This window comes from Streptomyces sp. NPDC038280 (assembly GCF_055600045.1).
Map to the genome: position 1 here is coordinate 334,347 of NZ_JBVJYZ010000004.1, position 56,804 is coordinate 391,150.

50 protein-coding genes and 1 pseudogene (2 of these 51 cut by a window edge) are annotated in these 56,804 nt (G+C 70.6%); 16 read left to right on the plus strand and 35 right to left on the minus strand.

The genetic code is table 11. The annotated features are described in order from the left end of the window. The 10 genes in view from ACZ7J0_RS12455 to ACZ7J0_RS12500 are tightly spaced (at most 32 nt apart) and all read right to left on the minus strand, a layout consistent with a single transcriptional unit that may run on beyond the window. Positions 1–768, minus strand: partial view of an NADH-quinone oxidoreductase subunit N gene (locus tag ACZ7J0_RS12455; protein WP_470886545.1) — the 5' portion only. 744 nt of this gene lie to the left of the window's left edge; the window shows 768 of its 1,512 coding nt (coding positions 1–768); the start codon lies at positions 766–768; its stop codon lies off the left edge, out of view. Next, positions 765–2,315, minus strand: coding sequence for a complex I subunit 4 family protein (locus ACZ7J0_RS12460; RefSeq protein WP_470886769.1), 1,551 nt, complete (start codon positions 2,313–2,315; stop codon positions 765–767). Before ACZ7J0_RS12460 ends, ACZ7J0_RS12455 begins: the two co-directional genes overlap by 4 nt. Positions 2,316–2,342: 27 nt before the next feature. Continuing rightward, positions 2,343–4,322 (minus strand): NADH-quinone oxidoreductase subunit 5 family protein, encoded by a 1,980-nt coding sequence (locus tag ACZ7J0_RS12465; protein ID WP_470886547.1) that lies wholly within the window; start codon positions 4,320–4,322, stop codon positions 2,343–2,345. Further along, entirely contained in the window at positions 4,319–4,735 is a 417-nt protein-coding gene (nuoK, locus tag ACZ7J0_RS12470; RefSeq protein ID WP_470886549.1) for an NADH-quinone oxidoreductase subunit NuoK, read from the minus strand. The genes ACZ7J0_RS12465 and nuoK (ACZ7J0_RS12470) overlap by 4 nt, the downstream gene beginning before the upstream one ends. After that, a complete protein-coding gene (locus ACZ7J0_RS12475) occupies positions 4,735–5,313 on the minus strand; it encodes an NADH-quinone oxidoreductase subunit J family protein (RefSeq protein WP_470886771.1) in 579 nt (192 codons plus the stop codon). The genes nuoK (ACZ7J0_RS12470) and ACZ7J0_RS12475 overlap by 1 nt, the downstream gene beginning before the upstream one ends. 32 nt (positions 5,314–5,345) lie before the next feature. Further along, positions 5,346–5,996, minus strand: a complete 651-nt coding sequence (locus ACZ7J0_RS12480) for a NuoI/complex I 23 kDa subunit family protein (RefSeq protein ID WP_470886551.1) — start codon at positions 5,994–5,996, stop codon at positions 5,346–5,348. Further along, positions 5,996–6,964 carry a complex I subunit 1/NuoH family protein gene (locus ACZ7J0_RS12485; protein WP_469122247.1) on the minus strand — a complete coding sequence of 323 codons (969 nt, stop codon included), beginning with the start codon at positions 6,962–6,964 and terminating at the stop codon, positions 5,996–5,998. Before ACZ7J0_RS12485 ends, ACZ7J0_RS12480 begins: the two co-directional genes overlap by 1 nt. Beyond that, complete coding sequence (locus ACZ7J0_RS12490) at positions 6,961–8,202, minus strand: NADH-quinone oxidoreductase subunit C (RefSeq protein WP_470886553.1); 1,242 nt, start codon at positions 8,200–8,202, stop codon at positions 6,961–6,963. Before ACZ7J0_RS12490 ends, ACZ7J0_RS12485 begins: the two co-directional genes overlap by 4 nt. Next, the gene (locus ACZ7J0_RS12495) at positions 8,202–8,801 is read right to left on the minus strand and encodes an NADH-quinone oxidoreductase subunit B (protein WP_469122245.1); all 600 of its coding nucleotides are present in this window, start codon (positions 8,799–8,801) and stop codon (positions 8,202–8,204) included. Before ACZ7J0_RS12495 ends, ACZ7J0_RS12490 begins: the two co-directional genes overlap by 1 nt. Continuing rightward, on the minus strand, positions 8,792–9,217 hold the full coding sequence (locus tag ACZ7J0_RS12500; protein ID WP_468708436.1) for an NADH-quinone oxidoreductase subunit A: 426 nt from the start codon (positions 9,215–9,217) through the stop codon (positions 8,792–8,794). The genes ACZ7J0_RS12495 and ACZ7J0_RS12500 overlap by 10 nt, the downstream gene beginning before the upstream one ends. A 143-nt stretch (positions 9,218–9,360) precedes the next feature. Between ACZ7J0_RS12500 and ACZ7J0_RS12505 the strand changes: the two genes are divergently transcribed. From ACZ7J0_RS12505 to ACZ7J0_RS12535, 7 genes are all read left to right on the plus strand, one after another. Beyond that, the gene (locus tag ACZ7J0_RS12505) at positions 9,361–10,560 is read left to right on the plus strand and encodes a sensor histidine kinase (RefSeq protein ID WP_470886555.1); all 1,200 of its coding nucleotides are present in this window, start codon (positions 9,361–9,363) and stop codon (positions 10,558–10,560) included. A gap of 186 nt (positions 10,561–10,746) precedes the next feature. After that, on the plus strand, positions 10,747–12,084 hold the full coding sequence (locus tag ACZ7J0_RS12510; protein WP_470886556.1) for a sensor histidine kinase: 1,338 nt from the start codon (positions 10,747–10,749) through the stop codon (positions 12,082–12,084). Between the two features lie 188 nt (positions 12,085–12,272). After that, a complete protein-coding gene (locus ACZ7J0_RS12515) occupies positions 12,273–12,932 on the plus strand; it encodes a response regulator (RefSeq protein ID WP_468708681.1) in 660 nt (219 codons plus the stop codon). A 292-nt stretch (positions 12,933–13,224) separates the two neighbouring features. Continuing rightward, entirely contained in the window at positions 13,225–15,183 is a 1,959-nt protein-coding gene (locus tag ACZ7J0_RS12520) for a 2-oxoacid:acceptor oxidoreductase subunit alpha (protein WP_470886558.1), read from the plus strand. Then, the gene (locus ACZ7J0_RS12525; RefSeq protein ID WP_470886559.1) at positions 15,176–16,228 is read left to right on the plus strand and encodes a 2-oxoacid:ferredoxin oxidoreductase subunit beta; all 1,053 of its coding nucleotides are present in this window, start codon (positions 15,176–15,178) and stop codon (positions 16,226–16,228) included. Before ACZ7J0_RS12520 ends, ACZ7J0_RS12525 begins: the two co-directional genes overlap by 8 nt. Before the next feature lie 170 nt (positions 16,229–16,398). Beyond that, positions 16,399–17,406: an EamA family transporter RarD gene (rarD, locus tag ACZ7J0_RS12530; RefSeq protein ID WP_470886561.1), complete on the plus strand. Its 1,008-nt coding sequence runs from the start codon at positions 16,399–16,401 to the stop codon at positions 17,404–17,406. A 395-nt stretch (positions 17,407–17,801) separates the two neighbouring features. Then, entirely contained in the window at positions 17,802–19,109 is a 1,308-nt protein-coding gene (locus ACZ7J0_RS12535) for a M28 family peptidase (protein ID WP_470886563.1), read from the plus strand. Positions 19,110–19,172: 63 nt separating this feature from the next. Here the strand turns inward: ACZ7J0_RS12535 and ACZ7J0_RS12540 are convergent, their stop codons facing one another. Next, the gene (locus ACZ7J0_RS12540) at positions 19,173–20,378 is read right to left on the minus strand and encodes a LolA family protein (protein WP_470886565.1); all 1,206 of its coding nucleotides are present in this window, start codon (positions 20,376–20,378) and stop codon (positions 19,173–19,175) included. A gap of 153 nt (positions 20,379–20,531) precedes the next feature. Next, on the minus strand, positions 20,532–21,542 hold the full coding sequence (locus tag ACZ7J0_RS12545) for a polyprenyl synthetase family protein (protein ID WP_470886567.1): 1,011 nt from the start codon (positions 21,540–21,542) through the stop codon (positions 20,532–20,534). Between the two features lie 416 nt (positions 21,543–21,958). Here ACZ7J0_RS12545 and ACZ7J0_RS12550 point away from each other — a divergent pair, with 416 nt between their 5' ends. Then, complete coding sequence (locus tag ACZ7J0_RS12550) at positions 21,959–23,962, plus strand: CocE/NonD family hydrolase (protein WP_470886569.1); 2,004 nt, start codon at positions 21,959–21,961, stop codon at positions 23,960–23,962. A 72-nt stretch (positions 23,963–24,034) separates the two neighbouring features. After that, on the plus strand, positions 24,035–25,258 hold the full coding sequence (fahA, locus tag ACZ7J0_RS12555) for a fumarylacetoacetase (RefSeq protein WP_468708450.1): 1,224 nt from the start codon (positions 24,035–24,037) through the stop codon (positions 25,256–25,258). 81 nt (positions 25,259–25,339) lie between these two features. Here the strand turns inward: fahA and nuoN are convergent, their stop codons facing one another. From nuoN to ACZ7J0_RS12625, 14 genes are all read right to left on the minus strand, one after another. Next, positions 25,340–26,989 carry an NADH-quinone oxidoreductase subunit NuoN gene (gene nuoN / locus ACZ7J0_RS12560; protein WP_470886571.1) on the minus strand — a complete coding sequence of 550 codons (1,650 nt, stop codon included), beginning with the start codon at positions 26,987–26,989 and terminating at the stop codon, positions 25,340–25,342. Next, positions 26,986–28,554 carry an NADH-quinone oxidoreductase subunit M gene (locus ACZ7J0_RS12565; protein ID WP_470886773.1) on the minus strand — a complete coding sequence of 523 codons (1,569 nt, stop codon included), beginning with the start codon at positions 28,552–28,554 and terminating at the stop codon, positions 26,986–26,988. Before ACZ7J0_RS12565 ends, nuoN begins: the two co-directional genes overlap by 4 nt. A 5-nt stretch (positions 28,555–28,559) precedes the next feature. Beyond that, a complete protein-coding gene (gene nuoL, locus ACZ7J0_RS12570) occupies positions 28,560–30,500 on the minus strand; it encodes an NADH-quinone oxidoreductase subunit L (RefSeq protein WP_470886572.1) in 1,941 nt (646 codons plus the stop codon). 11 nt (positions 30,501–30,511) lie between these two features. Continuing rightward, positions 30,512–30,811: an NADH-quinone oxidoreductase subunit NuoK gene (gene nuoK, locus ACZ7J0_RS12575; protein ID WP_468708465.1), complete on the minus strand. Its 300-nt coding sequence runs from the start codon at positions 30,809–30,811 to the stop codon at positions 30,512–30,514. Continuing rightward, positions 30,808–31,686, minus strand: coding sequence for an NADH-quinone oxidoreductase subunit J (locus ACZ7J0_RS12580; RefSeq protein ID WP_470886574.1), 879 nt, complete (start codon positions 31,684–31,686; stop codon positions 30,808–30,810). Before ACZ7J0_RS12580 ends, nuoK (ACZ7J0_RS12575) begins: the two co-directional genes overlap by 4 nt. Next, positions 31,683–32,300: an NADH-quinone oxidoreductase subunit NuoI gene (gene nuoI / locus ACZ7J0_RS12585; RefSeq protein WP_470886575.1), complete on the minus strand. Its 618-nt coding sequence runs from the start codon at positions 32,298–32,300 to the stop codon at positions 31,683–31,685. The genes ACZ7J0_RS12580 and nuoI overlap by 4 nt, the downstream gene beginning before the upstream one ends. Then, entirely contained in the window at positions 32,293–33,681 is a 1,389-nt protein-coding gene (nuoH, locus tag ACZ7J0_RS12590; protein WP_470886577.1) for an NADH-quinone oxidoreductase subunit NuoH, read from the minus strand. The genes nuoI and nuoH overlap by 8 nt, the downstream gene beginning before the upstream one ends. Positions 33,682–33,757: 76 nt before the next feature. Next, entirely contained in the window at positions 33,758–36,256 is a 2,499-nt protein-coding gene (locus ACZ7J0_RS12595) for an NADH-quinone oxidoreductase subunit G (protein ID WP_470886579.1), read from the minus strand. Then, positions 36,253–37,608 (minus strand): NADH-quinone oxidoreductase subunit NuoF, encoded by a 1,356-nt coding sequence (nuoF, locus tag ACZ7J0_RS12600; protein ID WP_470886581.1) that lies wholly within the window; start codon positions 37,606–37,608, stop codon positions 36,253–36,255. The genes ACZ7J0_RS12595 and nuoF overlap by 4 nt, the downstream gene beginning before the upstream one ends. Next, positions 37,605–38,342 (minus strand): NADH-quinone oxidoreductase subunit NuoE, encoded by a 738-nt coding sequence (gene nuoE / locus ACZ7J0_RS12605; RefSeq protein ID WP_470886583.1) that lies wholly within the window; start codon positions 38,340–38,342, stop codon positions 37,605–37,607. Before nuoE ends, nuoF begins: the two co-directional genes overlap by 4 nt. 26 nt (positions 38,343–38,368) lie before the next feature. Next, on the minus strand, positions 38,369–39,691 hold the full coding sequence (locus ACZ7J0_RS12610; RefSeq protein ID WP_470886585.1) for an NADH-quinone oxidoreductase subunit D: 1,323 nt from the start codon (positions 39,689–39,691) through the stop codon (positions 38,369–38,371). Next, a complete protein-coding gene (locus ACZ7J0_RS12615; RefSeq protein WP_470886587.1) occupies positions 39,688–40,428 on the minus strand; it encodes an NADH-quinone oxidoreductase subunit C in 741 nt (246 codons plus the stop codon). Before ACZ7J0_RS12615 ends, ACZ7J0_RS12610 begins: the two co-directional genes overlap by 4 nt. Next, a complete protein-coding gene (locus ACZ7J0_RS12620) occupies positions 40,425–40,979 on the minus strand; it encodes a NuoB/complex I 20 kDa subunit family protein (protein ID WP_468708483.1) in 555 nt (184 codons plus the stop codon). The genes ACZ7J0_RS12615 and ACZ7J0_RS12620 overlap by 4 nt, the downstream gene beginning before the upstream one ends. Positions 40,980–40,996: 17 nt before the next feature. After that, positions 40,997–41,356, minus strand: a complete 360-nt coding sequence (locus ACZ7J0_RS12625; RefSeq protein WP_030494815.1) for an NADH-quinone oxidoreductase subunit A — start codon at positions 41,354–41,356, stop codon at positions 40,997–40,999. A 703-nt stretch (positions 41,357–42,059) separates the two neighbouring features. Here ACZ7J0_RS12625 and ACZ7J0_RS12630 point away from each other — a divergent pair. Next, entirely contained in the window at positions 42,060–42,875 is an 816-nt protein-coding gene (locus tag ACZ7J0_RS12630) for a C40 family peptidase (RefSeq protein ID WP_470886589.1), read from the plus strand. A 125-nt stretch (positions 42,876–43,000) separates the two neighbouring features. On the opposite strand, the pseudogene ACZ7J0_RS12635 reads toward ACZ7J0_RS12630, so the two are convergent. From ACZ7J0_RS12635 to ACZ7J0_RS12645, 3 genes and pseudogenes are all read right to left on the minus strand, one after another. Continuing rightward, positions 43,001–43,144: pseudogene (locus tag ACZ7J0_RS12635) on the minus strand (ABC transporter permease); the annotation flags it as partial. A 60-nt stretch (positions 43,145–43,204) separates the two neighbouring features. Beyond that, positions 43,205–44,488 carry a geranylgeranyl reductase family protein gene (locus ACZ7J0_RS12640; protein ID WP_470886591.1) on the minus strand — a complete coding sequence of 428 codons (1,284 nt, stop codon included), beginning with the start codon at positions 44,486–44,488 and terminating at the stop codon, positions 43,205–43,207. 139 nt (positions 44,489–44,627) lie between these two features. Then, on the minus strand, positions 44,628–45,323 hold the full coding sequence (locus ACZ7J0_RS12645; RefSeq protein WP_468708501.1) for a demethylmenaquinone methyltransferase: 696 nt from the start codon (positions 45,321–45,323) through the stop codon (positions 44,628–44,630). Positions 45,324–45,430: 107 nt separating this feature from the next. Here ACZ7J0_RS12645 and ACZ7J0_RS12650 point away from each other — a divergent pair, with 107 nt between their 5' ends. Then, a complete protein-coding gene (locus ACZ7J0_RS12650) occupies positions 45,431–45,703 on the plus strand; it encodes a hypothetical protein (RefSeq protein ID WP_470886593.1) in 273 nt (90 codons plus the stop codon). Positions 45,704–45,811: 108 nt separating this feature from the next. Here the strand turns inward: ACZ7J0_RS12650 and ACZ7J0_RS12655 are convergent, their stop codons facing one another. The 3 genes from ACZ7J0_RS12655 to ACZ7J0_RS12665 all read right to left on the minus strand — a co-directional run bounded on the left by ACZ7J0_RS12655 (position 45,812) and on the right by ACZ7J0_RS12665 (position 49,419). Beyond that, positions 45,812–46,462, minus strand: coding sequence for an imidazolonepropionase-like domain-containing protein (locus tag ACZ7J0_RS12655; protein ID WP_470886595.1), 651 nt, complete (start codon positions 46,460–46,462; stop codon positions 45,812–45,814). A 7-nt stretch (positions 46,463–46,469) separates the two neighbouring features. Continuing rightward, the gene (mqnC, locus tag ACZ7J0_RS12660) at positions 46,470–47,669 is read right to left on the minus strand and encodes a cyclic dehypoxanthinyl futalosine synthase (RefSeq protein WP_470886597.1); all 1,200 of its coding nucleotides are present in this window, start codon (positions 47,667–47,669) and stop codon (positions 46,470–46,472) included. A gap of 76 nt (positions 47,670–47,745) precedes the next feature. Beyond that, positions 47,746–49,419: a serine/threonine-protein kinase gene (locus ACZ7J0_RS12665; RefSeq protein WP_470886599.1), complete on the minus strand. Its 1,674-nt coding sequence runs from the start codon at positions 49,417–49,419 to the stop codon at positions 47,746–47,748. A gap of 171 nt (positions 49,420–49,590) precedes the next feature. Here ACZ7J0_RS12665 and ACZ7J0_RS12670 point away from each other — a divergent pair, with 171 nt between their 5' ends. Next, complete coding sequence (locus ACZ7J0_RS12670) at positions 49,591–50,646, plus strand: alpha/beta hydrolase (RefSeq protein ID WP_470886601.1); 1,056 nt, start codon at positions 49,591–49,593, stop codon at positions 50,644–50,646. 38 nt (positions 50,647–50,684) lie between these two features. Here the strand turns inward: ACZ7J0_RS12670 and ACZ7J0_RS12675 are convergent, their stop codons facing one another. Further along, positions 50,685–51,554 (minus strand): menaquinone biosynthetic enzyme MqnA/MqnD family protein, encoded by an 870-nt coding sequence (locus ACZ7J0_RS12675; protein WP_470886603.1) that lies wholly within the window; start codon positions 51,552–51,554, stop codon positions 50,685–50,687. A gap of 271 nt (positions 51,555–51,825) precedes the next feature. On the opposite strand from ACZ7J0_RS12675, the gene ACZ7J0_RS12680 reads away from it, so the two are divergent. Then, positions 51,826–52,029, plus strand: coding sequence for a cold-shock protein (locus ACZ7J0_RS12680; protein ID WP_003967102.1), 204 nt, complete (start codon positions 51,826–51,828; stop codon positions 52,027–52,029). A 109-nt stretch (positions 52,030–52,138) separates the two neighbouring features. Here ACZ7J0_RS12680 and ACZ7J0_RS12685 read toward each other — a convergent pair whose 3' ends face one another. Then, entirely contained in the window at positions 52,139–53,836 is a 1,698-nt protein-coding gene (locus ACZ7J0_RS12685) for an AMP-dependent synthetase/ligase (RefSeq protein ID WP_470886605.1), read from the minus strand. 95 nt (positions 53,837–53,931) lie between these two features. Here ACZ7J0_RS12685 and ACZ7J0_RS12690 point away from each other — a divergent pair, with 95 nt between their 5' ends. Further along, positions 53,932–54,933 (plus strand): AraC family transcriptional regulator, encoded by a 1,002-nt coding sequence (locus tag ACZ7J0_RS12690; protein WP_470886607.1) that lies wholly within the window; start codon positions 53,932–53,934, stop codon positions 54,931–54,933. 117 nt (positions 54,934–55,050) lie between these two features. Continuing rightward, positions 55,051–56,202, plus strand: coding sequence for a lipase family protein (locus ACZ7J0_RS12695; RefSeq protein ID WP_470886609.1), 1,152 nt, complete (start codon positions 55,051–55,053; stop codon positions 56,200–56,202). 56 nt (positions 56,203–56,258) lie between these two features. Here ACZ7J0_RS12695 and ACZ7J0_RS12700 read toward each other — a convergent pair whose 3' ends face one another. Continuing rightward, positions 56,259–56,624 (minus strand): cupin domain-containing protein, encoded by a 366-nt coding sequence (locus ACZ7J0_RS12700; protein ID WP_470886611.1) that lies wholly within the window; start codon positions 56,622–56,624, stop codon positions 56,259–56,261. Between the two features lie 85 nt (positions 56,625–56,709). On the opposite strand from ACZ7J0_RS12700, the gene ACZ7J0_RS12705 reads away from it, so the two are divergent. Continuing rightward, positions 56,710–56,804: the 5' end (the start) of a DnaJ family domain-containing protein gene (locus ACZ7J0_RS12705; protein ID WP_470886613.1), read on the plus strand. The gene runs 307 nt beyond the window's last position; the window shows 95 of its 402 coding nt (coding positions 1–95); its start codon is at positions 56,710–56,712; its stop codon lies beyond the right edge, outside the window.

Here is a 56,804-nt window from a genome sequence, read left to right on the forward strand (position 1 = left end):
CACCGGGAGGGGCGCGCCGACGTAGGTGTCGGGGACCCAGAAGTGGAAGGGCGCGGCCGCCGTCTTGAAGGCGAAACCGACCAGCGTGAGGGCCACGCCCGCCTCGGCGAGGGTCTCCAGCTGCGCCGGGACATCGTCCAGCCGCTGCGCGATCTCGGTGAGGTGCAGGGTGCCCGTCGTCGCGTAGACGAAGCTGACGCCGAGCAGCATCACGGCGGTCGCGGTGACCGAGGAGAGGAAGAACTTCAGCGCCGACTCGCTCGACATGCGGTCGCCGCGCCGCAGACCGACCAGGGCGAAGGCGGGCAGCGAGGCGACCTCCAGGGCGACGACCAGGGTCGCGAGGTCCCGGGAGGCGGGCAGCAGAGCGGCGCCGGCCGCCGAGGAGAGCAGCAGGAACCAGTACTCCCCGGCGGGGAGCTTCTCCTTGGTGTCGGCGAGCGACAGGAGGGCCGTCAGCAGCGCCCCGCCGAGGACCAGGAACTGGATCACCACGGTGAAGTGGTCGACGGTGTAGGAGCAGACGGCCGGATCGCTGGTGAGGCAGAAGGTCGAGCGGTCTCCGCGGCGCAGGGGCAGGAGGAGGACGGTCGCGGCGGCCAGTCCGACGATCGCGAACCAGCCGAGGAGCTGCTTGCGCCCGCTGGGGACGAAGAGGTCGGCGACGAGCACGATCAGCGCGACCACCGCGGCCACGGTGGGTGGCGCGATCGCGAGCCAGTCGACGGACTGGACGAGGGTGGCGGCGCTCGCGGCGGCGACGGTCACGACTTTCCTCCAGCGAGGAGCTTCTGCACGGCCGGGTCGGTGAGACCGAGGAGGACCGCGGGCCACAGGCCGGCGAGGACGGTGAGGGCGACGAGCGGGGTCCAGGCGGCGAACTCGTACCCCTGGATGTCGGTGAGCCGCGGCCGGTCGGCGGGCACGGCGCCCATGCAGACCCGGCGCACGACGACCAGCAGATACGCGGCGGTGAGCAGGGTGCCGAGGCAGGCGATCGCGGTGAAGGTGAGGAACGCGGGACGGCTGAGGCCCTGCGCGGGGTCGAACGCGCCGAACATCGCGAGCATCTCGCCCCAGAATCCGGCGAGGCCGGGCAGCCCGAGCGAGGCGACGGCGGCGAACGCGAGCAGCCCGCCGAACCGGGGGGCCCGGCCGTAGAGCCCGGCGCCGCCGGCTCCGGCGAGGGTGTCGAGGTCGGCGGTGCCGTACCGGTCCTTGAGCGCGCCGACCAGGAAGAACAGCAGGCCGGTGATGAGTCCGTGGGCGATGTTGGCGAACAGCGCGCCGTTGACGCCGGTGGGGGTCATCGAGGCGATGCCGAGGAGGACGAAGCCCATGTGACCGACGGAGGAGTACGCGATGAGGCGCTTGAGATCGCCCTTGTTCCCGCGGCGGGCGAGCGCGAGGCAGGCGAGGGATCCGTAGATGATGCCGGCGACGGCGAAGGCCGCGAGGTAGGGCGCGAAGACGTGCATGCCGTCGGGGGTGATCGGGAGGACGATTCGGACGAATCCGTACGTACCCATCTTCAGCAGGACGCCGGCGAGGAGCACGGAGCCGACGGTCGGGGCCTGGGTGTGGGCGTCCGGCAGCCAGCTGTGCAGCGGCCACATCGGGGTCTTCACCGCGAGGCCGATCCCGATCGCCAGAACGGCGATGACCTGCACCGATGTGCTCATGTCGCGGCCGTTGTCAGTGGCGAGTGCCACCATGTCGAATGTGCCCGCCTTCAGCCCGACGAGAAGGAGGCCGAGCAGCATGACCACGGAACCGAGCAGCGTGTAGAGGATGAACTTCCAGGCAGCGGACTGCCGCTGGTCACCGCCCCAGCGGGCGATGAGGAAGTACATCGGGATGAGCACCATCTCGAAGGCCAGGAAGAAGAGCACCAGGTCGAGGACGGCGAAGGTCGCCAGTGTGCCGGACTCGAGGACCAGCAGCAGGGCGACGAATGCCTTGGGCGAGGGGCCCGCGGGCATCTTGAAGTAGCTGTACAGCGCGCAGAGGAAGGTCAGCAGCGCGGTCAGGACCACCAGGGGGAGGGAAATGCCGTCGATGCCGAGGTGGATGCGCACGTCGAGTGCAGGGATCCACTTGATGTCCGTGGTGGCCTGCATCGTCGAGGGCTGGTCGTGGTCGAAGCCCAGCATGAGGACGAGGGCGACGACGAGCACGACACCGGTGACGATCACGCCGTGGCGGAGCACGGCCTGGTCGGGCGACTTCCCCTTCAGCCCGGGCGGGGCCGGCAGGAGGGCCGCCGCGGCGCCGATGAGCGGGCCGACGACGAGCAACGCGAGAAGGAACTTCATCACGGATTCGCTGATATCGATCACGGCTCACGCTCCGGCGGCGACGAGTACGGCGGCGATCGCCAGGACGACGGAGCCGGCGAGCAGGGCGCTGAGGTAGGTCTGCACATTGCCGGTCTGGGCGCGGCGGACGGCCCCGCCCAGCCAGCGGGTGCCGGTGCCCGCGCCCCGGACGTAGGTGTCGACGACCTCGCGGTCGAGGAAGCGCACCAGTGAGGCCGCCGCGACGACGGGGCGCACGAAGAGCGCGGAGTAGACGGCGTCGAGGTGGAAGCCCACGGCGGCGTGGCGGTGGAGCGGGCCGAGCAGCAGGCGTCCCGGGTCCGCGGGGTCGCCTGCGGGGTGCGGCAGCTGGAGTGCCTCGGCCTCGACCAGGGCGGGTTCGGCGTCGGGGTGGGCGACGGTCTCCGGGGCGGCCGGGCGGCTCGCGCCGGCGGCCTTGACCGAGAGCGCGCGCCAGGTGGCGTAGGTCATCAGCCCGCCGACGAGGGCGACGCCCGTGCCGAGGACCGCGGTGGTGACGGTGGGGGTGAGGGCGTTGCCGTCGAACCAGTCGTCGAGGCGGCCGGCCGTCAGGCCGAAGGCCAGTGACGGGACGGCGAGCAGCCACAGGACGGCCGTCATGGCGATCGGCTGCCTGCCGTGGTCGGGGGCCTCGGCTCCCCGGCCGCGGAAGGCGAGCAGCCACAGGCGGGTCGCGTAGGCGGCGGTGAGGAGGGCGGTGAGCAGACCGGCGATCAGTACGGTCCAGCCGGCTCCGGCCGGGGCGACGGTCCGGTCGCCGAGGGCGGTGTGCTCGGCGGCCACGAGGACGGCTTCCTTGGAGAAGAAGCCGGCGAAGGGCGGGATGGCGGCGAGTGCGAGCAGGGCGACGGTCATCGTCCAGTACGCGTCCGGGATGCGCTTGGCCAGACCGCTCATGCGGGACATGGCGGTCAGCGAGTTCGTGCCGGCCGCGTGGATGACCGCGCCGGCGGCGAGGAAGAGGAGGGCCTTGAAGGCGCCGTGGGAGAGGAGGTGGAAGACGGCGGCGCCACGGTCGCCCACGGCCAGGGCGCCCGACATGTAGCCGAGCTGGCCGATGGTCGAGTAGGCGAGGACGCGCTTGATGTCGTCCTGGGCGAGGGCGGCGAGCGCCGAGCCGACCATCGTGACGGCGGCCATCACGGCGAGGACGGTCATCGCCGCCGCGGAGGCGGCGAACACGGGGAGGAGGCGGGCCACGAAGTAGATACCGGCGGCGACCATCGTCGCGGCGTGGATCAGCGCGGAGACCGGGGTGGGGCCGGCCATCGCGTCGGGGAGCCAGGTGTGCAGCGGGAACTGCGCGGACTTGCCCGCGACGCCCGCGAGGAGCAGCAGCGCGATCACCGTGGGGTGGTCGATGCCGCCGCCGGCGACGGCGCCGAGGATCCCGGTGATCCGGAAGGTGCCCGCCTCGGTGGCGAGCGCGAACAGACCGATCAGGAAGGGGACGTCGCCGAGCTTGGTGACCAGGAAGGCCTTCAGGGAGGCGGCGCGCGCCTCGGGCGTCTCCCAGTAGTGGCCGACGAGGAAGTACGAGCAGATGCCCATGATCTCCCAGCCGACCAGCAGCACCATCAGGTCGCCGGAGTAGACGACGAGCAGCATCGCGGAGGTGAAGAGGGAGACGAGAGCGGCGTACGAGGGGTAGCGCGGGTCGTCGCGGAGGTAGCCGGTCGAGTAGATCTGCACGCACGAGGCGACGACACCGACGAGCACGGCGACGAGGGCCGCGAAGCCGTCGATGTGCAGGGCGAGGTCGATGGGGACCGAGCCGGTCGGGGTGAGCCGGGTGGCGGCGTCGATCGTCTTGCCGCCGTCCTGGTGGACGGCGACGACGACGGCGAGCGCGGCGGCGGCCAGCGTGGGCAGGACGGCCAGGGGGCGGACGAACCCGGGGGCGGTGCGGCCGAGGAGCAGACCGGCGGCCGCGCCGAGGAACGGAAGGAGGGGAACGAGGAAGGCGAGGGTCGTCGTGGTCACGCGGTGGCCTCGGCCTTCTCGCCGGCCCGGTCGCCGGACTCCTGGTCGCTGTCGGTGTCGGTGTCGCCGTCGGTGGTGCCGGACGCGTCGTCGCCGTCGCCGTCCGTCGGCTCGGCGGTGACGCGGAGCTTGTCGATGTCCGGTGTGCCGCCGTTGCGGTAGACCATCAGCACGATGGCCAGACCGATGCCGATCTCGGCGGCGGCGATGGCGATGGTGAAGAGGGTCAGGGCCTGGCCGGTGTGCAGGGTGTCGCGGAGCCAGACGTCGAAGGCGACCAGGTTGAGGTTGACCGCGTTGAGCATCAGCTCGACGGACATCAGGACCAGGATCGCGTTGCGGCGGGCCAGTACTCCGTAGAGCCCGGTGCAGAAGAGCAGGGCGGAGAGGACCGCGGGATAGGCGAGATGCATCAGCTCTGCCTCTCTGTGTCCTCGGTGTCCTTGCGGGACAGGACGATCGCGCCGACGAGTGCGGCCAGGAGAAGGACCGAGAGCGCCTCGAAGGGGAGCACCCAGTGCCGGAAGAGGATCTCTCCGGACACCTTGGTGGAGCCCTGAGCCGGCCCGTCCAGGTCGATCCAGGTGGTGCGGAAGGCGTCCACGACCACCCAGATCAGGGCGGCCGCGGCGGCCAGGGCGACCGCGAGGGCGGCCGGGCGGTTGGCCGAGTCGGCGTCCGGGGAGCGGCCGATGGGCGCCTTGGTGAGCATGAGACCGAAGAGGAGGAGGACCACGACGGAACCGACGTAGATCAGTACCTGGACCCAGGCGATGAACTCCGCGGTGAGGAGGAGGTACTCGACGGCGAGACCGCCGAGCGCCACGACCAGCCACAGGGCGGCGTGCACCAACTGCTTGGTGGTGACCGCGACGGCGGCCGCGCCGAGGGTGGCGATGCCGACGAGGACGAAGGCGATCTCCACGCCCGAGGGCGAGAGGAAGCCCGGGCCGTTGACGGCCGTGGCCGCGCTGGGGCCCGTGGCTCCCATGGCGATCCGGGCTGCGGTGTGGGCGGCGAGGATCACGCGGGGCCTCCCTCGGCCGGGGGCAGCTTCTGGTCGCCGACGGCGGGGGGCTGTGCCGGACCGGCGGCGTCCGGGGCGGTGCCGCCCTGGGCCGCGGCGGCTTCGTCGGCAGCGGCGGTGGCCTGGGCGGCGGCGAGCTTGTCGGCCGCCTTGCGGGCAGCGGCGATCTCCTTCGGCTCCTCCGCGCCCGGGTCGAGCGCGGGCGGGGCCGGGACCGTCCACATCCATTCGCGGAGCTTGTCCCGCTCATGGGTGAGTTCGTGGATGTCCGTCTCCGCGTACTCGAACTCCGGCGACCAGAACAGCGCGTCGAAAGGACAGACCTCGATGCAGATACCGCAGTACATGCAGAGCGAGAAGTCGATGGCGAAGCGGTCGAGGACGTTGCGGCTGCGCTCGCGGCCCCCGGGAGTGGCGGCCGGGAGCGTCTCCTTGTGGGAGTCGATGTAGATGCACCAGTCGGGGCACTCACGGGCGCAGAGCATGCAGACCGTGCAGTTCTCCTCGAACAGGCCGATCACGCCACGGGTGCGGGGCGGGAGGTCGGGCTGAACGTCCGGATACTGCGCGGTGTGACTCTTGCGGGTCATCGTGCGGAGGGTGACGGCGAGGCCCTTGGCCAGGCCGCTGCCCGGGATCGGAGCCATTACTGGATCACCACCTTGACGATGCCGGTGAGGGCGATCTGGGCGAGGGCGAGGGGGACGAGGGTCGTCCAGGCGAGTTTCTGCAACTGGTCCTCACGCAGCCTCGGGTAGCTCACCCGCAGCCAGATCACGACGAAGGCGAGCACGGCGGTCTTCAGCAGGGTCCACACCCAGCCGAGCCCGTCCGCCCCGAAGGGGCCGTGCCAGCCGCCGAGGAAGAGGACGGTGGTGAGACCGCAGAGGACGACGATGCCGGCGTACTCGGCGAGCAGGAACAGGGCGAAGCGCAGACCGGTGTACTCGGTGTACGCGCCGAAGATGATCTCGGAGTCGGCGACCGGCATGTCGAACGGCGGGCGCTGGAGCTCGGCGAGGCCGGCGGTGAAGAACACCAGCGCGCCGACGATCTGCCACGGCAGCCACCACCACTCGAAGGCGTTCAGGATGCCGGGGAGGGAGACGGTTCCGGCCGCCATGGCGACGGAGGCGGCGGCGAGCAGCATCGGCAGCTCGTACGCGAGGAGCTGAGCGGCGGTGCGCAGACCGCCGAGGAGGGAGAACTTGTTGGCCGACGCCCAGCCCGCCATCAGCGAGCCGAGCACGCCGACGCCCATGACGGCCAGCGCGAAGAAGATGCCCGCGTCGATGATCTGGCCCACCGCGCTCTCGCTCGGGCCGATCGGGATGACGATCAGAACGAGGAGGTACGGGAGCAGGGCGACGGCAGGGGCGAGCTGGAAGACGCGGCGGTCGGCGTTGGCCGGGACCACGTCCTCCTTCTGCGCGAACTTCACGCCGTCGGCCACGAGCTGGGCCCAGCCGTGGAAACCACCCGCGTACATCGGGCCGAGGCGGCCCTGCATATGGGCCATCACCTTGTGCTCGGTCTGGCCGACCACCAGCGGGAGGACCAGGAACACGGCGAAGACGGCGATCAGCCGAAGGGCGACGTCGAGTGCGTCGTTCACGCGGGGTCGCCTCCGGAGGTCTCGGGGTCGGGCTCGGTGGTGGGCTCGGGCTCGGGGCTCGCGGCCTTGGGCCTGGAGGCGGGCTCGGGGTTCTCCGGGCCGGCCTCGGGCTCGGCAGGCGGGGTGCCGGGGGTGGCCTCCTGACCTGCGCCCGGCGCGGGCTCCGCAGGCGGAGCGGGCTCCGCCTCCGCGCCCTGCCCCGGCTCCTCGAACGCCGGGCGCGCGTGGTGCCACGGCGCGTCGGCGCTGCGGGTCCGCGGGGCGGGCTTCGCCTCCGGTGCCGGCCCCTCCGGCGCCGCCGCCTCACGCGTCGGTGCCTCGGACGTCGGTGCCGTCTCGGGACCGGCCACCTTCTCAGGTGCCGTCTCGGGACCGGTTGCCGACTCAGCCGCCGTCTCAGGAACGGCCGTCGTCTCAGTACCGGCCGGTGTCGCCTCCGGGGCCTGGCTCGCCGAGCCGTCCGCCGTCGTGCGCGTGCGGCGCGGGGGCCTCGCGGGGGCGGGCTCGCCAGTGGCGGCCGGCGCTCCCGGCGGGACCGCCGTCGGCTCGGCCGACTGGGTCGCCGAGCCCTCGCCCGCCGTGCGGGCACGCCGCACCGGGCGGTCGCCGGCCGCGCGCGGGGTGCGGGCGGGGCGGGCCGGAGCGGGCGGGAGCTGCCCCTTGAGGGGGCCCCACTCGTTCGGGTCGGGGACGCCGGGCGGGAGCATCTGGCGGCGCTTGGGGCCGCCGTGTTCCGACTCGCCCGGCTCCTTGGCACCCGGCCACGCCTTGGCGACCCGGGCCGCCAAGACGAAGTCCTTGCGCAGCGGATGGCCCTCGAAGCCCTCGGGGAGCAGCAGCGGCACCAGGTGCGGGTGGTCGGTGAAGGTCACGCCGAACATCTCGTACGTCTCGCGCTCGTGCCAGCCCGCGCCCGCGTAGATCTCGACGGCGCTGGGCAGGGAGGGCGCGGCGTGCGGGACGGTCGTACGGAGCATCAGACGGCGGACGCGGTGGCCCTCCAGGGCGACGACATGGGCGCAGACCCGGAAGCCCGTCTCCGGTTCGTCGACCGCGCTCAGCCAGTCGAAGTAGGTGCAGCCGAGCTTGTCGCGGGCGGTCTCGAGCGAGGCGATCCACGAGCCGACGGGCACGTCGACCGTCAGGAGGTCGTACGCCCGCTCGGCCGTGGCCTCGTCGCCGAAGATCTCGGTGACGGAGTCCGGGAGGCCGTCGTACGCGTTTCCGGTCGCGGGCATCAGCGGTCACCGCCCGGGGCCGGCGGAGGCGTGACGAGGCCGCTGCGGAGCTGGCCGACGGAGGGCCCGTTCGCGTAGCGCTCGCTCAGCGACTCACGGGCGATCTTCTCCTGGAGCTTGAGGATGCCCTGGAGCAGAGCCTCGGGGCGCGGCGGGCAGCCGGGCACGTACACGTCGACGGGGATGATCTGGTCGACGCCCTTGGTCACGGAGTACGAGTCCCAGTAGGGGCCGCCGCAGTTGGAGCAGGCGCCGAAGGAGATGACGTACTTGGGCTCGGGCATCTGCTCGTACAGGCGCTTGACGGCGGGGGCCATCTTGTCCGTCACCGTGCCGGAGACGATCATCAGGTCCGCCTGGCGCGGCCCGGGCGCGAAGGGAATCACACCGAGCCGGATGAAGTCGTGGCGGGCCATCGAGGCGGCGATGAACTCGATCGCGCAGCAGGCCAGACCGAAGTTGAAGACCCAGAGGCTGTAGCGACGGCCCCAGTTCAGGACCACCTTCATCGGCTCGGGTGCCAGTCGGGACAGCACGCCAAGTCGCTTCGGCTCGGGCAGCAGCACGGGGCCGGAATCAGGAGCGGGGGTCACGTCCATGTCAGGACGCCCTTCTTGTACGCGTAGAGCAGTCCCACGGCCAGGAAGCCGAGGAAGATGAACATCTCGACCAGCGTCGCGGCGCCGTATCCGGCCGCCGCGAACACGGTCGCCCAGGGGAAGAGGAAGATCGAGTCGACGGCGAAGATCACGTACAGGAACGCATAGACGTAGTAGCGGACCTGGGTGTGGGCCCAGCCTTCCCCCACCGGGTCGACACCGCATTCGTAGGTGAGCAGTTTCTCCGGCGTCGGCACGACGGGTCGCAGCAGCCGGCCGGCTCCGAAAGCCACGGCCACGAACAGCACACCGAGCACGGCGAGCAGTCCGACGACCGAATAACTCTCGAAGTAGTCGGCTGCGACGGTCGATACGGTCGGTTCCGGCACGTCCGCCCCTCGCTCCCTCAGGCCCATTCGACGATCTGTACGCACGGGAGTCTAGGCCCTGCTAAAGGGACCGTAAGCAGGCCGTCCACAGTGCGAGTGGGGTTATCCCTACTTCGCGCCACCGCCTTGCCCCATGGCGTGTGGATCAGCGGCCCGGCAGGCTGGGCGCCATGACCGCGAGCATCGACACCGCCGGCCGTACGGACCAGGACCGGCCGCCCTCCATACGCACCGCCTTCGGCCGGAACACCTGGAAGGAAGTCGCCCACCTTCTTTCCAACCTTCCGATGACCCTGATCGGCTTCGTTTACGTCATGGTCACGGTGCTGCTCGGCGTGGCGCTGTCCGTGACGGTGATCGGTCTGCCGCTGCTGGCGGTCGGACTCGGCGGCGCCCGATGGCTCGGCCGGGCCGAACGGGCCCGCGCCCGCGCCCTGCTGCATGTGCGGATCGAGGAACCGAGCCCCCTGCCCCGCGCCGACCGGGCGTCCCACGCCGGCCTCTTCCCATGGCTGTGGAACCGGCTCAAGGACCCCGTGGGGTGGCGGGCGGTGCTCTACGGGTTCGTCAGACTGCCCTGGGGCGTACTGACCTTCACCCTCACCCTCGTCTGCCTCGTCCTGTGGCCCCTGCTCCCCTATGTCGTCCGCGGGCTCGCCCACCTGGACCGGGCGATGGTCCATGCGCTGCTGTCGCCCTCCGACGAGCTGGAGCTGCGGATCGCCGAGCTGGAGTCCGACCGAGGGGTGGTGGTGGATACCGCCGCCGCCGACCTGCGCCGCATCGAGCGCGACCTGCACGACGGCGCCCAGGCGCGGCTCGTCGCCCTCGCCATGGGCCTCGGCCTCGCCAAGGAGAAGCTGCTGGAGGACCCGGAAGCGGCGGCGGCGATGGTGGACGAGGCGCACGGCGAGGTGAAGCTGGCCCTGCAGGAGCTGCGTGATCTGGCCCGGGGCATCCATCCGGCCGTGCTGACCGACCGGGGCCTGGACGCCGCGCTCTCCTCCGTCGCCACCCGCTGCACGGTTCCCGTGCGGGTGACGGTCGATCTCGACGAACGCCCGGCGGAAGCCATCGAGGGCATCGCCTACTTCACCGTCTCCGAACTGCTCCAGAACGTCTCCAAGCACTCCGGGGCGCGCGGCGCGTCGGTCGAGGTGTGGCGTACGAAGGACCGGCTGCTGATCCAGGTCAGCGACGACGGCCGCGGTGGGGCCCGGCTGGACGGCGGTACGGGAATGGCGGGGCTGGCCGAGCGGCTCGGCGCGGTCGACGGGCTGTTCCTCCTGGACTCGCCGTCCGGCGGGCCGACCACCGTCACGGCGGAGCTGCCGTGGCGCGCGCGGGGGCCGGTCCCTTCCCGGTCGTAGGCCGTCCGCGCCCGCCGGTAGGGAAAACCCCCGGTCCAAGAGGGATACCGGCTCCATGGTGGGGACGTACCCCGCCCGGCCACCCTGGATTCACACGAGCCCGACAGATCGCAGAGGGCTGACGACGGCGGGCCGACAGCGGCGGGACCAGACCGCGGCGGGCAGACGACAGAACGGAACACACCGATGGCCACGGCATACGGACGGGACCTCCGGCACGACCGCCCCCACCGCGTTCCGGCAGCGCTGCGCGCACCGGTCGAGGCCCGCACCTGGCGGGAGTTCGGGTACCTGCTGCTGGGCCTGCCCCTCAGCGTCCTCTACTTCTCGCTCGCCCTCACCATGACGGCCCTGGGCGCCGGGCTGGTCGTCACCTTCCTCGGCATCCCGGTGCTGGCGGGAGCGCTGGCCATGTGCCGCGGATTCGGCGCGGTGGAGCGGGCCCGGGCGCGGGGCCTGCTCGGTCTCGAGGTCGCCGACCCCGCCCCCGTGCTGGACAGGAGCGCGAACGGCAAGGGGAACCGCGGGCTCATGTCCTGGGTCGGCGGCGTACTCAAGAGCGGCGCGTCGTGGCGGCACCTGCTCTACGCGGTGCTGCACATGCCGTGGGCGGTCTTCGCCTTCTCGGTCGCGGTGAGCTTCTGGGCGTACGGCTGGGCGCTGCTCACGTACCCGCTGTGGCAATGGGTCTTCCCGGTGTACGCGGGTGTCGACGGGCTCCAGCTCTACGGCGACCGGACGCACAGCTTCTTTCTGGACTCCTCCTTCGAGATCGCCGTGACCAGCGCGGTCGGGCTGTTCTTCGTCCTGGTCACCCCGTGGCTGATCCGGGGCATGACGTTCGTGGACCGGCTGATGGTCACCGGGCTGCTCGGCCCGTCCCGGCTGGCCGGCCGCGTCTTCGAGCTGGAGACCGACCGGGGGGTGGTGGTGGACACCGCCGCCGCCGACCTGCGCCGCATCGAGCGCGACCTGCACGACGGCGCCCAGGCCCGCCTCGTCGCCCTCGCCATGGATCTGGGCCAGGCGAAGGAAAAGCTGGCCGAGGATCCCCGCGCGGCGGCGCGGATGGTGGACGAGGCGCACGGCGAGGTCAAGACGGCCCTGCAGGAGCTGCGTGATCTGGCCCGGGGCATCCATCCGGCCGTGCTGACCGACCGGGGCCTGGACGCCGCACTCTCCTCCGTCGCCACCCGCTGCGCGGTCCCGGTCTCCGTGGAGGTGGACCTGCCGTCCCGGCCGGCTCCGGCCATCGAGGGCATCGCGTACTTCACGGTCTCCGAGCTCCTCCAGAACGTCTCCAAGCACGCCCGGGCCCGGAAGGCCTGGGTGGAGGTCTGGCAGGTGGAGGACCGGCTGATGGTGCAGGTCAGGGACGACGGGAGGGGCGGGGCGGACATCGCGGGCGGCAGCGGGCTCGCGGGGCTCGCGGAGCGGCTCGGCGCGGTGGACGGGATCCTCGCGGTCGACTCCCCGGCCGGAGGGCCGACGACGGTCACGGCCGAGCTCCCCTGGCGCGGCTGACAACGGCCGCTCCCCCGCCCCTCCCCCGGGCCGCGCCGTACCGCGCTGATCCGCTACCCGACGATCCCCGCACGACGATCCGAATACTGGAATGCTGGGCGCGCAGAGCGTGCGGGCACACAGCCGGTACACCGGAGCAGTCGGAGCATGGGGGACACACGGTCGTGAACGACGTCGTGGAAGACAGGGTGCGGGTGGTCATCGCCGAGGACTCGGTGCTGCTGCGGGAGGGGCTGACCAGGCTGCTGACCGACCGCGGCCATGAGGTGGTCGCCGGCGTCGGGGACGGGGACGCCCTGGTCAAGACGGTGGGCGAGCTCGCGGACCAGGGGGCGCTGCCGGATGTGGTGGTCGCCGATGTGCGGATGCCGCCCACCCATACGGACGAGGGCGTACGGGCGGCGGTACGGCTGCGCAAGGACCACCCCGGGATAGGGGTACTGGTCCTGTCGCAGTACGTGGAGGAGCGTTACGCCACGGAGTTGCTGGCCGGTTCCAGCCGAGGCGTCGGCTATCTCCTGAAGGACCGGGTGGCCGATGTCCGTGAGTTCGTGGACGCCGTGGTCCGGGTGGCCCGGGGCGGTACCGCGCTCGACCCCGAGGTGGTGGCCCAGCTGCTGGGCCGGAGCCGTAAGCAGGACGTCCTGGCAGGGCTGACCCCCCGCGAGCGGGAGGTCCTCGGTCTGATGGCCGAGGGGCGGACGAATTCGGCGGTCGCCCGGCAGCTGGTGGTGAGCGATGGCGCCGTCGAGAAGCACGTCAGCAATATCTTCCTGAAGCTGGGCCTGTCACCGAGTGACGGGGATCACCGGCGGGTACTCGCGGTGTTGACCTACCTGAACTCCTGAATAACTGACACCCTGTCAGATGGAACCCTCCCACGCCCGGAGGCCCCGAACCGGTCCTAGAACCAAAGGATGAGCGGCGAGCGTCTTCGAAATGAGCAGCCGGGGGGCTCCGGGACGTGATAATTCAGGGCATAAGGGCGTCTCAAGAAGGCGTCCATCATATGAGCGGTCCAGGGAAGGCGACCCTTACCGACGTAGGGTGGGCCTTGGGACGACCGGCCGTCCGGTTGTCCCGGGAGCCTGTCCCTGCCTCTGGCGGGGAGACCCCTTGCCTTGAGGGAGGTCCAGTTCAGTGACCAGCCAGGTCAGTAGCCCAGCCGAGCAGGCCGACGAGGCCGACGAGGCGAATGAGGCGGTCGTCGGGGAACAACGCGGTGTCCCGGCGCGCCACGGCTCGGAGAAGGAAGTCCGCCGTCTGGATCGGGTGATCATCCGCTTCGCGGGTGACTCCGGTGACGGTATGCAGCTGACGGGTGACCGGTTCACCTCGGAGACGGCGTCGTTCGGTAACGACCTGTCGACGCTGCCGAACTTCCCCGCCGAGATCCGGGCCCCTGCCGGGACCCTGCCGGGCGTCTCGTCGTTCCAGCTGCACTTCGCCGACCACGACATCCTCACGCCGGGCGACGCGCCCAACGTGCTGGTCGCCATGAACCCCGCCGCGCTCAAGGCCAACATCGGCGACGTGCCGCGCGGTAGCGAGGTGATCGTCAACACCGACGAATTCGCCAAGCGCGCCATGGCCAAGGTCGGCTACGAGACGTCCCCGCTGGAGGACGGTTCACTGGACGGTTACCGCGTCCACCCGGTGCCGCTGACGACGCTGACGATCGAGGCCCTGAAGGACTTCGGGCTCTCCCGCAAGGAGGCCGAGCGCAGCAAGAACATGTTCGCGCTGGGTCTGCTGTCGTGGATGTACCACCGGCCCACCGAGTCCACCGAGAGGTTCCTGCGGCAGAAGTTCGCGGGGAAGCCGCAGATCGCCGAGGCGAACGTGGCGGCGTTCCGGGCCGGCTGGAACTTCGGTGAGACGACCGAGGACTTCGCGGTCTCCTACGAGGTCGCGCCGGCGACGGCCGCGTTCCCCACGGGTACGTACCGGAACATCTCCGGGAACCTGGCCCTGTCCTACGGCCTGATCGCCGCGTCCCAGCAGGCGGACCTGCCGCTCTACCTGGGCTCGTACCCGATCACGCCGGCGTCCGACATCCTGCACGAGCTGTCCAAGCACAAGAACTTCGGTGTGCGGACCTTCCAGGCCGAGGACGAGATCGCCGGCATCGGGGCCGCCCTCGGCGCAGCGTTCGGCGGATCGCTCGCCGTGACCACCACGTCCGGCCCGGGCGTGGCGCTGAAGTCCGAGACGATCGGCCTCGCGGTCTCCCTGGAGCTGCCGCTGCTGATCGTGGACATCCAGCGGGGCGGGCCCTCCACCGGCCTGCCGACCAAGACCGAGCAGGCGGACCTGCTGCAGGCCATGTACGGCCGCAACGGCGAGGCCCCGGTGCCGATCGTCGCGCCGAAGACGCCCGCGGACTGCTTCGAGGCCGCGTTGGACGCCGCGAGGATCGCGCTCACCTACCGCACGCCGGTGTTCCTGCTCTCCGACGGCTATCTCGCCAACGGCTCCGAGCCCTGGCGGATCCCGGACGTGGACACCCTTCCCGACCTGCGGGTCCAGTTCGCCGCAGGAACCAACCACACGCTCGCCGACGGCACGGACGTCTTCTGGCCCTACAAGCGCGACCCGCGCACCCTGGCCCGTCCGTGGGCCGTCCCCGGCACCCCCGGCCTCGAACACCGCATCGGCGGCATCGAGAAGCAGGACGGGACCGGCAACATCTCCTACGACCCCGCCAACCACGACTTCATGGTCCGCACCCGGCAGGCGAAGGTCGACGGGATCGAGGTCCCGGAGCTGGAGGTCGACGACGCGGACGGCGCCCGCACGCTCGTCCTCGGATGGGGCTCCACGTACGGGCCCATCACCGCGGCCGTACGAAGACTCCGGAACGCGGGCCTCCCCATCGCCCAGGCGCATCTGCGCCACCTCAACCCCTTCCCGGCGAACCTCGGGGAGGTGCTGGCGCGGTACGACAGGGTCGTGGTCCCGGAGATGAACCTCGGCCAGCTCGCGACCCTCATCAGGGCGAAGTACCTCGTCGACGCGCAGAGCTACACGCAGGTCAACGGCATGCCGTTCAAGGCGGAGCAGCTCGCCACGGCTCTCAAGGAGGCCATCAATGACTGAGTCACTCCTGTCCCTGGTGCCCAAGGCCGAGGCGAAGCAGTCCATGAAGGACTTCAAGTCCGACCAGGAGGTCCGCTGGTGCCCCGGCTGCGGTGACTACGCCGTGCTGGCGGCGGTGCAGGGCTTCATGCCCGAGCTCGGTCTGGCGAAGGAGAACATCGTCTTCGTCTCGGGGATCGGCTGCTCATCCCGCTTCCCGTACTACATGAACACCTACGGGATGCACTCGATCCACGGGCGCGCCCCCGCCATCGCCACCGGGCTCGCCTCCTCGCGCCGCGATCTGAGCGTGTGGGTGGTGACCGGGGACGGCGACGCGCTGTCCATCGGCGGCAACCACCTCATCCACGCCCTGCGCCGCAATGTGAACCTCAAGATCCTGCTGTTCAACAACCGGATCTACGGCCTCACCAAGGGCCAGTACTCGCCCACGAGCGAGGTCGGCAAGATCACCAAGTCGACGCCGATGGGTTCGCTGGACGCGCCGTTCAACCCGGTCTCCCTGGCCATCGGCGCCGAGGCCGGTTTCGTCGCCCGGACGGTGGACTCGGACCGCAAGCACCTCACCGAGGTACTGCGGCAGGCAGCCGACCACCCCGGCACGGCCCTGGTGGAGATCTACCAGAACTGCAACATCTTCAACGACGGCGCCTTCGAGGTCCTCAAGGACAAGGAGCAGGCCGAGGAAGCCGTGATCAGACTCGAGCACGGCCGTCCCATCCGCTTCGGCGCCGACGGCTCCAAGGGGGTCGTGCGGGACCCGGCCACCGGGGACCTCGTCGTCGTCCCGGTGACGGCGGAGAACGAGGCCCGCGTGCTGGTCCACGACGCGCACAACCCGTCCCCGACCACCGCGTTCGCACTCTCCCGGCTCGCCGACCCGGACACCCTGCACCACACGCCCATCGGCGTCTTCCGCAGCGTCGAGCGGCCGGTGTACGACACGCAGATGGCGGACCAGCTCGACACCGCCATCGAGCAGAACGGCAAGGGAGACCTCGCCGCGCTGCTCGCCGGAAACGACACCTGGACGGTCGTCGGCTGATCCCGGCAGGCCGTTCCGCCACGAGGCGCCCTTCGTCATGGAGGGCGCCTCTTTCCTTGGGTCGAGAACCGAAGGTCATGACCGTATTGCAATACGGGCATGACAGGGCGCCCGGTCCGGCGCTACCTTCGACAGGACAGTGCGGCGCGTGGCGCAGGACGGGAGATGTGGTGAAGGCGAGCAGCGAAGAGCCGGCGGACGCGGCACGTGCGGGACTTCTGTACGGGATCGGTGCCTACGGAATATGGGGACTGGTCCCCCTCTTCTGGCCACTTCTGAAGCCGGCCGGGGCCGTCGAGATCCTGGCCCACCGGATGGTCTGGTCGCTGGCCGTCGTCGGCGTCGCACTGCTCGTGCTGCGCCGCTGGGACTGGGTGCGGACGCTGGTCCGCGACCCGCGCAAGCTCGCGCTCATCACCGTCGCCGCCGCGGTGATCACGGTCAACTGGGGCGTCTACATCTGGGCCGTCAATTCCGGCCATGTGGTCGAGTCGTCCCTCGGCTACTTCATCAATCCGCTGGTCACCATAGCCATGGGCGTCGTGCTCCTGAAGGAGCGGCTGCGGCCCTTCCAGTGGGCGGCGGTCGCCGTCGGCTTCGCGGCCGTGCTCGTGCTCGCGATCGGATACGGGCAGCCGCCGTGGATCTCGCTCACCCTGGCCTTCTCGTTCGCCACCTACGGCCTGGTGAAGAAGAAGGTCAACATCGGCGGTCTGGAGTCCCTCGCGGCCGAGACGGCGATCCAGTTCCTGCCCGCCCTCGGCTATCTGGTCTGGCTCGGCTCGTCGGCGTCCTCCGCGTCGGCCACCTTCGGCTCCGAGGGCGCGGGGCACGCGGCGCTGCTCGCGGCGACGGGCCTGGTGACCGCCGCGCCCCTGGTCTGCTTCGGCGCGGCGGCGATCCGGGTGCCGCTCTCCACGCTGGGCCTGTTGCAGTATCTGGCGCCGGTCTTCCAGTTCCTGCTCGGAGTCGTGTACTTCCACGAGGCGATGCCGGCGGAGCGGTGGGCGGGCTTCTCCCTGGTCTGGCTTGCCCTGACGCTTCTGACCTGGGACGCGCTGCGCACGGCGCGCCGCACGAAGGCGGAGGCGCTGCGCCTCGCGGCGATCGTCCGGACGCCGTCGGTCGCCCCCGCGCCGCCGGGCGCACCGGCCCGGCGGGAGACGGCAGCGGGTTAGGCGACCGGCCCCACCCGCCCGCGGCGGATCCCCCTCGCGGCCGCCCGAGCGCACCCTTCGCGGCACACTGCCCGCCCGCCCCGGCTCCCAGGGGCGGGCGGGCTCGCTCGTGCGCGCGGCTACCCGGCCGCGTCCGTCCCCACCAACGAGATCGCCGCGGCCCGCGCCGCCCACGGCGTGCGGGAGGCGGAGTCCGTGAACTCGACGCCCCGGTCCGGGAGTTGTCCGGCATTCGGACTCCGATGACCGGTTTCCGCCCTTGACGGTCAGTCAGTATCTCCCCGACCATTCAGCACGCACAGCACACGCACAGCTCCAGCGCCCTGCGACACCGCCGTCGTGGGGCGTCTCGCACGTTTCCGTTCCATCCCCGTACGGAATCCCGGAGCCCCCACATGACACTCTCCGTTCCCAGACGTACCGCCGCGGTCGCCGCGCTCGCCCTCGCCGGGCTGTTCGCCGCCACCGCGCCCGCCGCCACCGCGGCGCCAGCGTCGGCCCTCGCCGCGCCGGACATACCCGTCGCCAACGTGAAGGCGCACCTGAACAGCCTGCAGTCCATAGCCACCTCCAACGGCGGCAACCGCGCCCACGGCAGGGCCGGTTACAAGGCGTCCATCGACTTCGTGAAGGCGAAGCTGGACGCGGCGGGCTACACCACGACCATCCAGCAGTTCACCTCCAGCGGCGCCACCGGCTACAACCTGGTCGCCGACTGGCCCGGTGGTGACGCGAACCAGGTCCTGATGGCCGGCTCGCACCTCGACTCGGTGAGCGCGGGCCCCGGAATCAACGACAACGGGTCCGGTTCCGCGGCCGTCCTGGAGACCGCCCTCGCCGTCTCCCGCGCCCAGTTCAAGCCGACCAAGCATCTGCGGTTCGCCTGGTGGGGCGCGGAGGAGCTGGGCCTCGTCGGATCGAAGTACTACGTCAACAACCTGCCCACGACCGAGCGTTCCAAGGTCTCCGGGTACCTCAACTTCGACATGATCGGGTCGCCGAACCCCGGCTACTTCGTCTACGACGACGACCCGACGATCGAGAAGACGTTCAAGGACTACTTCGCCGGACTCGGCGTCTCCACGGAGATCGAGACCGAGGGCGACGGCCGCTCCGACCACGCGCCGTTCAAGAACGCCGGCATCCCGGTCGGTGGCCTGTTCACCGGCGCCGACTACACCAAGACCTCCGCGCAGGCGCAGAAGTGGGGCGGCACGGCGGGCCAGGCCTTCGACCGCTGCTACCACTCCTCGTGCGACACGACGGCGAACATCAACGACACCGCCCTGGACCGCAACAGCGACGCGATCGCCCACGCGATCTGGACGCTGTCGGAGGGGACGACGCAGCCCCCCGGCAAGGTCTTCGAGAACACCGCCGACGTCTCCATCCCGGACAACGGCGCGGCGGTCACCTCGGCGGTCAACGTCACCGGCGTCACCGGCAACGCGCCCTCGACCCTCAAGGTCGGCGTCGACATCATCCACACCTGGCGCGGTGACCTGGTCGTCGACCTGGTGGCCCCGGACGGGTCGGTCTACGGCCTGAAGCCCTTCAGCTCCTCCGACTCGGCGGACAACGTCCAGGCGACCTACACCGTCAACGCGTCGAGCGAGGTGGCGAACGGCTCCTGGAAGCTGCGCGTCCAGGACAAGGCCGCGCAGGACACCGGCTACATCAACGCCTTCCGCCTGACGTTCTGAGGCACTGCTCCGAAAACACGGTCGCCCGGCCGCGCCTGGAGGTGGCGCGGCCGGGCGACGCGGCTACTTCGCTTCGCCGGCCGTCTTGACCAGCTGGTCCTTCGTGACCGCACCGACGTAGACCTTGCCGTCGTCCGTCATCAGCGCGTTCACCAGGCGGGTCTCGAAGACCGTGCCCGAGCCGAACTTCCCGCTGACCCGGTCGCCCAGGGCGTCCAGGAACTTCCGGGCCTCCGGCGGGGCGTCCTTCGTGTCCGGCGCGGGGGCGCCGGTGTCGAACGTCGCGATGGTCGTCCAGCCCTTGCCGAGGACGTTCAGGCCCTTGAAGTCCTCCTGGGGGCCTCCGGCGCCCTTCCTCGCCTTCTCCTCGGTGCCGTGCGCCCCCTCGGTCTCCTCGGTCACCTTCGTGCCCTTGGGGGGCGTGAAGTCGAAGGTGGACGCGGCGGGCTTCCCGAAGTCGATCTTGGTGAAGCCGGCATCGATCGCGGCCTTGCCCCCGCCACTCGGGGTGAGCGTGAACTTCAGCGGCACGCCCTTCTCCGCGTCCACGGTGACCTTGATCGACCCGATGGTCGAGCCGCCCTGCTTCGGCTTGATGAGCAGCTGGTAGGCGTCGCGCCCGGCGATCCTCGCCGTACCGTCGACGGTCACCGATGTGGTGTCGTCCACGGCCTTCAGCGCCTCGGTGGCGAAGTCCTTCGGCGTGCTCGGCAGATCCTTCGGGGCCTCGCCCTTCCCGTTCCGGAGCTTGCCGCCCTCGTGGCCCTTGCGGCCCTCCGCGTTCTCCGGGTTCCGCGCGTGGAACGCCTCCTTGGAAGCGCTGTCGTACGCCCAGACCTCGTCACCGTTGTGAACGAGGCTGTACTCGTCGTCGGAGTCCCCCAGGATCGCCACCCGCTGCCGGTCCGGCCCGTCGGCCGCCACGCGCAGCGTGTGCGTCCCGGTGGCCAGCTCGGTCAGCTTGGCCTGCGGGTCGGCGGTCGAGCCACCGCCGCCTCCCCCGAGGCCGCCGAGGCCCGCCAGCGACGGCAGGCCCAGGTCGGTGCTGATCTTCACCGTGCCGGAGAGCTGCTGGACGTCCGAGGCGGCGATCTTCTCGATGAGTTCCTGGGCCGTGATCTTCGGCAGTTCCGGGTCGCCGGACGCGGCCAGTGCCGGTACCAGCCCGATGGTCGCCGCAGCCACTGAGGCCACGGCCACGGGGACGACGTAACGAGCTGCCTTGCGGCGCCCCGCGTCCGTGGTCGGTGTGCTGTCGTTCGGTGCCATGGTGTGCCTTACCTCCGTGGTCGATGACACCCATCTGACCAAAACGGCGGTACGAAGACGTCAGCCCCCGGGAGCAACTTCACGTACTGCTCCGGTATGACCCGACCCTGAGAGAGCTCCCCCAACAGGCAGGCGCCGCCTGCCCCGTGGGCCTCAGCCCGCCCGGTGCACCACCGCGTCGCACAGCTCCTCCAGAGCCGCCTTCGCGTAGCTCTCGGGCAGCGGCGCCAGCATGGCGCGTGCCTCCTGCGCGTACCGGACGGTGTCCCGCCGGGCCTGCTCCAGCGCCGGGTGCACCCGGAGCCTGCGCAGCGCCTCCGCGTGCCGGGCGTCGTCCGTCAGATCGCTGTCGATGAGCGCGACGAGCTCCACGTCCTCCGGCCGGCCGTGCGCCGCCGCCTGCGCCCGCAGACGCAGCACCGGCAGGGTCGGGATGCCCTCGCGCAGGTCGGTTCCGGGCGTCTTGCCGGACTCGTGGCTGTCGGAGGCGATGTCGAGCACGTCGTCGGCGAGCTGGAAGGCGACGCCGAGCCGCTCTCCGTACTGGCTGAGGATGTCGACGATGCCCTCGTCCGCGCCCGCCATCATCGCGCCGAAGCGGCAGGAGACGGCGATCAGCGAGCCCGTCTTGCCGCCGAGGACGTCGAGGTAGTGGTCGATGGGGTCACGGCCGTCGCCCGGTCCGGCGGTCTCCAGGATCTGGCCGGTGACCAGGCGCTCGAACGCCTCGGCCTGGATGCGTACGGCCCCGGGACCCAGGTCCGCCAGGATGTGCGAGGCGCGCGCGAAGAGGAAGTCGCCGGTCAGGACCGCGAGCGAGTTGCCCCAGCGGGCGTTGGCGCTCTCCACGCCGCGCCGCACATCGGCCTCGTCCATGACGTCGTCGTGGTACAGCGTCGCGAGGTGCGTCAGCTCGACCACCACGGCCGAGGGGACGACACCCGGCGCGTAGGGGTCACCGAACTGGGCGGCGAGCATCACAAGGAGCGGGCGGAAGCGCTTGCCACCGGCTCGTACGAGGTGCTGCGCGGCCTCCGTGATGAACGGGACGTCGCTCTTGCAGGCATCGAGCAGCCCTGCTTCGACAGCTGCCAGTCCGGCCTGGACATCGGCTTCAAGAGCCTGGTCCCGCACGCTCAGCCCGAACGGCCCGACGACGGTCACGAGGGGATCTCCTGTCTGCTGACGATCACATGGATTGTCGATGTGTCGCTGGATTCACTCAAGTCAGCGTATCCGGTCGCCTTTCGATCACCATCGGCGCCATGGGCGCCTACCCGCCTCCCCCGGTATGTTCGGAATCGACCCTTACAACCGGGAGCAAGGCCTTTGTCCGGAAGCGCGAGCGACAGCCAGGAGAGCGGCCGACAACCGCCGCCCGAGCACGATCATGCCTTCTTCGGGCCGCCCCTGGGGCCGCTCCCGCTCACCTGTCCGGGCGTCCGCTCCCGCCGGCGCGGGACGCCCCCGGCCGCCGTCCCCCGGCCGGACGCACGCACGCCGCCGACTTCGCCCGCGCCCCGGACGCCGCCCCCCGGCCGCGCCGCAGCACGCACCCCGTCCACCGAGGTGGCTCCCCGATGAAGATCAGCACCGACTTCCCGTACGAGACCACCCGTGAGGACATCCACATCCCCCTGCCTGACGGCACCCGGCTCTACGCCCGCCTCTGGCGGCCGGTCACCGACGAGCCCGTCCCCGCGCTCCTCGAATACCTCCCCCACCGCCTGACCGACTGGACCGCCCCGCGCGACTGGCAGCGCCATCCCTGGTACGCGGGCCACGGCTACGCCTCCGTGCGCGTCGATGTCCGCGGACACGGCGCCAGCGAGGGGATGCCCGGCGACGAGTACGACGCACTGGAGCTCGCCGACGGGGTGGCGGTGGTGCACTGGCTCGCCGGGCAGCCCTGGTGCAACGGCACGGTGGGCATGTTCGGGATCGCGTGGGGCGGCCTCAACTCGCTCCAGATCGCGGCGCTGGCGCCCGAGCCGCTGAAGGCCGTGGTCACGGTCTGCTCGACGGACGACCGCTACGACAATGACGTCCATTACATGGGCGGATCCGTGCTCGCCGTCGACATGCACGCCTGGGCGACGACGATGCTGGCCCATGTGTGCCGGCCGCCGGACCCGGTGTTCGCCGGACCCGGCTGGCGCGAGACGTGGCTGAGGCGGCTGGAGGCCGTGGAGCCCTTCCTCCACACCTGGCTCGCCCACCAGACCCGTGACGCGTACTGGAAGCACGGCAGCGTCCGCGAGGACTACGGCGCCATCGGCGCGGCCGTCCTGGCGGTCGGCGGCCGGCACGATCCCTCCCGGGACACCGTCCTGCGGCTGGTCGAGAAGCTTCCTCGCGACCGGGTCCGGGGACTGATCGGGCCCTGGTCGCACCAGTACCCGGACAGGGGCCTGCCGCCCGGCACGGCGATCGGCTTCCTCCAGGAGACCCTCCGCTGGTGGGACCACCATCTGAAGGGCGAGGACAACGGCGCCATGTCCGTCCCCCTTCTGCGCGCCTGGATCAGCGAGGCGCACCCCCCGGCGACGGTCCACCGGGAGCTGCCCGGCCGCTGGGTCGGCGAGGACGCCTGGCCGTCGCCCCGCGTGACGCCCGTGCCGTACGCGCTCGAGGGTGAACCGGTCCTCGTCCGCTCCCCCCAGCACACCGGCCTCGACGCGGGCCGCTTCCTCCCCCTCGGCCGCGACGCCGACCTGCCGCCCGACCAGCGGTGCGAGGACGCGCACTCGGCGTGCTTCGACTTCCCCGTCCCGGAGGGCGCGCCGGTGGAAATCCTCGGCCGCCCGCGTGTGCGCCTGTCGCTGCGCGCCGGGGCGCCGACCGGCCAGGTGATCGCCCGGCTCTGCGACGTGGCCCCGGACGGCGCCTCCACGCTGGTCACCCGCGGCGCCCTCAACCTCTCGGCCCGGCACGGCCGGGAGAAGGCGGTCGACTGCCGGGTGGGCGAGTGGGAGGACGTCGAGGTCCAACTGAACGGCATCGGCCACGCCTTCCCGCCCGGCCACCGGGTCCGGCTCGCGCTCTCCTCCGCGTACTGGCCCTGGATCTGGCCGCGGCCGGACGCCGCCGGCTTCAGCCTCGACCCGGCGGCCTCCACGCTCACCCTGCCCGTCCGCGCCCCCTCCAGCGGCGAGGAGGCCCCGATTGTCTTCGAGGAGCCCGAACACTCCGAACCGCTGGGTGTCAGTCTCCCGGCGACGCTGGACGAGGAGCGTCCGGAGCGGCTGGTCGTACGCGACGTGGCCAAGGGCGAATGGCGCCTGGAGGTCGACCCCGGGTACGGCGGGACACGGCTCTATCCGGACGGCCTCGAACTCACCGAGGACGCCCTGGACACGTACACGATCCAGGAGGGCGATCCGCTGTCTGCGCGCACCGGCTCGACCCGGACGATCCGGATGCACCGGCCGGAACTGCCATGGGACGTGCGGATCGACACCCGGTCCGAGATCACCTGTGACCGGGAGGCCTTCCACACGTCCGACGAAGTGGTGTGCAAGGACGGCGACGAGGTGGTCTTCCACCGCACCTGGGAGAAGCGGATCCCCCGGACGGCGGGCTGAGGGGCTCTGCCGCCACGCCGGAACACCGACGTAACGTGTCCCCCACACCCGTGGAAAGCGAGGCAGGCACCGATGTCCGAGCAGAGCCCGCTCGATCTGGCCGAGGGCGATCCCTTCGGCCCGCACAACCTTCCGTACGGCGTCTTCACCACCGCCGACGAGCCCGGTCGCCGCAGGCTCGGTGTCCGTATCGGCGGCTCGGTGCTCGACGCGGGCGCCGCGGCGCACGCCCTGGGCTCCCCCTACGCCGCGCTGCTCGCCCAGCCCAGCCTCAACCCGCTGCTGGCCGCCGGGCGCACCGCCTGGCGCGATGTGCGCCGGGCGCTCACCGCCTGGGTGACGGTGCCCGCGCACCGTCCGGACATAGAGCCACTGCTGCACCCCCTCGACACGGTCACCCTGCACCTTCCGTACGAGGTCGCCGACTACGTCGACTTCTACGCGAGCGAGCACCACGCGACCAACGTCGGTCACATCTTCCGCCCGGACGGCGACGCGCTGACGCCCAACTGGAAGCATCTGCCGATCGGTTACCACGGCCGCGCCGGGACCGTCGTCGTCTCGGGCACGGATGTCGTACGGCCCTCGGGCCAGCGCAAGGCCCCCGCCGACCCGGCCCCGGTCTTCGGCCCGACCACCAAGCTCGACATCGAGGCGGAGGTCGGCTTCCTCGTCGGCACCCCCTCCGCCCAGGGAAGGCCGGTCGGCCTCGGCGACTTCCGCGACCACGTCTTCGGTCTCACCCTGCTCAACGACTGGTCGGCGCGGGACATCCAGGCCTGGGAGTACGTGCCGCTGGGCCCGTTCCTGGGCAAGTCCTTCAGTACGTCGGTGTCGGCCTGGGTGACCCCGCTGGAGGCGCTGGACGCCGCCAGGACCGACCCGCCGGCCCGCGACTTCGACCTGCTGCCCTACCTCGACGACTCCTCCGACGAGGAGCCGGGCGGCTTCGACCTGCGGATCACCGTGCGGATCAACGGCGAGGTCGTCTCCGAGCCGCCGTTCTCCACGATGTACTGGACCGCCGCCCAGCAGCTGGCCCACATGACCGTCAACGGCGCCTCCCTGCGCACCGGTGACCTCTACGGCTCCGGCACGGTCAGCGGGCCGGAGGTCCACCAGCGCGGCTCCCTGCTGGAGCTGACCTGGAACGGACGCGACCCGCTGGAGCTGACCTCCGGCAAGCGCACCTTCCTGGAGGACGGTGACGTGGTCACGCTGACCGCCTGGGCCCCGGGCCCCGACGGCACCCAGGTCGGCCTCGGCGAGGTGACGGGACGGATCGTCCCCGCCTGACCCGCAAGGTGAAGTGCCCGGCCTGGAACGGCATGCGTCAGGGCCCGGCCCCCGAGGGGACCGGGCCCTGACGGCATGGGGCTAGCGGACGAAGACGCCCGCGTGGTTCGCCAGGTCCAGGAAGTACTGCGGTGCGACACCGAGGACGAGCGTCACGGCCACCCCGACGCCGATCGTCGTCATCGTCAGCGGCGAGGGCACGGCGACGGTGGGGCCGTCGGCCTTCGGCTCGCTGAAGAACATCAGCACGATGACCCGGATGTAGAAGAACGCGGCGATCGCCGAAGAGATCACACCGACCACGACCAGCGCGCCCGCGCCACCCTCGGCCGCGGCCTTGAAGACCGCGAACTTCCCGGAGAATCCGGAGGTCAGCGGGATACCGGCGAAGGCGAGCAGGAACACCGCGAAGACCGCGGCGACCAGCGGTGAACGCCGCCCGAGACCCGCCCACTTGGACAGGTGGGTCGCCTCGCCGCCCGCGTCGCGGACCAGGGTGACGACGGCGAACGCGCCGATCGTCACGAAGGAGTACGCGGCCAGGTAGAAGAGGACGGACGAGACGCCGTCCGGCGTGGCCGCGATGACACCGGCGAGGATGAAGCCGGCGTGCGCGATCGAGGAGTAGGCCAGCAGCCGCTTGATGTCGGTCTGCGTAATGGCGACGACCGCACCGCCCAGCATGGTGACGATCGCGACGCCCCACATGACCGGCCGCCAGTCCCAGGCCAGACCGGGCAGCACCACATAGAGCAGCCGCAGCATCGCGCCGAACGCGGCGACCTTGGTGGCGGCGGCCATGAAGCCGGTGACCGGGGTCGGCGCGCCCTGGTACACGTCCGGGGTCCACATGTGGAACGGCACGGCGCCCACCTTGAACAGCAGCCCCATCAGGACCATGGCGAAGCCGATGAGCAGCAGGACGTCATTGCCCATGGTGTCGGCGAGCGCCGGGTCGATGGCCGACACGTTCCCGTCGACCACGTGCGCGATGGTCGCGTACGAGACGGAGCCGGCGTATCCGTACAGCAGGGCGATGCCGAAGAGCAGGAAGGCCGACGAGAAGGCGCCGAGGAGGAAGTACTTCACGGCCGCCTCCTGCGACATCAGCCGCTTGCGGCGGGCGACGGCGCAGAGCAGGTAGAGCGGCAGCGAGAAGACCTCGAGGGCGACGAAGAGCGTCAGCAGGTCGTTGGCCGCGGGGAAGACCAGCATGCCCGAGACCGCGAACAGCGCCAGCGGGAACACCTCGGTGGTGGTGAACCCGGCCTTGACGGCGGCCTTTTCCTGGTCGCTGCCCGGCACGGCGGCCGCTTCGGCGGCGAACGAGTCGATCCGGTGACCCTGGTCCGCCGGGTCGAGCCGCCGCTCGGCGAAGGTGAAGACCGCGACGATGGACGCCAGGAGGATGGTGCCCTGGAGGAACAGCGCCGGGCCGTCGACCGCGACGGCGCCCATCGCGGCGATGTGCGCCTTGGTGGAGCCGTAGCCCCCCGCGGCGAGGCCGACGACCGCGGCGAAACCGGCGGCCAGGGCGACGACGCTGAGGAACACCTGTGTGTAGTAACGCCCGCGGCGCGGCACGAAGGCCTCGACGAGGACGCTGATGATCGCGGCACCGACCACGATCAGTACGGGTGCCAGCTGGGCGTACTCGATGTGCGGAGCGGTGATCTTGGTGATCGGCTCGGCGGCCGTCGTCCACAGGCTGTGGACAGTTGTTGCGCTCACTTGGCCGCCTCCACCTCGGGCCGGGGGTCCTTCTGCTGAACGTCGGACATGGTGTGCTTCACGGCCGGGTTGACGATGTCCGTCAGCGGCTTCGGATAGACGCCGAGGAAGATCAGCAGCGCGATGAGCGGCACGACCACCGTCAGCTCACGGACCCTGAGGTCCGGCAGTGCCCGCACCTCTTCCTTCACCGGGCCCGTCATCGTCCGCTGGTAGAGGACGAGGGTGTAGAGCGCGGCGAGCACGATGCCGATGGTCGCGACGATCCCGGCCACCGGATAGCGGGCGAACGTGCCGACCAGGACCAGGAATTCACTGACGAACGGCGCCAGGCCGGGCAGCGACAGCGTCGCGAGACCGCCGATCAGGAAGGTCCCCGCCAGCACCGGTGCGACCTTCTGCACACCGCCGTAGTCGGCGATGAGCCGCGAGCCGCGCCGCGAGATCAGGAACCCGGCCACCAGCATCAACGCGGCGGTCGAGAGCCCGTGGTTCACCATGTACAGCGTCGCGCCGCTCTGACCCTGGCTCGTCATCGCGAAGATGCCCAGGATGATGAAGCCGAAGTGCGAGATCGAGGCGTACGCGACCAGTCGCTTGATGTCCCGCTGGCCGACGGCGAGCAGCGCGCCGTACACGATGCTGATCAGCGCCAGGACGAGGATCACCGGCGTCGCCCACTTCGACGCCTCCGGGAAGAGCTGGAGGCAGAAGCGCAGCATCGCGAAGGTGCCGACCTTGTCGACCACGGCCGTGATCAGCACCGCGACCGGGGCGGTCGCCTCTCCCATCGCGTTGGGCAGCCAGGTGTGCAGCGGCCACAGCGGCGCCTTCACCGCGAAGGCGAAGAAGAAGCCGAGGAAGAGCAGACGCTCGGTGGTACCGGCCATGTCCAGCTGCCCGCTCGCCCGCGCCGCGGCGATCTCGGAGAGCGAGAAGCTCCCCGCGACCACGTACAGGCCGATGACGGCGGCCAGCATGATCAGGCCGCCGACGAGGTTGTAGAGCAGGAACTTGACCGCCGCGTAGGAGCGTTGGGCAGCCGCGTTCTCCTCGCTGCCCGTGTGGGCACGGTCGCCGAAGCCGCCGATGAGGAAGTACATCGGGATGAGCATGGCTTCGAAGAGGATGTAGAAGAGGAAGACGTCAGTGGCCTCGAAGGAGAGGACCACCATCGCCTCGACCATGAGGATCAGGGCGAAGAAGCCCTGGGTCGGACGCCACCGCGTGGAGTGCGTCTCCACGTCGGCGTCGTGCCAGCCGGCCAGGATGACGAAGGGGATCAGCAGCGCGGTCAGCGCGATCAGCGCCACCCCGATGCCATCGACGCCCAGTTCGTACCGGACGCCGAAGTCCTTGATCCAGGAGTGGGACTCGGTGAGCTGGTAGCGGTCGCCGCCGGGCTCGAAGCGGACCAGGACGACCGCCGCGAGGACCAGGGTGGCGAGCGAGAACAGCAGCGCCAGCCACTTGGCGGCGGTCCGGCGGGCCGCCGGAACAGCGGCCGTGACGATCGCGCCGACCGCCGGAAGGGCCGCCGTCGCCGTAAGGAGCGGGAAGGACATCTGGGTCACACCGCCCTCATCAGCAGGGTCGCGGCGATCAGCACCGCCGTACCTCCGAACATCGAGACCGCGTAGGAGCGGGCGTAGCCGTTCTGCAGCTTGCGCAGCCGGCCGGAGAGTCCGCCGACCGAGGCGGCGGTGCCGTTGACCACCCCGTCGACCAGGGTGTGGTCGACGTACACCAGGGAGCGGGTGAGGTGCTCGCCGCCACGGACCAGGACCACATGGTTGAAGTCGTCCTGGAGGAGGTCGCGGCGGGCGGCCCGGGTGAGCAGCGAGCCGCGCGGGGCGACGACCGGGACGGGCCTGCGGCCGTACTGGAGGTAGGCGAGGCCGACCCCGAGCAGCATCACCGCGACGGTGGCCGAGGTGATCGCACCGGCGCTGACGGGCGGGTGCCCGTGCTCGAACGCGGTGACCGGCTCCAGCCACTTCACGAACCGGTCGCCGATGCCGAAGAACCCTCCGGCGAAGACCGATCCGAAGGCGAGGACGATCATCGGGATCGTCATCGACCTGGGCGACTCGTGCGGGTGCGGCATCTGCCCGGCGTGCGATTCCGCGGCGGGCTCGGCGCTCGGCGTGGTGTCCGCGTCCGGGGCGGGCTGCCAGCGCTTCTCACCGAAGAACGTCATGATCATCACGCGGGTCATGTAGTACGCGGTGATCGCGGCGCCCAGCAGGGCGACGCCGCCGAGGATCCAGCCCTCGGTGCCCCCCTTGGCGAAGGCCGCTTCGATGATCTTGTCCTTGGAGAAGAAGCCGGACAGGCCGGGGAAGCCGATGATCGCCAGATAGCCGAGGCCGAAGGTGACGAAGGTGACCGGCATGTACTTCCGCAGGCCGCCGTACTTCCTCATGTCCACCTCGTCGTTCATGCCGTGCATGACCGAACCGGCGCCGAGGAAGAGCCCCGCCTTGAAGAAGCCGTGCGTGACCAGGTGCATGATCGCGAAGGCGTAACCGATCGGACCGAGACCCGCCGCCAGGACCATGTAGCCGATCTGCGACATCGTCGAACCGGCCAGCGCCTTCTTGATGTCGTCCTTGGCACAACCGACGATCGCACCGAAGAGCAGCGTGACCGCGCCCACGATGGTGACCACCAGCTGCGCGTCGGGCGCGGCATTGAAGATCGCGGCGGAGCGGACGATCAGATAGACGCCCGCGGTCACCATGGTGGCCGCGTGGATGAGGGCCGAAACCGGGGTCGGGCCCTCCATCGCGTCCCCGAGCCAGGACTGCAGCGGCACCTGGGCCGACTTGCCGCAGGCGGCGAGCAGCAGCATCAGCCCGATGGCCGTCAGCTTCCCCTCGCCGGTGTCGCCCACCGACGAGAGCACCGGACCGAAGGCGAAGGTCCCGAAGGTGGTGAACATCAGCATGATCGCGATCGACAGGCCCATGTCGCCGACCCTGTTGACCAGGAAGGCCTTCTTCGCGGCGGTCGCCGCGCTGGGCTTGTGCTGCCAGAAGCCGATGAGCAGGTACGAGGCGAGGCCGACGCCCTCCCACCCGACGTACAGCAGCAGGTAGTTGTCGGCGATGACGAGCAGCAGCATCGCCGCGAGGAAGAGGTTCAGATAGCCGAAGAAGCGGCGCCGGCGCTCGTCGTGCTCCATGTACCCGATCGAGTACACATGGATGAGCGAGCCGACACCGGTGATCAGCAGGACGAAGGTCATCGACAACTGGTCGAGCTGGAAGGCGACATCCGCCTGGAAGCCCTCGACCGGGACCCAGCTGAACAGCGTCGAGCGCAGCGTCCTGGCCTCCGCGTCCTTGCCCAGCATGTCCGCGAAGAGCACGGCGCCGATGACGAAGGAGGCGGCCGCGAGCAGGGTGCCGAGCCAGTGCCCGGCCCTGTCGAGGCGCCGGCCGCCGCACAGTAGTACGGCCGCTCCGAGCAGAGGCGCCGCGACGAGCAGCGCAATCAGGTTCTCCACGATTCAGCCCCTCACAGCTTCATCAGGCTGGCGTCGTCGACCGAGGCCGAGTGGCGGGAACGGAACAGCGACACGATGATCGCCAGCCCGACCACGACCTCCGCGGCGGCGACGACCATCGTGAAGAACGCGATGATCTGGCCGTCGAGATTGCCGTGCATACGAGAGAAGGCGACGAAGGCGAGATTGCAGGCGTTGAGCATCAGCTCGACGCACATGAAGACCACGATCGCGTTCCGCCGGATGATCACTCCGGCGGCGCCGATGGTGAACAACAGGGCGGCGAGATAGAGGTAGTTGACGGGGTTCACTTGGCGGCCTCCTCTTCCGCGCGGTCACCGTCGCGGTCGCGGTCACGGTCCGGGGCCGGAGTCAGGTTCGTGTTCGGGTCCCGGTCGCGGCCGAGTCGCTCCTGCGAGCGCTTCTCCAGCGCCTTGAGGTCGGCCAGCGCCTGCGGCGACACATCGCGGATCTGACCGCGCTGCCGCAGGGTCTGCATGACGGTGAGCTCGGAGGGGGTGCCGTCCGGCAGCAGTCCCGCGATGTCCACGGCGTTGTGCCGGGCGTAGACACCCGGGGCGGGCAGCGGCGGCAGGTGCTTGCCCGCGCGCACGCGCTGCTCGGCGAGCTCGCGCTGCGTCCGGGCCCGCTCGGTGCGCTCGCGGTGGGTGAGCACCATCGCGCCGACGGCCGCCGTGATCAGCAGCGCGCCGGTGATCTCGAAGGCGAAGACATAGGTGGTGAAGATCTTCCGCGCCAGGCCCTCGACATTGCCGCCGGCGTTGGCCGCGCCCAGCCCGTTGAAGTTCTTCAACGAGGCGTTGCCGATACCCGCGATCAGCAGGACACCGAAGCCGAGCCCGCACACGGCGGCCCACCAGCGCTGCCCCTTGATGGTCTCCTTCAGCGAGTCGGCGGCCGTGACACCGACCAGCATGACGACGAAGAGGAAGAGCATCATGATCGCGCCGGTGTAGACGACGACCTGGACGATGCCGAGGAAGTACGCGCCGTTGGCGAGGTAGAAGACCGCGAGGACGATCATCGTGCCGGCGAGGCAGAGCGCGCTGTGCACGGCCTTCCTCATCAGGACCGTGCACAGGGCGCCGATGACCGCGACGGTGCCCAGCACCCAGAACTGGACGGCCTCGCCGGTCGAGGTGACGGAGGCGGCGAGCGCGCTCATGCGCCGACCACCTTCTTCGACGCGGGCTCGTCCTCACCGAAGTCGGAGGCGGCTTCCTGCGGCGCCTCGCCCTTGGAGACGGCGACCTGCCGGACCGTGCCGGGGGCGGCCTCGGTGACCAGACCCCGGTAGTAGTCCTGCTCGTCCGTCCCCGGGAAGATCGAGTGCGGGGTCTCGACCATGCCCTCTTCCAGGCCCGCGAGCAGCTGTTCCTTCGTGTAGATCAGGTTCTCGCGGGAGCTGTCGGCCAGCTCGAACTGGTTGGTCATCGTCAGCGCCCTGGTGGGGCAGGCCTCGATGCACAGTCCGCAGAGAATGCAGCGGGCGTAGTTGATCTGGTAGACGCGGCCGTACCGCTCGCCGGGCGAGTAGCGCTCCTCGTCCGTGTTGTCGGCGCCCTCCACATAGATGGCGTCCGCCGGACAGGCCCAGGCACACAGCTCGCACCCGACGCACTTCTCCAGCCCGTCCGGATGCCGGTTGAGCTGGTGCCGGCCGTGGAAACGCGGAGCCGTCGTCTTCTGCTGCTCCGGGTACTGCTCGGTCAGCCGCTTCTTGAACATGGCCTTGAAGGTCACGCCGAAGCCGGCCACAGGGTTTTGGAAGTCAGACACCGTCCGTCTCCTTTCCGTCACTCGCAGTAGCAGTATCGGGGGCGCCACTGACAATCAACTCGCCCTCCTGGCGAGGCCTTCGGCGCGGCACCGGCGGCAGGCTCTGCCCGGGCTTGGGCGGTACGGGGAATCCGCCCGCCATCGGGTCGAACGCCCGGGTGTCCTCCGGCTCCCCCGCAGCCTTGGCCTTCTTGTCGCGGAACATGTCCGCGATGAAGGACAGCAGCAGCACGGCGAGGACGGCGCCGGCGACGTACAGCACGATCTGCTGGAAGTCGTAGTTCTCGTTCCGCAGGGCCCGCACGGTCGCGACCAGCATCAGCCAGACCACGGAGACCGGGATGAGGACCTTCCAGCCGAGCTTCATCAGCTGGTCGTAGCGGACGCGGGGCAGCGTGCCGCGCAGCCAGATGAAGAAGAACAGCAGCAGCTGGACCTTGATGACGAACCAGAGCATCGGCCACCAGCCGTGGTTCGCGCCCTCCCAGAAGGTGGAGATCGGGTACGGGGCCCGCCAGCCGCCGAGGAAGAGCGTCACCGAGACGGCGGAGACGGTGACCATGTTGACGTACTCGGCCAGCATGAACATCGCGAACTTGATGGAGCTGTACTCAGTGTTGAAGCCGCCGACCAGGTCGCCCTCGGACTCGGGCATGTCGAACGGCGCCCGGTTCGTCTCACCGACCATCGTGACGATGTAGATGATGAACGACACCGGCAGCAGGATGATGAACCAGCGGTCCGCCTGCGCCTCCACGATCGCCGAGGTCGACATCGACCCGGAGTAGAGGAAGACCGAGGCGAACGCGGCGCCCATCGCGATCTCGTAGGAGATCATCTGCGCGCAGGAGCGCAGTCCGCCGAGCAGCGGGTAGGTCGAGCCGGACGACCAGCCGGCCAGGACGATGCCGTAGATCCCGACCGAGGCGATGGCCAGGACGTAGAGCATGGCGATCGGCAGGTCGGTGAGCTGCATCGTCGTGCGGTGGCCGAAGATCGAGACCTCGTTGCCGGCCGGGCCGAAGGGGATCACGGCGATCGCCATGAACGCCGGGGCCGCGGCGATGATCGGCGCGAGGATGTAGACGACCTTGTCGGCGCGCTTGACGACCACGTCCTCCTTCAGCATCAGCTTGATGCCGTCGGCGAGGGACTGGAGCATGCCCCAGGGGCCGTGCCGGTTGGGACCGATGCGCAGCTGCATCCAGGCGACGACCTTGCGCTCCCACACGATGGAGAAGAGCACGGTGATCATCAGGAAGGCGAAGCAGAACACCGCCTTGATGACCACGAGCCACCAGGGGTCGCGGCCGAACATCGACAGGTCCTCTGCCGCGAGGACGCTGCTGTGGGCTTCCGCGAGTTGGGCGAGGGCAGTCACGCTCGCACCTCCGGTACGGGGAGGGCCGGGCCTGCGGCCGGCCGGACGACGTGGGCGCGAGACGCGCGGTGCGCGCTCATGAGGACACCTCCGCCGGCTCGGCGGCGGCGGCCGTGGGCGCCGAGCCGATACGGACGACCTGGCCGGGGACCGCGCCGACGTCGGACAGGACGCCCCCGCCCACCGAGTTCAGCGGCAGCCAGACCACCCGGTCGGGCATCTCGGTGACCCGGAGGAGGAGTTCGACCGAGCCCGACGGGCCGGAGACCGCGAGGATGTCGCCGTCCTTGACGCCCGTCTCGGCCGCGGTGGCGGCGGAGAGCCGGGCGACCGCGGCGTGCCGGGTGCCGGCCAGTGCCTCGTCGCCCTCCTGGAGGCGGCCCAGGTCGAGGAGCATCCGGTGGCCCGCGAGGACCGCCTCGCCCTCGGCCGGGCGCGGCGGGCGCTGTCCCGGCTCAACGGGCTCCGAGGCCCGTACGCCGTCCCAGCCGCCGAGCCGGTCCATCTCCTGGCGTACGGAGGTGAGGTCCGGCAGGCCGAAGGCCACGTCCATGACGTCGGCGAGCATGTGCAGCACGCGGGCGTCGGCCGGGGCGGGCGCGCGCGTCAGCAGTTCCGGTGTGATCGCGGCCTCGAAGAGCCGCGCCCTGCCCTCCCAGTTGAGGAAGGTGCCGGGCTTCTCCGCGACGGCGGCGACCGGGAGGACCACGTTCGCGCGCGCGGTGACCTCGCTCGGGCGCAGCTCGAGGCTGACCACGAAGGCCGCGTCGAGCGCCTCCCGCGCGCGTGCCGGGTCGGGCAGGTCGGCCGGTTCGACGCCGCCGACGAGCAGGGCACCCAGTTCGCCGGTGGCCGCGGCCTCGACGATCTGGCCGGTATCGCGACCGTAGCGGTGCGGCAGTTCGGCGACCCGCCAGGCGACAGCGGTCTCCTCGCGGGCCCGGGGATCGGTGGCCGGGCGGCCGCCGGGCAGCAGCGACGGGATCGCACCCGCCTCCACCGCGCCGCGCTCGCCGGCCCTGCGGGCGATCCAGACCAGCTGGGCGCCGGTCGCGTGGGCGAGCCGTACGGCCGCCGTCAGCGCGCCCGGCACCGACGCCAGCCGCTCACCGACGACGATCACGGCGCCCTGGGAGCGCAGCGCCTCGGCGGCGAGGGCACCCGGCCCGTCGAGTCCGGTGTCCGAGGTGAGGGCGTCGAGCCACTCGGTCTCGGTGCCGGGGGCGGCCGGCAGCAGCGTGCCGCCCGCCTTCTCCACGCCCCGGGTCGCGAAGGACGCGAGCGCGTAGGTCTTCTGGCCGTGCTTGCGCCAGGCCTTGCGCAGTCGCAGGAAGACGCCGGGGGCCTCTTCCTCGGACTCGAGCCCGGCGAGCAGGACGGCCGGGGCCTTCTCCAACGAGGTGTAGGTGACGCCCGTGCGGTCGAGGTCGCGGCCCCGTCCGGCGACATGGGCGGCCAGGAAGTCGGCCTCCTCGCTGCTGTGCACCCGCGCGCGGAAGTCGACGTCGTTGGTGTCGAGGGCGACCCGGGCGAACTTGGCGTAGGCGTAGGAGTCCTCGACGGTCAGCCGGCCGCCGGTGAGGACGCCCGTGCGTCCCCGGATCAGTCCGCGGGCCGCGGCCTCCAGGGCCTCCGGCCAGCTCGCCGGCTCCAGCTCCCCCGCCGCGTTGCGGACCAGCGGCGTGGTGAGGCGGTCGCGCTGCTGGGCGTAACGGAAGCCGAACCGCCCCTTGTCGCAGATCCACTCCTCGTTGACCTCGGGGTCCTCCGCCGCGAGCCGCCGCATGACCTTGCCGCGCCGGTGGTCGGTGCGGGTGGCGCAGCCGCCCGCGCAGTGCTCGCAGACGCTCGGCGAGGAGACCAGGTCGAAGGGGCGGGAGCGGAATCGGTACGCCGCCGAGGTGAGCGCGCCCACCGGACAGATCTGGATGGTGTTGCCGGAGAAGTACGACTCGAAGGGGTCGCCCTCTCCCGTGCCGACCTGCTGGAGCGCGCCGCGCTCGATCAGCTCGATCATCGGGTCGCCGGCGACCTGGTTGGAGAAGCGGGTACAGCGCGCGCACAGCACGCACCGCTCACGGTCGAGCAGTACCTGGGTGGAGAGCGGCACCGGCTTCTCGTAGGTGCGCTTGCGTCCGTCGAAGCGGGACTCGGCCCGGCCGTGCGACATGGCCTGGTTCTGCAGCGGGCACTCGCCGCCCTTGTCGCAGACCGGGCAGTCCAGCGGGTGGTTGATGAGCAGCAGCTCCATCACCCCGTGCTGGGCCTTCTCGGCGACCGGCGAGGTGAGCTGCGACTTGACGACCATGCCGTCGGTGCAGGTGATCGTGCAGGACGCCATCGGCTTGCGCTGGCCCTCGACCTCGACGATGCACTGGCGGCAGGCGCCGGCCGGGTCGAGGAGCGGGTGGTCGCAGAAGCGCGGGATCTCGATGCCGAGCTGCTCGGCGGCCCGGATCACCAGGGTCCCCTTGGGGACGGAGATCTCGATGCCGTCGATGGTCAGCGAGACGAGATCCTCGGGCGGTACCGCCGCCTCGCCGCCCCCGGAGGGAGCGCTCGTGGTGACTGTCATGCGTTCACCTCCAGGTGAGGGTTGTCCGCCCACGCGGTCGACTTGGCCGGGTCGAAGGGGCAGCCCTTGCCCGTGATGTGCTGCTCGTACTCCGCGCGGAAGTACGTGAGCGAGGAGAAGATCGGGGACGCGGCGCCGTCGCCGAGCGCGCAGAAGGACTTGCCGTTGATGTTGTCGGCGATGTCGTTCAGCTTGTCGAGGTCGCTCATCACGCCCTTGCCGGCCTCGATGTCGCGCAGCAGCTGCACGAGCCAGTAGGTGCCCTCACGGCAGGGGGTGCACTTGCCGCAGGACTCGTGGGCGTAGAACTCGGTCCACCGGGTCACGGCCCGCACCACGCAGGTCGTCTCGTCGAAGCACTGGAGCGCCTTGGTGCCGAGCATCGAGCCGGCGGCGCCGACGCCTTCGTAGTCCAGCGGGACGTCGAGGTGTTCGTCGGTGAACATCGGGGTGGAGGAACCGCCCGGGGTCCAGAACTTCAGCCGGTGGCCCGGCCGCATGCCGCCGCTCATGTCGAGCAGCTGGCGCAGGGTGATGCCGAGCGGGGCCTCGTACTGCCCCGGGGAGGCGACATGGCCGCTGAGCGAGTAGAGCGTGAAGCCGGGGGACTTCTCGCTGCCCATCGACTTGAACCAGTCCTTGCCGCGGTTGAGGATCGCGGGAACGGACGCGATGGACTCGACGTTGTTCACCACAGTGGGGCACGCGTACAGACCGGCGACCGCGGGGAAGGGGGGACGCAGCCGGGGCTGGCCGCGGCGGCCCTCGAGCGAGTCGAGCAGCGCGGTCTCCTCACCGCAGATGTACGCGCCCGCGCCCGCGTGCACGGTGAGTTCGAGGTCGAGTCCGCTGCCCAGGATGTTCTCGCCGAGGAACCCCGCCTCGTACGCCTCGCGCACGGCCTCGTGCAGCCGCCGCAGGACGGGCACGACCTCACCGCGCAGATAGATGAAGGCGTGGTTCGAGCGGATCGCGTAACAGGCGATCACGATCCCCTCGATGAGGGAGTGCGGGTTGGCGAAGAGGAGCGGGATGTCCTTGCAGGTTCCGGGCTCCGACTCGTCGGCGTTGACCACGAGGTAGTGCGGCTTGCCGTCGCCCTGCGGGATGAACTGCCACTTCATGCCGGTGGGGAAGCCGGCGCCGCCCCGGCCGCGCAGACCGGAGTCCTTGACGTACGCGATGAGGTCGTCGGGCGACATGGCGAGGGCCTTCTTCAGGCCCTCGTACCCCTCGTGGCGCTTGTAGGTGTCCAGGGTCCAGGAGTTCGGCTGGTCCCAGAAGGCGGACAGGACGGGCGCCAGCAGCTTCTCGGGGCTGCTGTTGTTGATCTCGGCTGCCAAGGTCATCACTCCCCCTCCTCGGAATCGGCGTTCCTCGGCTGGTCGCCGGACTCACCACGGGGGTGGATGACCCGGGGCGCGGACTTCTCGCCCTTGGCGAGCTTGAGGCCGGTCAGGGAGGCCGGGCCCGCGCCGCCGGATGCCTCGACGGCGCCGGGGCGCTCGTCGGGGAAGCCCGCGAGGATGCGCGCGGTCTCCTTGTACGTGCACAGGGGCGCGCCGCGGGTCGGCTCGACGGGGCGGCCCGCGCGGAGGTCGTCGACCAGCTTCTTCGCCGACTCGGGGGTCTGGTTGTCGAAGAACTCCCAGTTGACCATCACCACGGGAGCGAAGTCGCAGGCGGCGTTGCACTCGATGTGCTCGAGGGTGATCTTGCCGTCGGCGGTGGTCTCGTCGTTCCCGACGGCGAGGTGCTCCTTGAGCTCGTCGAAGATGGCGTCGCCGCCCATCACCGCGCAGAGCGTGTTGGTGCAGACGCCCACCTGGTAGTCACCGGACGGCTTGCGCCGGTACATCGAGTAGAAGGTGGCGACGGCGGTGACCTCGGCGGTCGTCAGACCGAGGACGTCCGCGCAGAACTGCATGCCCGTACGGGAGACATGGCCCTCCTCGGACTGCACGAGGTGCAGCAGCGGCAGCAGCGCGGAGCGGCTGCCGGGGTAGCGGGCGATGATCTCCTTGGCGTCCGCCTCGAGCCTCTCCCGGACATCGGCCGGGTAGGCGGGGGCGGGGAGCTGGGGCATGCCCAGGCTCACCTCTTGATTCGCGGTCACCGGTCGACGCCTCCCATCACGGGGTCGATGGACGCCACGGCGACGATGACGTCGGCGACCTGGCCGCCCTCGCACATCGCCGCCATGGCCTGCAGATTGGTGAAGGACGGGTCGCGGAAGTGGACCCGGTAGGGGCGGGTGCCGCCGTCGGAGACGACGTGGACGCCAAGCTCGCCCTTGGGCGACTCGACCGCCGCGTAGGCCTGGCCGGGCGGGACCCGGAAGCCCTCGGTCACCAGCTTGAAGTGGTGGATCAGGGCCTCCATGGAGGTGCCCATGATCTTCTTGATGTGGTCGAGCGAGTTGCCGAGCCCGTCCGGTCCGAGCGCGAGCTGAGCGGGCCAGGCGATCTTCTTGTCGCCGACCATCACCGGGCCCGGCGCCAGGCGGTCCAGGCACTGCTCGACGATCCGCAGCGACTGGCGCATCTCCTCCAGGCGGACGAGGAAGCGGCCGTAGGCGTCGCACGAGTCGGCGGTCGGCACCTCGAAGTCGTATGTCTCGTAGCCGCAGTACGGGTCGGTCTTGCGCAGGTCGTGCGGGAGGCCGGCCGCGCGGAGGATCGGTCCGGTGGCGCCGAGGGCCATGCAGCCGGTGAGGTCGAGGTAGCCGACGTCCTGCATACGGGCCTTGAAGATCGGGTTGCCGGTGGCGAGCTTGTCGTACTCCGGCAGGTTCCTCTTCATCTTCTTGACGAACTCGCGGACCGCGTCGACCGCGCCGGGCGGCAGGTCCTGGGCGAGGCCGCCGGGCCGGATGAACGCGTGGTTCATCCGCAGGCCGGTGATCAGCTCGTACAGGTCCAGGATCAGTTCGCGGTCCCGGAACCCGTAGATCATGATCGTCGTCGCGCCGAGCTCCATGCCGCCGGTGGCGATGCAGACCAGGTGCGAGGAGAGCCGGTTGAGCTCCATCAGCAGCACCCGGACGATGGAGGCCCGGTCGGGGATCTGGTCGGTGATGCCGAGCAGCTTCTCCACGCCGAGGCAGTACGCCGTCTCGTTGTAGAACGAGGTGAGGTAGTCCATGCGCGTGACGAAGGTCGTGCCCTGCGTCCAGTTCCGGAATTCGAGGTTCTTCTCGATACCGGTGTGGAGGTAGCCGATGCCGCAGCGGGCCTCGGTGACGGTCTCGCCGTCGATCTCCAGGATCAGGCGGAGCACACCGTGGGTGGACGGGTGCTGCGGGCCCATGTTGACGACGATCCGCTCGTCGTCGGCCTTGGCCGCGGACTGGACGACCTCGTCCCAGTCGCCGCCGGTGACCGTGTAGACGGTCCCCTCGGTGGTCTCGCGGGGAGAGGCGGGTGAAGTGCTCACGAGTACGACCTCCGCTGGTCCGGAGCCGGGATCTGGGCGCCCTTGTACTCGACGGCGATGCCGCCGAGGGGGTAGTCCTTGCGCTGCGGGTGGCCCTGCCAGTCGTCCGGCATCATGATCCGGGTGAGGGCGGGGTGGCCGTCGAAGATCAGGCCGAAGAAGTCGTAGGTCTCACGCTCGTGCCAGTCGTTGGTCGGATAGACCTCGACGAGCGACGGGACGTGCGGGTCACTGTCCGGGGCGCCGACCTCGAGCCGGATCAGCCGGCCGTGGGTGAGCGAGCGCAGGTGGTAGACGGCGTGCAGCTCGCGCCCCTTGTCGCCCGGGAAGTGGACGCCACTGACGCCCGTACAGAGCTCGAAGCGCAGGGCGGGGTCGTCGCGCAGGGTCCGCGCCACCCGCACCAGGTGTTCGCGGGCGATGTGGAAGGTGAGCTCGCCGCGGTCGACGACGGTCTTCTCGATGGCGTTGCCGGGCAGGAGGCCCTGCTCCTCGAGGGCTCCCTCCAGCTCGTCGGCGACCTCGTCGAAGTAGCCGCCGTAGGGCCGGGTGGCCGGGCCCGGCAGGCGTACGGAGCGGACGAGTCCGCCGTAACCGGACGTGTCGCCGCCGTTGTTGGCGCCGAACATGCCACGCTGGACGCGGACCTCCTCGCCGTGATCGCCACGCTGACCCGGCAGGTTCTGCGCGCTCAGGTCCTTGTCGGGATTCGGCCGTTCGCTGTCGCTCGCGCTCACCGCAGCAGCCCCTTCATCTCAATCGTGGGGAGTGCCTTGAGCGCGGCCTCCTCCGCCTCGCGGGCCGCTTCCTGCGCGTTCACGCCGAGCTTGGAACCCTGGATCTTCTGGTGGAGCTTGAGAATCGCGTCGATCAGCATCTCCGGACGCGGCGGGCAACCCGGCAAATAGATGTCAACCGGAACAATGTGATCAACACCCTGCACAATGGCGTAGTTATTGAACATTCCGCCTGAAGACGCACAAACGCCCATGGAGATCACCCACTTGGGGCTGGGCATCTGGTCGTAGACCTGGCGCAGGACGGGCGCCATCTTCTGGCTCACCCGGCCCGCCACGATCATCAGGTCGGCCTGGCGCGGCGAGCCGCGGAAGACCTCCATGCCGAAGCGCGCCAGGTCGTAGCGGCCCGCGCCGGTCGTCATCATCTCGATGGCGCAGCAGGCGAGGCCGAAGGTCGCGGGGAAGACGGACGCCTTGCGCACCCAGCCCGCGGCCTGTTCGACCGTCGTCAGCAGAAAACCGCTCGGCAGTTTCTCTTCGAGTCCCATAGGTGCCCCTCAGCCCCTCAGTCCCATTCCAGGCCGCCGCGCCGCCACACATACGCGTAGGCGACGAAGACGGTGAGCACGAAGAGCAACATCTCCACGAGCCCGAAAAGCCCCAGGGCGTCGAAGGTGACCGCCCAGGGGTAGAGGAAGACGATCTCGATGTCGAAGACGATGAAGAGCATCGCCGTCAGGTAGTACTTGATGGGGAAGCGGCCGCCTCCGGCCGGCGTGGGTGTCGGTTCGATACCGCACTCGTACGCCTCGAGCTTCGCCCTGTTGTACCTCTTTGGGCCGATAAGCGTGGCCATGACCACGGAGAAGATCGCAAACCCTGCGCCGAGGGCACCGAGCACGAGGATGGGCGCGTAGGCATTCACGCTCCTCGCTCCTTCCAGTCGTCCTTGACCGTTGGACCGCACCGGGCCTTCGTCTCACCACCTCGGAAGATCACGTACATGTGAGGCAGTTCACAAGCCCGACTGCTTCGCATCCTATGCCCGTGGATCTGTGATCTGCGACACGGGGTACGACAACGACTTTGTGATCTCCACCACCTGGCGAAGGATCATGAATTCGGATGAACGGTGATCTTCATACAGCAAGTAGCCGAGTGGCCTCGATACGTGACATCGCGAGGTGTTACCGCTGGTCGGAGCGGTCTTGCCCTATCAAGCGTTGGCGGCTACAGGCAAATTGGCGATGGACTCGCCTGAGTGATAAGGGAACTCGCCTCACCCGGGCGAGGGGCCCCGCGGGACGGAGGTGGACGCGTGCGCGCGTTCACGAACCTCCGCACAACCTCCACGCCGCTCGCGCAGTGACCTTCCTGTGACCTGTGCCACTTCCGTCGGGCCGCGATAAAACCGGGCTTGGCCACCGGTGCGAACGGGTGGTAAGCGAACGGCAATTCGGACCTTTCGCGGAAAACCCGTGATCAAGCCCATGATTGCCCCTGCCCGGATTGCCCGTTACGGCGTCAATAAGGGCGCCAGGAAAGCGGATTAGACCGTTCCGGACGTAACTGTGGCGCAACCCACGTTTCTTGAAGGGAACCGCGAAGCCCTGATAGCGGTTGTTCTCATGTCCCAGACCGCTCACATACCCAGCCACCGGAAGCCTCGCCGCAGCGCCTCCAAGCTCGCGCTCCGTGCCGGAGTTGCCGGTGGCGTCCTCAGCACCATCGCGGTGGCCGGTGCCGCCGGACCGGCGAACGCCGACCCGGTGACCGAGACCATCGAGATGCCCACCCTGACCGGCTTCGACGCGACCCTCGCCAGCACCGTCGCCGCGTCGGCCGAGGCGACCAAGCAGGGCGCGCTCGACCTCGAGCTGCGGGTCTCCGAGAACGAGGCCGCCGCCCAGGCCGCCAAGGACGCCAAGACGGCCAGGGCCGAGGCGGACCGCAAGGCCGAGGCCAAGCAGAAGGCCGAGGCGAAGGCCCGCGCCGAGGCCAAGGAGCGCGCCAACCGCTCCTCCGCGCGCACCACGCTCTCCGCCTCCGCGGACTCGGACGGCGGCTCGTTCAGCGACTCGGTCGCCACCGGCTCCGCCGCCGCCGTGGTCGCCTTCGCACGCGCCCAGCTCGGCGACGCCTACGTCATGGGCAGCACCGGACCCAACTCCTGGGACTGCTCCGGTCTCGTCCAGGCCGCGTACCGCCAGGCCGGCATCGACCTTCCCCGGGTCTCCGCCGACCAGTCGAGCCGGGGCACCTCCGTGTCGCTCGACAACCTGCAGCCCGGCGACATCCTCTACTGGGGCAGCCGCAGCAACTCGTACCACGTGGCGATCTACGTGGGTGGCGGCAAGTTCGTCGGCGCGCAGAACTCCAGCACCGGCGTCGTCGAGCGCTCGCTGGACTGGGACCAGCCCTCCGGCGCCGTCCGCATCCTCTGACCGACCCGCACGCGCGCCACGCGCAACGCACCACGTACGCGCTGAAGGGCCGTCGCTCCCCTCCCGGGGGAGGACGGCCCTTCGCGGTGTGCGGGACGGCCCAGGGCGCTCCTAGCGGTTCTGGCGTTGGCGATACCCACCGCGCAGATCACCAGGCAGATGGCCGCCAGCAGCAGGAAGAGCTGCTTGAGGTCGTTCGTCACGCCCGTGCGCAGCGTCTTGGGGTCCGGCGGTGGGACGGCCTTCAGGTACTCCGGGTGGTCGCGACGAGCATCTTCGCGTCGCCCTGCTGCGGCGGACCCAGAGCTTCTCGGCCGCCGGTCCGGGCGTCAGGCCTTCGGCGCGACCTTCGAGAGGCCGTTGATGATGCGGTCCATCGCGTCGCCGCCCGTCGGGTCCGTGAGGTTCGCCAGCATCTTCAGGGTGAACTTCATCAGCACCGGGTGCGTCAGGCCCCGCTGGGTCGCGATCTTCATGACCTTCGGGTTGCCGATCATCTTCACGAAGGCGCGGCCCAGCGTGTAGTACCCACCGTAGGTGTCCTTGAGGATCTTCGGGTAGTTGTGCAGGGCCAGTTCGCGCTGCGCCGGGGTCGCCCGGGCGTGTGCCTGGACGATGACGTCCGCGGCGATCTGGCCCGACTCCATGGCGTACGCGATGCCCTCGCCGTTGAACGGGTTGACCAGACCGCCCGCGTCACCGACGAGGAGCAGGCCCTTGGTGTAGTGCGGCTGGCGGTTGAAGGCCATCGGGAGCGCCGCGCCGCGGATCGGCGTCGTCATGTTCTCCGGGGTGTAGCCCCAGTCCTCGGGCATCGAGGCGCACCAGGCCTTCAGCACCTCGCGCCAGTCCAGCTCCCTGAACGCGGCCGAGGAGTTGAGGATGCCGAGACCGACGTTGGAGGTCCCGTCGCCCATGCCGAAGATCCAGCCGTAACCGGGCAGGAGCCGGTCCTGCGGGCCGCGGCGGTCCCACAGCTCGAGCCAGGACTCCAGGTAGTCGTCGTCGTGCCGGGGGCTGGTGAAGTAGGTGCGCACGGCCACGCCCATCGGCCGGTCCTCGCGGCGGTGCAGGCCCATGGCCAGCGACAGCCGGGTGGAGTTGCCGTCGGCGGCGACGACGAGCGGCGCGTGGAAGGTGACCTCGCGCTTGTCCTCGCCGAGCTTGGCGTTCACGCCGGTGATACGGCCCGTACGGTCGTCGATGATCGGCGCGCCGACATTGCAGCGCTCGTACAGCCGGGCCCCGGCCTTCTGGGCCTGCCGGGCGAGCTGCTCGTCGAAGTCGTCCCGCTTGCGGACCAGTCCGTAGTCCGGGTAGCTGGCGAGGTCGGGCCAGTCGAGCTGGAGCCGGACACCGCCCCCGATGATCCGCAGTCCCTTGTTGCGCAGCCAGCCGGCCTCTTCGGAGATGTCGAGGCCCATGGCCACGAGCTGCTTGGTGGCACGCGGGGTGAGACCGTCGCCGCAGACCTTCTCGCGGGGGAACGCGGTCTTCTCCAGGAGCAGGACGTCGAGTCCGGCCTTGGCGAGGTAGTACGCGGTGGTGGAGCCGGCCGGGCCTGCCCCGACGACGATCACATCCGCGGTGTGCTCGGAGAGGGGCTCGGTCACGGCGGGGTCTCCCGAAGACTCGACGATTTCCGTGCCGGACGGCACAGGACACAGGCAGTCTATGGGGGCCGGGGCGGGCGTCCGACGGCGGACCGGGCCCGCTCCTGCCGCCCGGGCGGCAGGGGGTCCCCCGGTGGTTCTACTTCTCCTTGAAGCCCCGGTGGAGAGCCACGACGCCGCCCGTCAGATTGCGCCAGGCCACCTTCGACCAGCCGGCCTTCTGCAACAGCCCGGCCAGCGTCGGCTGGTCCGGCCAGCTCTGGATGGACTCGGCGAGGTAGACGTACGCGTCGGGGTTGGAGCAGACCGTACGCGCCACCGGCGGCAGCGCCCGCATCAGGTACTCCTCGTACACCGTCCGGAACGGCGCCCACGTGGGGTGCGAGAACTCGCAGATCACGACCCGCCCGCCGGGCTTGGTCACCCGGTACAGCTCGTCGAGCGCGGTCTGGGTGTCCTGGACGTTGCGCAGACCGAAGGAGATCGTCACCGCGTCGAAGACGTTGTCGCGGAACGGCAGCCGGGTCGCGTCACCCGCGGTCAGCGGCAGCCAGGGGTGCCGCTTCTTGCCCTCCCGCAGCATGCCGAGCGAGAAGTCGCAGGGCACGACGTAGGCGCCGGCCTCGGCGAACGGCAGCGACGAGGTGCCGGTACCCGCGGCCAGGTCCAGGACCTTGTCGGCCGGGCGGGCGTTCACCGCCTTCGCGACCGCCTTGCGCCACAGCCGGGCCTGGCCGAGCGAGATCACATCGTTGGTGAGGTCGTACTTCGCCGCCACGTCGTCGAACATCGAGGCGACTTCGTGCGGCTGCTTGTCCAGGGATGCTCGGGTCACCCGGCCATTGTGGCAGCCGCTCCGCGACCGGCCCGCAGGCACTCCCCGGGAGCCCCGGCCGGCCGGGGAAATTTCTTTTCAACCCTTTCCTCACGAGGCGCTCAAGGATGGGTGACGGCGGCCGGACGGCCCAGGTGGGCGCGACGGCCGTCAACGACCTGGACACCCTCGGCTCACGGGTCGTCCTGACGTACGGCGGCAGCCACGTCCTGCCGGCCGTCGACCCGTCGCAGAAGACGGGGAGCGCCACGGCGGCCGGCGCGCCCGTGTCGCCGGACCAGCTCCCGACCGTCGTACGGGACTCCCGCTTCACCAATCTGGTGAGGTACGCGGACGAACGACCGGTGCAGACGAAGAGCGCCCCGGTCCGGGGCGGCTGAGGGCGGCGCGAGGGACGCGGTCCGGGGGGACCGTCAACCGCCTTGCCCGGCGGCCTCCCGTGGCGGCACGGGCGCGGCGCGGCAGACCTCGTCGGCGCTCCGGCGCCGCTACCGGCGGCGGTGGACGAGCCGGCCCCCGAGGACCGTCGCCACACAGCGGCCCGCGCCGCCGACCGCCAGGTTCTCGTACGGGTCGCCGTCCACCGGGACGTCGAAGACCGCGAAGTCCGCGTCCGCGCCGGGGAACAGGGGCACCCGGAACGCGTCCGCCACCCGCCGCCCGGCGAACGGATCGAGCGACGGCTTCCCTTCGGGGTCGGTGAACCGCTCCTCCAGGCCCAGCCCGACGCGCGTCACGGCGTCGACCACGGGCGCCTTCCGGAGATCCCCCGCGACCGCCACCGTTCCGTGCGCCAGCATCCGCTGGGCACCGCGGCGGGCGCTCGCGCCCCACCGTGCGTCCGTCATGCCGAGCGCGGCCAACGCCTCGCCGGTGAGCGGCTCGGTCCCGAGCTCGTCCGCCTCGCGCGGGTCGGGGTGGTACGCCTGCTCCAGCAGCTCCGGGCCGTACCGGTTCACCAGCCCCGGCGTGACGATGCCGGGCCAGCGGCGGACCCGGGCGTCCGGGTGGGCGGCGGCCAGCTGCTCGTACGGACCGACGGCCGCGATCTCCCGGTCCCGGACGGCGACCGCGCCCCCCGGAACGGGCGCGCGGCCCCCGCCGGGAAGCAGCAGCTCCGCCGTGTGAAGTGTCAGCACCCGGACGTCAGTTGGCGTTCAGGAGCTTCAGTTCGGGGTGCGCCGTCCCGCCCGCGATCGCCGTCGAGGAGATGTGGGAGACGACACGGTCGTCGACCGGGTCGTTCGCCGGGTCGTCGTGGACGACGAGGTGCTCGTACGTCGTCGCGCGCTGCGCCGGGACGCGGTCCGCCTTGCGGATCAGGTCCATGATCTCCTGGCGGTTGGAGCGGTGCTTGGCTCCGGCCGAGGAGACGACGTTCTCCTCCAGCATGATCGAGCCCAGGTCGTCCGCGCCGTAGTGCAGCGAGAGCTGACCGGCCTCCTTGCCGACGGTCAGCCAGGAGCCCTGGATGTGCGCGATGTTGTCGAGGAAGAGCCGCCCGATCGCGATCATCCGCAGGTACTCGAAGATCGTGGCCTGCGTGCGGCCCTTGAGGTGGTTGTTCTCGGGCTGGTACGTGTAGGGGATGAAGGCCCGGAAGCCTCCGGTCCGGTCCTGTACGTCGCGGATCATGGAAATGTGCTCGATGCGCTCGGCGTTGGTCTCGCCGGTGCCCATGAGCATCGTGGAGGTCGACTCGACGCCCAGGTTGTGCGCGGTCTCCATGATCTCCAGCCAGCGCTCGCCGGACTCCTTGAGCGGGGCGATCGCCTTGCGCGGCCGCTCGGGGAGCAGCTCGGCGCCGGCGCCCGCGAAGGAGTCGAGGCCCGCCGCGTGGATGCGCTGGACGGCCTCCTCGACGGACACCTTGGAGATCCGGGCCATGTGCTCGACCTCGGAGGCGCCCAGCGAGTGGATGACCAGCTGCGGGAACTCCTTCTTGATCGCCGCGAAGTGCTGCTCGTAGTACTCGACGCCGTAGTCGGGGTGGTGGCCGCCCTGGAACATGATCTGGGTGCCGCCGAGCTCGACGGTCTCCGCGCAGCGGCGCAGGATGTCGTCGAGGTCGCGGGTCCAGCCCTTGGCCGTGTCCTTGGGCGCCGCGTAGAAGGCGCAGAACCTGCACGCCGTCACGCAGACGTTCGTGTAGTTGATGTTGCGCTCGATGATGTACGTCGCGATGTGCTCCGTGCCGGCGTACCGGCGGCGGCGCGCCGCGTCGGCCGCGGCGCCCAGCGCGTGCAGGGGCGCGGAGCGGTAGAGGTCGAGCGCCTCTTCGGGGGTGATCCGGCCACCCTCGGCGGCACGGTCCAGGACGGACTGGATGTCGGCCTTCTCGGTCACCGGGTGTCCCTTTCGGCGGGTCTGCGGACGGACCGAACCAGCCTACGCCAGCGCGTCCGGTCGGTTTCCGGCCCCCTCACCGGGCCCGCTCCAGCGTGGCGTGCGGGTTGCCCGCCCGGGCCTCGTCGGAGGTGTACTCCAGCTTCCCGCCGGCCTTCCGCAGGGTCACGGTGTGGGTGTCACCGGTGCAGGAGTTGCCGGCCTTGTCGCTCGCGCTGCCCTGGGCGGTCAGCTCCTTGGCCGTCGCGCCGTGCAGGACGAGGTTGTCCTCGCAGGTGAAGTTGCCGAGCGCGTCGAACTGGTTGACCGTGCCGATCTTCTCTCCGGACCGGCCCGCCCTGATCTCCACGGTGAAGGTCCCGGCGGCGATCTCGCTGCCCACGAGGCTGACCTTGAAGGGCCCCTTCCAGGTGCCGATGAACGCCTGCGGGACGGTGCCGGACTGTGTGGCCGCGGTGGAGGCCTTCGGCGAGGACACCGGGGGCTCGCTGGTGGCGTTGTCCCTGTCCTTGCCGCCGGGCAGCAGGTCGAAGAGGAAAGCACCGCCGACCGTCACCGCCGCCAGCGCCCCGGCGACGGCGAGCGCGATTGTGCAGCTCAGCCTGCGACGCCCGGCGGTGACGGCGAGGGAGAGCCGGCCGTCCGGGGCGGTACGCGGCGACGGCACCGCGTCGGCGGGATACGGCCCCGGGAGCGGACCCTGTGTCGGAACGGACAGGGGGCCCGACATGGGACCCGACATCGGACCCGACATCGGACCGGACATCGGACCGGGCGGCTCGACCGGCGGCCCGAACACCCCGACCGCCGGACTGCTGAACGGAACCGGCCCCGACGCCACCGGGTCCCCCGCCACCGGCTCCAGGTCGAGAAGCGCCACCGCCGCCCGGCTGACCTCCTCCACCAGCGCGCCGGGCAGCCAGCCGCCGGCGACCAGCGCCGCCGCGCCCTGGGGCGCGAGGCGCCGGGCGATCTCCTCCGGGGCCGGACGCGCGCCGGGATCCTTGGCGAGGCAGGCCCCGACCAGCTCGCGCAGCTCGCCGTCGAGCGCCCCGAGTTCGGGCTCCTCGTGGACGACCTTGTAGAGGAGGGCGGCCGACGAGTCGCCGGGGAAGGGCGCGGCCCCGGTCGCCGCGTACGCGAGCACGGCCCCGAGCGAGAAGACGTCGGCCGCGCCGCTCGCGTCCCCGCCGAGGATCTGCTCGGGCGACATGTAGCCGGGCGAGCCGACGGAGACGCCGGTGGTGGTGAGGGAGGCGGTCCCCTCGGTGGCCCGCGCGATGCCGAAGTCGATCAGCCGGGGGCCGTCGAGGGCCATCAGGACGTTCGACGGCTTCACATCGCGGTGGACGAGCCCCAGGGCGTGGACGGCCGCGAGCGCTTCGGCGAGTCCCGCGCCCAGGGCCCGTACCGAACGCTCCGGCAGGGCTCCGTGTCCGGCGACGGCCTGGCTCAGCGGGGGTCCGGCGACGTAGCCGGTGGCGACCCAGGGCACGGGTGCGTCCGGGTCGGCGTCCAGGACCGGCGCCGTCCAGGCGCCGCCCACCCGTCGGGCCGCCTCGACCTCGCGGCGGAACCGGGCGCGGAACTGCTCGTCGAGCGCGAAGTGCGGATGGACGACCTTGACGGCGACGGTCCGGCCGCCTTCGCTGCGGGCGAGGTACACCCGCCCCATGCCGCCCGCCCCGAGCCTGCCGAGGAGGCGGTAGGCACCGATGGTCCGCGGTTCGCCGGCTTCCAGCGGCTGCATTGGTTCTCCCCCTCGGACCCCCGGGTGCGCCCGTTCTTCCAGCAGCGTAGAGCCCGCGTGGGCCGGATCACTGCGATTGCCCCCGACATCGGGTCAACCGATCGGGCCGCACGTCACTCTTCCGTTCCGCAATCGCACCTCTTGTCCCGGATCCCCACTCGGAGTTACGCCATGAACCGCCTGCCAAAGGCCCTCGTAGCCGCCGTCGCTCTCGGCTCCCTCACGCTGGTCGCGGGCTGCTCCGGGGAGGGCGACCCGGTCTCCTTCGACGCTCCCAGCCCGTCCGCGCCCGCTTCCGGCACGGCGCGGACGCCCGGCAAGGCGCCCGCGGGCCAGGACCGGCCGGCGGTGAGGACGCTGATGCCGACGGGCCCCAAGGCCGAGTTCCGGACGCAGAACACCATCGACGACGGCACGAAGATCGGCGTGACGACCCTGGAGGGGAAGAAGTCCGGCTTCACGGGCAAGGTGTGGGTGTGGGCGCCCCCGCAGTACTTCGATCCGAAGTACGCGAGCAGTGGCTTTCCGGTGCTGATCGCGCTTCCGGGCGGCAACGGGTATCCCAACAACTATTGGATGGGTACCGACTTGAAGCTGCAGAGCAGCATCAGCAAGTGGTCGCGGGAGGGAAAGAGCCTTCCGTTCATCGTCGTGATGCCCGTGCTCAACCCGGACGCCAAGCACTACTACGACGGCAGCGATATTCCGGGGCAGCCGAAAATGGGCACCTGGATGACCGAGGACGTCCCCGATTTCGTGAAGGCCAATTTCCGCACGTTCGAGTCACGGGACGGCTGGGCGTTCATGGGCTCTTCCTCGGGCGGCTTCGTCGGTCTGAAGTCCGTACTGAAGCGCCCGGACAAGTTCAAGGCCGTGATCGCCTCCGGTCCCGACACCGTGCCGGATTCCCCGCTCTGGGCGGGCCATGAGCAGGAGAAGCAGGCGAACAACCCGGAGAGGCTCGCCAAGGCCCTTGCCGCCGGCCCCGCGGGCAAGGGCGGGGACAAGGACAAGGAGGTCTATCTGGCTTTCCAGATCGGCAGCAAGGAGTCCGGTCTGGGCAGCCTGAAGGCGTTCATCAAGAACTATGGCAAGGGCCCGGTGAAGACCCGTCTCCAGGTCATCCAGGACGGGCGGCACAACGCGAAGACGTATGTGCGGGGCATGGGTGACGGCTCGATCCAGTGGATCAGCGAGCACATGCAGGCCCCGATACCGGCGTCCTGAGGCGAGCGCCCTCTCTCCGCGCCCGCGCGGAGAGGTGCCTACTCGGCGCCGAGGAGCTCGACCCGCACGTCCGCCGGATAGCCGGTCGTCGGCCCCGTCCGGCGGGCGAACTCCCGTACGCCCGCGAGCTGCTCGGGCCCGAAGCGGAAGTCCAGCGTCGTGAAGTAGCGCTCGAGGAGCTCGGCGTCGAAGGCCTCCCAGCGGGCGGCCTGCTTGGAGACCTTGGTGACCTCCTCCAGGGAGAGGTCCCGCGAGGCGAGGAAGGCCGCGTGGGCCTTCCGCACGACGTCGGGTTCCCGGGCCAGGTAGTCCTTGCGGGCCGCCCAGACGGCGAAGACGAACGGCAGCCCCGTCCAGTCCTTCCACATCAGCCCCAGGTCATGGACCTGCAGGCCGAGCCGCGGCGCGTCGTGCAGCGAGGCGCGCAGGGCCGCGTCCCCGATCAGTACGGCCGCCTCGGCCTCCTGCATCATCACGCCGAGGTCCGGCGGGCAGGTGTAGTAGTCGGGCGCGACGCCGTACCGCTCGGCGAGCAGCAGCTGCGCGAGCCGTACGGACGTACGGGAGGTGGACCCGAGGGCGACACGTGCCCCGTCCAGGTCCTCCAGCGGCCGCTGGGAGACGATCACGCAGGACATGACCGGGCCGTCGCAGCCGACGGCGATGTCGGGGAAGGCGACGAGATCGTCGGCGTTGCGCAGGTACTCGACCAGGGTGACCGGTCCGATGTCGAGATCGCCGCGGATCAGCCCCTCGCTGAGCTTCTCCGGGGAGTCCTTGGTCAGCTCCACGTCGAGGAGCGTCCCGGTGCGTGCCAGGCCCCAGTAGAGGGGCAGGCAGTTCAGGAACTGGATGTGGCCGACGCGGGGCCGGCTCGGACGATCGCCGGGCGTGAAAGAAGTGTCCACATCGCGAGGCTAGTCCCGTCTCGATGGGTGGACCTCCCCGGGGCCGCCGGGGCCCCGTCCGTCAGCGCTTCAGAGGCACGTCAAACGTGTGAGTGACGTGATCTTTCCCTCTAGTGCGTCCCACATCCTGCGTGCTACGCTCATCGCAAGTTGCAGTTTGGTTTCCCTTGCAGTACAGAGCCTGCGGAGCATGTAACCCGCAGGCTTTTGTAGTTTTCAGACTTGTTTGCAGGTTCTGGAGCAGGGCAACCCTTTGGCCCAAGGAGGGCTTATGGCTACCGGAACCGTCAAGTGGTTCAACGCTGAAAAGGGCTTCGGCTTCATCGCCCAGGACGGCGGCGGCCCGGATGTCTTCGTCCACTACTCCGCGATCAACGCGTCCGGGTTCCGCTCCCTCGAGGAGAACCAGGTCGTGAACTTCGACGTCACGCAGGGCCCGAAGGGTCCGCAGGCGGAGAACGTCACCCCGGCCTAAGTTGCCCGGGTCGGCGATCGCGCACGGCTGAGAGCAGTACCCAAGGAGCCCCCTCCGTACCGCGTGTACGGAATGGGGCTCCTGCCTTTTTTCCGGGCCGGAAAGGCGGCTAGCCGCCCGCGTACAGCTTCTCGATCTCGGCGGCGTACCGGTCCAGGACCGCCCGGCGGCGGACCTTCAGGGTCGGGGTGAGCACTCCGTTCCCGACGGTGAAGTCCTCGTCCAGGACCGTGTACGCGCGGATCCTGGCCGGCCGGGAGACCTGGGCGTTCGCCGCCTCCACCGCCTCCCGCACCAGGCCGCGGACGGTCGCCGGGTCCTTGTCCCGGATCTCGTCCGCGTCCAGGGTGATCAACGCCACGGGATAGGGCCGGCGGTCGCCGACCATCACCGCGTGGGAGACGACCCGGGACCGCTCGATGGCGAGCTCCACGTGCGAGGGCGTGAGGTTCTTGCCGGAGGACGTGATGATCAGGTCCTTCTTGCGGCCGGTGATGGTGAGGTAGCCGTCCGCGTCCAGCGCGCCGAGGTCCCCGGTCCGCAGCCACCCGTGGGCGTCGATCGCCTCGGCGGTGGCGGCCCGGTCGTCGTGGTAGCCGGGGAAGACCATCGGCCCGCGCGCCAGCACCTCGCCGTCCTCGGCGATGCGCACCTCGCATCCGGTGACCGGCCGGCCCACGGTGCCGTAGCGCACGGCGCCCGGGTGGTTGAGCGAGATCACCCCGCCGGACTCGGTCATGCCGTACCCCTCGAAGACCCCGATGCCGCAGGCCCGCAGGAAGTCCAGGGTCGCGGGTGCGATGGGCGCGGCGCCGGTGAGGGCCCACCGCAGCCGGCCGCCGAACGCCGCCCTGACCAGGCTGTAGAGCTGCTGGTCGGCCTCCTCGTACGCGTCTCGCAGCTCGTCCGGCAGCCTGCCCTCGGCGGCGAGGACACCGATCCTCACGGCCTCCTCGACGCTCTCCCGGCCCCCCTCCCGCGCCTCCGCCAGCGACAGCACCGCGCTGTGCACCTTCTCGAAGAGCCGGGGCACGGACGGCAGGTGGGTGGGCCGCGCCTCGGCGAGCTCTCCCACGACGTCCTCGACGCGCCCGCCGAAGTAACTGAGCTCGCCGCCCTGGAGGAGGGTCGTGTACTCGACGAGTTGGGCGAGCAGGTGAGCGAGCGGGAGGTAGAGATAGGTACGGTCGCCGGGTCCGCCCTCGATGAGGGGGAGGGTGGCGTCCTGCACCGCCCCGATGTTGCCGTGGGTCAGCCGACAGCCCTTGGGCGGGCCGGTGGTACCGGAGGTGTAGACGAGGGCGGAGTCGTCGGCGGGCCGGACGGACCCGGCCCGGGCGAGGAGCGCCTCCAGCGTCACCTTCCGCGGCAGCGCCCGCATGTCCCCGTCCATGAGCACCACGTGCCGCAGCGCCGGGAGCCTTCCGCGCAGCCGCTCCACCCGTTCCGCCCGGGCCCGGTTCTCCGCGATCAGCACCGAGGCGCCGGAGTCGGCGAGCACCCAGGCGACCTCCTCGTCGCCCGCCGTCGGATAGACGGGCACGACCACCGCCCCCGCCGCCAGCGCCGCGAAGTGGGCGTACGTCCACTCCAGCCTGGTCTCCGCGAGGATCGCCACCCGGTCCCCGGGGCCGGCCCCGAGACCCATCAGGCCCCTTCCGATGTCGCGTACGGCGGCCCGCAGCTCCGCGTAGGAGACGCTGGTCCCCGCGGACCGCAGCGCGGGCAGGTCCCCGTACCGCTCCCCCGCCCACTCGGTGAACACCGCAAGCGTCTCCGGTCGCCCGTGCAGTCCTTGTCCGGTCATGCACCCGACGGTAGGGACGCACCCGGTCCCGGCGGGATGACGGAAAACGTCACCCCCGCTGACCCGGCCGCTCAACCCCGCTACCGTCGTTGACCATGGCCAAGCGGACGATCACCGTGCACCATGTGCGGGCCCTGCTGCGCGGCGCCCGCCGGCGCGGCCTCGACACCGCGCCCCTCCTGCAGGCCGCCGGGATCCCGCCGCTGCTGCTCGGGGACGACCGGGCGCGCGTCACACCGGACCAGTTCGCGCTGCTCTTCCGGGCGCTGTACCGGGCGACCGACGACGAGTTCCTGGGCCTCGGTTCCGCCCGCAGCCGCCCGGGCACGTTCGCCATGATGTGTTACGCCTCGCTGGGCTGCCGCGACCTGGGCGGTGCCATCGAGCGCGGCACCACCTTCTACGGGCTCTTCCCCGGTGGGCCCGACCTGAGGCTCGAACCGGGCGCCACCGAGGCCGTGTTCACCGTCCACAACAACCTCGAAGGCGACGAGGACCGCTTCCTGACCGAGTGCCTGGTCATCATCTGGCACCGCCTGTGCAGCTGGCTCATCGGCCGCCGCATCCCGCTGCTGCGCGCCGGGTTCGGTTATCCCCCGCCGCCCCACAAGGACGCGTACGAGGAGCTGTTCGGCTGTCCGGTGCGCTTCGGCGCCCCGGTCACCGGGGTCGCCTTCCACGCGCACTGGCTGGCCGCGCCGCTCGTGCGCGACGAGGACGACCTGATTCTGATGCTGCGCCGCTCCCCCTTCGAGCTGCTGAGCCGGCGCGCGTACGGCACGACCGTCGGCGAACAGGTCCACCGCGCCCTCGCCCGGGCGCTCCAGTCCTCGCCCCGGCTGCCCTCGCTCGGCGAGCTGGCGGCGCGGCTGGCGGTCAGCCCGGCGACCCTGCGCCGCCGGCTCCAGGAGGAGGGGACCTCCTACCAGCGGCTGAAGGACGCGGTCCGGCGCGACGCCGCCATCGCGGGGCTCGCCGAGGGACACGAGCCGATCGCGGCGATCGCCGCGCGGCTCGGGTTCTCGGAGGACACGTCGTTCCACCGGGCGTTCCGGCGCTGGACGGGGACGACACCCGGCGCGTACCGGGGCCGGTGAAGCAGGGGCAGTGAAGCGCGGTCAGTGAAGCTGAGCTTCCCGGTCAGCTCCGTACCTACTGGTCAGTCACTACGGTCTCCCCAACTGCCCACCCCCACCACAGCATTGGGAGCCGCAATGCGTGCACGCACCAGAGTGCTGGCCTTCCTGGCCGCGCTCGCCCTCTCGGCAGCCACCCCCGCCGCAGCGCAGGAGGCCACCACCGACACCCCCCGCCCCGGCGACCTCGTCGGCGTCCAGGACTCCTCCTTCCACCCGCTCCCCGGCCAGCCGACCCTCACGAAGGCATGGAAGATCCACTACCGCTCGACCACCGCGTCCGGCGCCCCCAACGTCGTCTCCGGCACGGTGATCGTCCCCCAGGACGGCCGCACGGGACCCCGCCCGCTCATCACCTACGCCGTCGGCACGGTCGGCCTCGGCGACTCCTGCGCACCCAGCAACGGCTTCCCGACCGGGACCACCATGGAGGCCAATCTCATCCAGCAGCTCACCTGGCGCGGCTGGGCCGTCGTCGTCACCGACTACGAAGGCCTCGGCACCCCCGGCGAGCACACCTACACCGCCGGCCGCGCGGCCGGGCACTCCGTCCTCGACGCCGCCCGCGCCGCGATCCGCCTCCCCCAGGCCGGACTGTCCGCGTCCTCCCCCGTCGGGATCATGGGCTACTCCCAGGGCGGCCAGGCCTCCAGTTGGGCCGCCGAGCTGCACGACTCGTACGCCCCCGAGCTCAACGTGAAGGGCACGGCCACCGGCGGCGTCCCCGCCCAGCTCGACAAGCTGGCCCCGGTGCACGACGGCTCCTACGGCTCGGGCCTGCTCTTCATGGCTGCCGCCGGACAGGACGCGGCCTTCCCCGAGCTGAAGCTCGACTCCTATCTGAACGCCGCCGGCAAGGCCCTCGTGGGCTTCTTCCGGAACAACTGCGTCGCCATCGACACGACCGTCGGCTCGTTCAAGAAGATCTCCGACCTGACGGTCAGCAACCCGCTCGCCACCCCCGAGTGGCAGAAGCGGCTGCACGAGTCGGACCTCGGGACACACGCGCCGGACCGCCCGGTGTACCTGTACCACGCACTCGGTGACGAGCTGATCCCGTACGCGCTGGGCGACCAGCTCCGCAAGGACTGGTGCGCCCGGGGCGCGAACGTGAAGTGGCGGACCATCCTGCTCGGCGAGCACGTCTCGGGGGTCATCACGGAGGCCACGGCGGCGCAGAACTGGCTGGCCGACCGCTTCGCGGACCGGCCGACGGACGGCACCTGCTAGCCCGGCCCCTGCTTGCCCGCGCGGCCGGTCCCCGGCCGCGCGGGCCGCTCCGGCCTTCAGCCCATCGCGGCCTTGACGTGATCGATCACGGCCCGCATGTCGCCCGTCGGCGAGAAGTCGACGTACTCGCAGTCCTCCAGGGCCTCCGGAACATGCCCGGGGGGCCAGTAGAAGGCCTGCCCCTCCTCGTACACCTCATCGCCCGTGGCGGTCTTCATCTTCAGCCGCCCCTTGAAGAGATAGCCCCAGTGCGGGCACTGGCAGCGGTCGTCCGGCAACCCCTGCACGGCCGGTCCCATGTCCGTGCCCTTGGGGAACTGCACGAACGCGACGGTGAAGTCTCCACCGAGCTCCTTCATGCGCAGCTCCACACCGCCACCCTCGATCTCGACGGGCGTGTCGTTCCGTTTCGTCGCCGTCATGCTTCCTCCTCATCCCCCGCCGGCCCCCTTCCAGCTTGGGGCCGACACCTGCGCGGTGCGACACGGGCGCCGTAGGCTTGAACGCATGACCGAACGCAAACCCCCCGGCGTCAGCTTCGAGTCATTCGTGGACAAGCAGATCCGCGAAGCCGAGGCGCGCGGTGAGTTCCAGCGCCTGGC

What these genes read in the sequence shown, in the direction of transcription:
- ACZ7J0_RS12460 (WP_470886769.1), bottom strand. Translation starts at nt 2,315, where the DNA reads ATGAAGTTCCTTCTCGCGTTGCTCGTCGTCGGCCCGCTCATCGGCGCC.
- nuoK (WP_470886549.1), bottom strand. Translation starts at nt 4,735, where the DNA reads ATGCATCTCGCCTATCCCGCGGTCCTCTCCGCCCTGCTCTTCTGCACC.
- ACZ7J0_RS12475 (WP_470886771.1), bottom strand. Translation starts at nt 5,313, where the DNA reads ATGGGAGCCACGGGCCCCAGCGCGGCCACGGCCGTCAACGGCCCGGGC.
- ACZ7J0_RS12480 (WP_470886551.1), bottom strand. Translation starts at nt 5,996, where the DNA reads ATGGCTCCGATCCCGGGCAGCGGCCTGGCCAAGGGCCTCGCCGTCACC.
- ACZ7J0_RS12490 (WP_470886553.1), bottom strand. Translation starts at nt 8,202, where the DNA reads ATGCCCGCGACCGGAAACGCGTACGACGGCCTCCCGGACTCCGTCACC.
- ACZ7J0_RS12495 (WP_469122245.1), bottom strand. Translation starts at nt 8,801, where the DNA reads ATGGACGTGACCCCCGCTCCTGATTCCGGCCCCGTGCTGCTGCCCGAG.
- ACZ7J0_RS12500 (WP_468708436.1), bottom strand. Translation starts at nt 9,217, where the DNA reads ATGGGCCTGAGGGAGCGAGGGGCGGACGTGCCGGAACCGACCGTATCG.
- ACZ7J0_RS12505 (WP_470886555.1), top strand. Translation starts at nt 9,361, where the DNA reads ATGACCGCGAGCATCGACACCGCCGGCCGTACGGACCAGGACCGGCCG.
- ACZ7J0_RS12510 (WP_470886556.1), top strand. Translation starts at nt 10,747, where the DNA reads ATGGCCACGGCATACGGACGGGACCTCCGGCACGACCGCCCCCACCGC.
- ACZ7J0_RS12525 (WP_470886559.1), top strand. Translation starts at nt 15,176, where the DNA reads ATGACTGAGTCACTCCTGTCCCTGGTGCCCAAGGCCGAGGCGAAGCAG.
- ACZ7J0_RS12535 (WP_470886563.1), top strand. Translation starts at nt 17,802, where the DNA reads ATGACACTCTCCGTTCCCAGACGTACCGCCGCGGTCGCCGCGCTCGCC.
- ACZ7J0_RS12540 (WP_470886565.1), bottom strand. Translation starts at nt 20,378, where the DNA reads ATGGCACCGAACGACAGCACACCGACCACGGACGCGGGGCGCCGCAAG.
- ACZ7J0_RS12550 (WP_470886569.1), top strand. Translation starts at nt 21,959, where the DNA reads ATGAAGATCAGCACCGACTTCCCGTACGAGACCACCCGTGAGGACATC.
- fahA (WP_468708450.1), top strand. Translation starts at nt 24,035, where the DNA reads ATGTCCGAGCAGAGCCCGCTCGATCTGGCCGAGGGCGATCCCTTCGGC.
- ACZ7J0_RS12565 (WP_470886773.1), bottom strand. Translation starts at nt 28,554, where the DNA reads ATGTCCTTCCCGCTCCTTACGGCGACGGCGGCCCTTCCGGCGGTCGGC.
- ACZ7J0_RS12580 (WP_470886574.1), bottom strand. Translation starts at nt 31,686, where the DNA reads ATGAGCGCGCTCGCCGCCTCCGTCACCTCGACCGGCGAGGCCGTCCAG.
- ACZ7J0_RS12595 (WP_470886579.1), bottom strand. Translation starts at nt 36,256, where the DNA reads ATGACAGTCACCACGAGCGCTCCCTCCGGGGGCGGCGAGGCGGCGGTA.
- nuoE (WP_470886583.1), bottom strand. Translation starts at nt 38,342, where the DNA reads ATGCCCCAGCTCCCCGCCCCCGCCTACCCGGCCGATGTCCGGGAGAGG.
- ACZ7J0_RS12620 (WP_468708483.1), bottom strand. Translation starts at nt 40,979, where the DNA reads ATGGGACTCGAAGAGAAACTGCCGAGCGGTTTTCTGCTGACGACGGTC.
- ACZ7J0_RS12630 (WP_470886589.1), top strand. Translation starts at nt 42,060, where the DNA reads ATGTCCCAGACCGCTCACATACCCAGCCACCGGAAGCCTCGCCGCAGC.
- ACZ7J0_RS12650 (WP_470886593.1), top strand. Translation starts at nt 45,431, where the DNA reads ATGGGTGACGGCGGCCGGACGGCCCAGGTGGGCGCGACGGCCGTCAAC.
- ACZ7J0_RS12665 (WP_470886599.1), bottom strand. Translation starts at nt 49,419, where the DNA reads ATGCAGCCGCTGGAAGCCGGCGAACCGCGGACCATCGGTGCCTACCGC.
- ACZ7J0_RS12670 (WP_470886601.1), top strand. Translation starts at nt 49,591, where the DNA reads ATGAACCGCCTGCCAAAGGCCCTCGTAGCCGCCGTCGCTCTCGGCTCC.
- ACZ7J0_RS12680 (WP_003967102.1), top strand. Translation starts at nt 51,826, where the DNA reads ATGGCTACCGGAACCGTCAAGTGGTTCAACGCTGAAAAGGGCTTCGGC.
- ACZ7J0_RS12685 (WP_470886605.1), bottom strand. Translation starts at nt 53,836, where the DNA reads ATGACCGGACAAGGACTGCACGGGCGACCGGAGACGCTTGCGGTGTTC.
- ACZ7J0_RS12690 (WP_470886607.1), top strand. Translation starts at nt 53,932, where the DNA reads ATGGCCAAGCGGACGATCACCGTGCACCATGTGCGGGCCCTGCTGCGC.
- ACZ7J0_RS12695 (WP_470886609.1), top strand. Translation starts at nt 55,051, where the DNA reads ATGCGTGCACGCACCAGAGTGCTGGCCTTCCTGGCCGCGCTCGCCCTC.
- ACZ7J0_RS12700 (WP_470886611.1), bottom strand. Translation starts at nt 56,624, where the DNA reads ATGACGGCGACGAAACGGAACGACACGCCCGTCGAGATCGAGGGTGGC.